The organism is Pseudomonas sp. 51_B (genome assembly GCF_017491595.1).
In the GTDB taxonomy this organism is placed as follows: Bacteria; Pseudomonadota; Gammaproteobacteria; order Pseudomonadales; family Pseudomonadaceae; genus Aquipseudomonas; species Aquipseudomonas promysalinigenes.
Genome location: NZ_JAFGYW010000026.1, coordinates 1 through 55,793, shown reverse-complemented (window position 1 = coordinate 55,793; position 55,793 = coordinate 1). Strand labels below are relative to the sequence as shown.

General features: G+C 62.4%; 45 protein-coding genes. 21 read left to right on the top strand and 24 right to left on the bottom strand.

Features of this window, described 5'->3' with window-relative positions; all coding sequences use genetic code 11:
• From J5M56_RS20830 to bioB, 8 genes are all read right to left on the bottom strand, one after another.
• The coding region (locus J5M56_RS20830) for a GGDEF domain-containing protein (RefSeq protein WP_207937684.1) at nucleotides 1–908 on the bottom strand (908 nt) is incomplete at its 3' end.
• Nucleotides 909–1,119: 211 nt separating this feature from the next.
• Nucleotides 1,120–2,925, bottom strand: a complete 1,806-nt coding sequence (locus J5M56_RS20825; RefSeq protein WP_207937683.1) for a phenylacyl-CoA dehydrogenase — start codon at nucleotides 2,923–2,925, stop codon at nucleotides 1,120–1,122.
• Between the two features lie 366 nt (nucleotides 2,926–3,291).
• A complete protein-coding gene (locus tag J5M56_RS20820; RefSeq protein ID WP_186478619.1) occupies nucleotides 3,292–3,588 on the bottom strand; it encodes a pyrroloquinoline quinone biosynthesis protein PqqE in 297 nt (98 codons plus the stop codon).
• Nucleotides 3,589–3,711: 123 nt separating this feature from the next.
• Nucleotides 3,712–4,392, bottom strand: coding sequence for a dethiobiotin synthase (gene bioD / locus J5M56_RS20815; RefSeq protein ID WP_207937682.1), 681 nt, complete (start codon nucleotides 4,390–4,392; stop codon nucleotides 3,712–3,714).
• A gap of 10 nt (nucleotides 4,393–4,402) precedes the next feature.
• Nucleotides 4,403–5,221 (bottom strand): malonyl-ACP O-methyltransferase BioC, encoded by an 819-nt coding sequence (gene bioC, locus J5M56_RS20810; RefSeq protein ID WP_186478617.1) that lies wholly within the window; start codon nucleotides 5,219–5,221, stop codon nucleotides 4,403–4,405.
• Nucleotides 5,214–5,945: an alpha/beta fold hydrolase gene (locus J5M56_RS20805; protein ID WP_186478616.1), complete on the bottom strand. Its 732-nt coding sequence runs from the start codon at nucleotides 5,943–5,945 to the stop codon at nucleotides 5,214–5,216. Before J5M56_RS20805 ends, bioC begins: the two co-directional genes overlap by 8 nt.
• Nucleotides 5,938–7,110 carry an 8-amino-7-oxononanoate synthase gene (gene bioF / locus J5M56_RS20800; protein ID WP_060477435.1) on the bottom strand — a complete coding sequence of 391 codons (1,173 nt, stop codon included), beginning with the start codon at nucleotides 7,108–7,110 and terminating at the stop codon, nucleotides 5,938–5,940. Before bioF ends, J5M56_RS20805 begins: the two co-directional genes overlap by 8 nt.
• Before the next feature lies 1 nt (nucleotide 7,111).
• Nucleotides 7,112–8,170: a biotin synthase BioB gene (gene bioB / locus J5M56_RS20795; protein WP_186478615.1), complete on the bottom strand. Its 1,059-nt coding sequence runs from the start codon at nucleotides 8,168–8,170 to the stop codon at nucleotides 7,112–7,114.
• Between the two features lie 89 nt (nucleotides 8,171–8,259).
• Here bioB and J5M56_RS20790 point away from each other — a divergent pair, with 89 nt between their 5' ends.
• The 4 genes from J5M56_RS20790 (at nucleotide 8,260) to rarD (J5M56_RS20775) (ending at nucleotide 11,907) form a co-directional block, all read left to right on the top strand.
• Nucleotides 8,260–8,997: a ComF family protein gene (locus J5M56_RS20790; protein ID WP_207937681.1), complete on the top strand. Its 738-nt coding sequence runs from the start codon at nucleotides 8,260–8,262 to the stop codon at nucleotides 8,995–8,997.
• 26 nt (nucleotides 8,998–9,023) lie between these two features.
• On the top strand, nucleotides 9,024–9,788 hold the full coding sequence (locus tag J5M56_RS20785) for a TOBE domain-containing protein (protein ID WP_186478613.1): 765 nt from the start codon (nucleotides 9,024–9,026) through the stop codon (nucleotides 9,786–9,788).
• A 201-nt stretch (nucleotides 9,789–9,989) separates the two neighbouring features.
• Complete coding sequence (locus J5M56_RS20780) at nucleotides 9,990–10,964, top strand: serine/threonine protein kinase (RefSeq protein ID WP_207937680.1); 975 nt, start codon at nucleotides 9,990–9,992, stop codon at nucleotides 10,962–10,964.
• A 55-nt stretch (nucleotides 10,965–11,019) separates the two neighbouring features.
• Nucleotides 11,020–11,907 carry an EamA family transporter RarD gene (gene rarD, locus J5M56_RS20775; protein WP_207937679.1) on the top strand — a complete coding sequence of 296 codons (888 nt, stop codon included), beginning with the start codon at nucleotides 11,020–11,022 and terminating at the stop codon, nucleotides 11,905–11,907.
• A 239-nt stretch (nucleotides 11,908–12,146) separates the two neighbouring features.
• Here rarD (J5M56_RS20775) and J5M56_RS20770 read toward each other — a convergent pair whose 3' ends face one another.
• Nucleotides 12,147–12,665 carry an ACT domain-containing protein gene (locus tag J5M56_RS20770; protein WP_207937678.1) on the bottom strand — a complete coding sequence of 173 codons (519 nt, stop codon included), beginning with the start codon at nucleotides 12,663–12,665 and terminating at the stop codon, nucleotides 12,147–12,149.
• Between the two features lie 446 nt (nucleotides 12,666–13,111).
• Here J5M56_RS20770 and J5M56_RS20765 point away from each other — a divergent pair, with 446 nt between their 5' ends.
• A complete protein-coding gene (locus J5M56_RS20765; protein ID WP_207937677.1) occupies nucleotides 13,112–15,289 on the top strand; it encodes a malate synthase G in 2,178 nt (725 codons plus the stop codon).
• Nucleotides 15,290–15,332: 43 nt separating this feature from the next.
• On the opposite strand, the gene J5M56_RS20760 is transcribed toward J5M56_RS20765, so the two are convergent.
• Nucleotides 15,333–15,776 carry a response regulator gene (locus J5M56_RS20760; RefSeq protein ID WP_060477427.1) on the bottom strand — a complete coding sequence of 148 codons (444 nt, stop codon included), beginning with the start codon at nucleotides 15,774–15,776 and terminating at the stop codon, nucleotides 15,333–15,335.
• Between the two features lie 214 nt (nucleotides 15,777–15,990).
• Here J5M56_RS20760 and J5M56_RS20755 point away from each other — a divergent pair, with 214 nt between their 5' ends.
• From J5M56_RS20755 to J5M56_RS20720, 8 genes are all read left to right on the top strand, one after another.
• Nucleotides 15,991–17,928 carry a putative nucleotidyltransferase substrate binding domain-containing protein gene (locus J5M56_RS20755; RefSeq protein WP_207937676.1) on the top strand — a complete coding sequence of 646 codons (1,938 nt, stop codon included), beginning with the start codon at nucleotides 15,991–15,993 and terminating at the stop codon, nucleotides 17,926–17,928.
• Nucleotides 17,925–18,635, top strand: coding sequence for a 3'-5' exonuclease (locus J5M56_RS20750; RefSeq protein WP_207937675.1), 711 nt, complete (start codon nucleotides 17,925–17,927; stop codon nucleotides 18,633–18,635). Before J5M56_RS20755 ends, J5M56_RS20750 begins: the two co-directional genes overlap by 4 nt.
• A gap of 236 nt (nucleotides 18,636–18,871) precedes the next feature.
• On the top strand, nucleotides 18,872–19,390 hold the full coding sequence (locus J5M56_RS20745; protein WP_186478607.1) for an RNA polymerase sigma factor: 519 nt from the start codon (nucleotides 18,872–18,874) through the stop codon (nucleotides 19,388–19,390).
• Nucleotides 19,387–20,343: a FecR family protein gene (locus J5M56_RS20740; protein ID WP_207937674.1), complete on the top strand. Its 957-nt coding sequence runs from the start codon at nucleotides 19,387–19,389 to the stop codon at nucleotides 20,341–20,343. Before J5M56_RS20745 ends, J5M56_RS20740 begins: the two co-directional genes overlap by 4 nt.
• 288 nt (nucleotides 20,344–20,631) lie before the next feature.
• The gene (locus tag J5M56_RS20735; RefSeq protein ID WP_207937673.1) at nucleotides 20,632–23,064 is read left to right on the top strand and encodes a TonB-dependent siderophore receptor; all 2,433 of its coding nucleotides are present in this window, start codon (nucleotides 20,632–20,634) and stop codon (nucleotides 23,062–23,064) included.
• A 54-nt stretch (nucleotides 23,065–23,118) separates the two neighbouring features.
• Nucleotides 23,119–24,231 carry a PepSY-associated TM helix domain-containing protein gene (locus tag J5M56_RS20730; RefSeq protein ID WP_186478604.1) on the top strand — a complete coding sequence of 371 codons (1,113 nt, stop codon included), beginning with the start codon at nucleotides 23,119–23,121 and terminating at the stop codon, nucleotides 24,229–24,231.
• Complete coding sequence (locus J5M56_RS20725) at nucleotides 24,228–24,401, top strand: hypothetical protein (protein ID WP_186478603.1); 174 nt, start codon at nucleotides 24,228–24,230, stop codon at nucleotides 24,399–24,401. The genes J5M56_RS20730 and J5M56_RS20725 overlap by 4 nt, the downstream gene beginning before the upstream one ends.
• Nucleotides 24,402–24,472: 71 nt before the next feature.
• Nucleotides 24,473–27,277 (top strand): DUF6543 domain-containing protein, encoded by a 2,805-nt coding sequence (locus tag J5M56_RS20720; protein WP_207937672.1) that lies wholly within the window; start codon nucleotides 24,473–24,475, stop codon nucleotides 27,275–27,277.
• On the opposite strand, the gene J5M56_RS20715 is transcribed toward J5M56_RS20720, so the two are convergent.
• The 8 genes from J5M56_RS20715 to glnE all read right to left on the bottom strand — a co-directional run bounded on the left by J5M56_RS20715 (nucleotide 27,238) and on the right by glnE (nucleotide 37,353).
• The gene (locus J5M56_RS20715) at nucleotides 27,238–28,680 is read right to left on the bottom strand and encodes a lipopolysaccharide kinase InaA family protein (protein WP_207937671.1); all 1,443 of its coding nucleotides are present in this window, start codon (nucleotides 28,678–28,680) and stop codon (nucleotides 27,238–27,240) included. The two genes, J5M56_RS20720 and J5M56_RS20715, sit on opposite strands and share 40 nt — an antisense overlap.
• On the bottom strand, nucleotides 28,680–29,432 hold the full coding sequence (locus tag J5M56_RS20710) for a lipopolysaccharide kinase InaA family protein (RefSeq protein WP_186478600.1): 753 nt from the start codon (nucleotides 29,430–29,432) through the stop codon (nucleotides 28,680–28,682). The genes J5M56_RS20715 and J5M56_RS20710 overlap by 1 nt, the downstream gene beginning before the upstream one ends.
• Nucleotides 29,429–30,163 carry a lipopolysaccharide kinase InaA family protein gene (locus J5M56_RS20705; RefSeq protein ID WP_060477417.1) on the bottom strand — a complete coding sequence of 245 codons (735 nt, stop codon included), beginning with the start codon at nucleotides 30,161–30,163 and terminating at the stop codon, nucleotides 29,429–29,431. Before J5M56_RS20705 ends, J5M56_RS20710 begins: the two co-directional genes overlap by 4 nt.
• Nucleotides 30,163–30,969: a lipopolysaccharide core heptose(I) kinase RfaP gene (rfaP, locus tag J5M56_RS20700; protein ID WP_060477416.1), complete on the bottom strand. Its 807-nt coding sequence runs from the start codon at nucleotides 30,967–30,969 to the stop codon at nucleotides 30,163–30,165. Before rfaP ends, J5M56_RS20705 begins: the two co-directional genes overlap by 1 nt.
• Nucleotides 30,966–32,090 carry a glycosyltransferase family 4 protein gene (locus J5M56_RS20695; RefSeq protein WP_207937670.1) on the bottom strand — a complete coding sequence of 375 codons (1,125 nt, stop codon included), beginning with the start codon at nucleotides 32,088–32,090 and terminating at the stop codon, nucleotides 30,966–30,968. Before J5M56_RS20695 ends, rfaP begins: the two co-directional genes overlap by 4 nt.
• Nucleotides 32,090–33,148, bottom strand: a complete 1,059-nt coding sequence (gene waaC / locus J5M56_RS20690) for a lipopolysaccharide heptosyltransferase I (protein WP_207937669.1) — start codon at nucleotides 33,146–33,148, stop codon at nucleotides 32,090–32,092. Before waaC ends, J5M56_RS20695 begins: the two co-directional genes overlap by 1 nt.
• Nucleotides 33,149–34,198, bottom strand: a complete 1,050-nt coding sequence (waaF, locus tag J5M56_RS20685; RefSeq protein ID WP_060477413.1) for a lipopolysaccharide heptosyltransferase II — start codon at nucleotides 34,196–34,198, stop codon at nucleotides 33,149–33,151. It lies immediately after the preceding gene.
• 221 nt (nucleotides 34,199–34,419) lie between these two features.
• A complete protein-coding gene (gene glnE / locus J5M56_RS20680; protein ID WP_186478597.1) occupies nucleotides 34,420–37,353 on the bottom strand; it encodes a bifunctional [glutamate--ammonia ligase]-adenylyl-L-tyrosine phosphorylase/[glutamate--ammonia-ligase] adenylyltransferase in 2,934 nt (977 codons plus the stop codon).
• A 383-nt stretch (nucleotides 37,354–37,736) separates the two neighbouring features.
• Between glnE and aceE the strand changes: the two genes are divergently transcribed.
• From aceE to J5M56_RS20655, 5 genes are all read left to right on the top strand, one after another.
• On the top strand, nucleotides 37,737–40,382 hold the full coding sequence (gene aceE / locus J5M56_RS20675; RefSeq protein WP_060477411.1) for a pyruvate dehydrogenase (acetyl-transferring), homodimeric type: 2,646 nt from the start codon (nucleotides 37,737–37,739) through the stop codon (nucleotides 40,380–40,382).
• Between the two features lie 13 nt (nucleotides 40,383–40,395).
• Nucleotides 40,396–42,036 (top strand): dihydrolipoyllysine-residue acetyltransferase, encoded by a 1,641-nt coding sequence (gene aceF, locus J5M56_RS20670; RefSeq protein WP_207937668.1) that lies wholly within the window; start codon nucleotides 40,396–40,398, stop codon nucleotides 42,034–42,036.
• Nucleotides 42,037–42,305: 269 nt separating this feature from the next.
• Nucleotides 42,306–44,990 carry a GGDEF and EAL domain-containing protein gene (locus J5M56_RS20665; protein ID WP_207937667.1) on the top strand — a complete coding sequence of 895 codons (2,685 nt, stop codon included), beginning with the start codon at nucleotides 42,306–42,308 and terminating at the stop codon, nucleotides 44,988–44,990.
• A gap of 106 nt (nucleotides 44,991–45,096) precedes the next feature.
• Nucleotides 45,097–45,765, top strand: a complete 669-nt coding sequence (msrA, locus tag J5M56_RS20660) for a peptide-methionine (S)-S-oxide reductase MsrA (RefSeq protein ID WP_060477408.1) — start codon at nucleotides 45,097–45,099, stop codon at nucleotides 45,763–45,765.
• Between the two features lie 3 nt (nucleotides 45,766–45,768).
• On the top strand, nucleotides 45,769–46,392 hold the full coding sequence (locus tag J5M56_RS20655) for a glutathione S-transferase N-terminal domain-containing protein (protein ID WP_186479004.1): 624 nt from the start codon (nucleotides 45,769–45,771) through the stop codon (nucleotides 46,390–46,392).
• Nucleotides 46,393–46,415: 23 nt separating this feature from the next.
• Here the strand turns inward: J5M56_RS20655 and J5M56_RS20650 are convergent, their stop codons facing one another.
• Nucleotides 46,416–46,916 (bottom strand): ATP-dependent zinc protease, encoded by a 501-nt coding sequence (locus tag J5M56_RS20650; protein ID WP_186479005.1) that lies wholly within the window; start codon nucleotides 46,914–46,916, stop codon nucleotides 46,416–46,418.
• A gap of 184 nt (nucleotides 46,917–47,100) precedes the next feature.
• Between J5M56_RS20650 and J5M56_RS20645 the strand changes: the two genes are divergently transcribed.
• Complete coding sequence (locus tag J5M56_RS20645) at nucleotides 47,101–47,988, top strand: acyltransferase (RefSeq protein ID WP_207937666.1); 888 nt, start codon at nucleotides 47,101–47,103, stop codon at nucleotides 47,986–47,988.
• Nucleotides 47,989–47,997: 9 nt separating this feature from the next.
• Here the strand turns inward: J5M56_RS20645 and J5M56_RS20640 are convergent, their stop codons facing one another.
• The 5 genes from J5M56_RS20640 to J5M56_RS20620 all read right to left on the bottom strand — a co-directional run bounded on the left by J5M56_RS20640 (nucleotide 47,998) and on the right by J5M56_RS20620 (nucleotide 52,921).
• Complete coding sequence (locus tag J5M56_RS20640) at nucleotides 47,998–48,987, bottom strand: aspartate-semialdehyde dehydrogenase (RefSeq protein ID WP_186479007.1); 990 nt, start codon at nucleotides 48,985–48,987, stop codon at nucleotides 47,998–48,000.
• A 54-nt stretch (nucleotides 48,988–49,041) separates the two neighbouring features.
• Complete coding sequence (rarD, locus tag J5M56_RS20635; protein ID WP_060477403.1) at nucleotides 49,042–49,974, bottom strand: EamA family transporter RarD; 933 nt, start codon at nucleotides 49,972–49,974, stop codon at nucleotides 49,042–49,044.
• Nucleotides 49,971–50,717, bottom strand: coding sequence for an iron-containing redox enzyme family protein (locus tag J5M56_RS20630; RefSeq protein ID WP_207937665.1), 747 nt, complete (start codon nucleotides 50,715–50,717; stop codon nucleotides 49,971–49,973). The genes rarD (J5M56_RS20635) and J5M56_RS20630 overlap by 4 nt, the downstream gene beginning before the upstream one ends.
• Before the next feature lie 71 nt (nucleotides 50,718–50,788).
• On the bottom strand, nucleotides 50,789–51,553 hold the full coding sequence (locus J5M56_RS20625; protein ID WP_060477401.1) for a hypothetical protein: 765 nt from the start codon (nucleotides 51,551–51,553) through the stop codon (nucleotides 50,789–50,791).
• Nucleotides 51,554–51,622: 69 nt separating this feature from the next.
• Nucleotides 51,623–52,921 (bottom strand): cation:proton antiporter, encoded by a 1,299-nt coding sequence (locus J5M56_RS20620; protein WP_207937664.1) that lies wholly within the window; start codon nucleotides 52,919–52,921, stop codon nucleotides 51,623–51,625.
• A gap of 142 nt (nucleotides 52,922–53,063) precedes the next feature.
• Here J5M56_RS20620 and ftrA point away from each other — a divergent pair, with 142 nt between their 5' ends.
• Together ftrA and J5M56_RS20610 are read left to right on the top strand one after the other, a co-directional pair.
• Nucleotides 53,064–54,062, top strand: a complete 999-nt coding sequence (gene ftrA / locus J5M56_RS20615; protein ID WP_060477399.1) for a transcriptional regulator FtrA — start codon at nucleotides 53,064–53,066, stop codon at nucleotides 54,060–54,062.
• Nucleotides 54,063–54,180: 118 nt separating this feature from the next.
• Nucleotides 54,181–55,542 carry an APC family permease gene (locus tag J5M56_RS20610; protein ID WP_207937663.1) on the top strand — a complete coding sequence of 454 codons (1,362 nt, stop codon included), beginning with the start codon at nucleotides 54,181–54,183 and terminating at the stop codon, nucleotides 55,540–55,542.
• The last annotated feature ends 251 nt before the right edge of the window (nucleotides 55,543–55,793 follow it).

Sequence of the window (55,793 nt, the reverse complement as noted above, 5' to 3'; positions counted from 1 at the left end):
ACCTTGGACAACCGACTGGCGACCAGGCGCAGCACTTGGTCACCCACATCGTGGCCGTGGGTGTCGTTGAATTTCTTGAAGTGATCCACGTCGGTCATTGCGATCACGTAGTTGCGCCCAAGGCGCTGCATGCGCTCGTTCAACGCGCGGCGCCCAGGTAGCCCGGTCAGTTCGTCACGAAAGGCCATCTGGTAGGCCTCGTGGGATACCGCAGCGGCAATCATCAACATCACCTGGCTGCACATGATGTTCAGGGTGAAGGGCAGGATGAACGTCTTGGGCAGCATCCAGAAGATACCGATCAAGCCGATCAGCTGCGCTGCATGCAACGGCCGCGGCTCGCGCAGGTATTGAACCACCAGCAGCACCAGTACCAGGAAAAACAGCGGGTAAACCATCTGGATCAGGCTCATCCACTTGCCATGCAATGAGGGCCAGCGTATTTCGGCCAACCAGCCCAGCAGCGCCTCGGGAAAGCTCTGCTCCAAGGCCAGTGCCACGCTGCCGACTGCGAACAGCACTGCAAAACGGGCCAGCAGGTCCTGTGCCAGGTGGGTGCGCTCCTGCCAAAGACCGAACAGGCCATATAAGGCTGGCAGCAACAAGCACACCAGGTGGAAAACCACCGCGGCGTCCTCACGCACGCGGCCGTTGTCGCGGTAGTAGTCGGTCTGCGTGTCGAGTAGGAAGTAGGCGATGTATACCGTGACCATCAGAAACAGCTCGCGCTGGCGGCGGTAGACAGCGCAATAGGCACCACCGAGCAGCAGCACCAGCGTGGGAAGCACGTTGAACAATGAAGTGAAGAAAACGCTAAGGTCTCTCACATACGCCGCCGCAAGCCCAGCCAATAATAGAAACAGCGAAGGCAGGAAATGGCTCGCGCGAACAGCATTTAAACGAAACAAGGGCAATCTCCAACCCGGCAGATCAATAATGGCATTGTGCCTTTACTTCATCGGCAGCACACGTGAATAGATGAGTTCCCGGGTGGGTTAACGGCAGCGGCGGCATGCGGCTTGAGCATTTCTTGCCCGAGCGCTTTGGCAAAGCTAAATATCCGGACGAAAAAAACCGCTCACTGGGAGCGGTTTCTTCAAAGCGGAACCTCAAGCAGGCTTAGTAACCCAGCGCGAAGTCCTCTTCTTTCATATCCATCAGGTTGTTGGCGCCAGACAGCATGGAGGCCACATGGGTGCGAGTACGCGGCAGAATGCGCTGGAAGTAGAAGCGTGCGGTCTGCAGCTTGGCGGTGTAGAAGGCCTCTTCGCTAGTGCCGGCAGCCAGCTTTTCGGCGGCCAGGCGGGCGATGTCGGCCCAGAAGTAGGCCAGGCATGCGTAGCCGGAATACATCAGGTAGTCCACCGAAGCGGCACCGACTTCCTCACGGTCCTTCATCGCGGCCATCCCCACTTTCATGGTCAGCTCGCCCCACTCCTTGTTCAGCGCAGCCAATGGCTCGACGAACTCTTTGACCGCGTCATTGCCTTCCTGCGACTGGCAGAACTTGTGCACGATCTTGGTGAAGCCCTTGAGTGCTTCGCCCTGGGTCATCAGCACCTTGCGCCCGAGCAGGTCGAGTGCCTGGATGCCGGTGGTGCCTTCGTACAGCATGGAGATGCGGCTATCGCGCACGTTCTGCTCCATGCCCCACTCAGCAATGAAACCGTGGCCACCGTAAATCTGCACACCATGGTTGGCCGCCTCGAAGCCCACCTCGGTCATGAAAGCCTTGGCGATCGGGGTGAGGAACGCCAGCAAGGCGTCGGCCTTCTTGCGCTCTTCTTCGTCCTGGCTGTACTTGACGATGTCGACCTGCTTGGCAGTGAAGTACACCATCGCGCGGTTACCTTCAGCGAACGCCTTCATGGTCAGCAGCATACGGCGCACGTCAGGGTGGACGATGATCGGGTCTGCGGCTTTTTCCGGTGCTTTAGGGCCGGTCAGGGAACGCATCTGCAGGCGCTCACGGGCATACTTCAGGCCACCCTGGAAGGCTACCTCGGCATGGGCCAGGCCTTGCAGCGCGGTACCCAGGCGTGCAGTGTTCATGAAGGTGAACATGCAGTTCAGGCCTTTATTGGCCGGGCCAATCAGGTAGCCGGTTGCGCCATCGAAGTTCATCACACAGGTAGCATTACCGTGGATGCCCATCTTGTGCTCGATGGAGCCGCAGCTCACACCGTTGCGCTCACCCACCCCGCCCTCTGCGTTAGGCAGGAACTTCGGCACGATGAACAGCGAAATGCCTTTGGTGCCAGCCGGAGCGTCCGGCAGGCGTGCCAGCACGATGTGGACGATGTTGCCGGCCATGTCGTGTTCGCCGGCCGAGATGAAAATCTTGGTGCCGGACACTTTGTAGCTGCCATCGGCCTGAGGCTCGGCCTTGGTCCGCAGCATGCCCAGGTCGGTGCCGCAATGCGGCTCGGTCAGGCACATGGTGCCGGTCCATTCGCCGGACACCAGCTTGGTCAGGTAGGTGTGCTGCTGCTCGGCGGTACCGTGGGCGGAGATGGTGTTCATCGCGCCATGGGACAGGCCTGGGTACATGCCCCACGACCAGTTCGAACCACCGACCATTTCGCTCAGGGCCAGGCCCAACGACTCTGGCAGGCCTTGGCCGCCGTGCTCGACGTCATGGGCCAGGCTTGGCCAGCCACCTTCGACGAATTGCGCGTAGGCTTCCTTGAAGCCGGTCGGGGTCTTAACGCCCGACTCGCTCCAGGTGCAACCTTCCTGATCGCCGACACGGTTCAGCGGCGACAGTACCTGCTCACAGAACTTCGCGCCTTCTTCCAGGATTGCATCGACCATGTCGGGCGTTGCGTCCTGGCAACCCGGCAGGCTCTGATAGTGCGCCTCGTAGCCGAGCAGCTCGTCGCGCACGAAACGAATATCACGCAAGGGGGCTTTGTAATCAGGCATTGCGATGAACCTCTGTGATGAGTTCTGGGGGACCGCTGATACCAACCAGCTCTTGTCGGCTTTCGGTCAAACAGTTGTTTGAAACTTACGTTTAGCACGCCCGGATGTCAAGAAGTGACTATGGTGCCATTTACGCCACGAAAAATGGCTTTTATGCCACTCGATCCAAACCGAGCGTCAATCGGCTGTGCAAGCGGATTGATCCCTGAAGGCGCAAAAGGGAAAACGGCGATGAACGGGTGTGCTAACTCGCAGGCGGGCGATTGTTGAGGTCACCTAAAGCCGCGGGAGCGGCTTTAGCCGCGTAGGCACCCGCAGACTGAAGATGCCCTGGGTATCACGGCATGAAGCCGCGATAGAAAGGAATCAGGCGTAAGTGTCGATAAATCGACCGAGCATTTCGTCGGAGGCCTTGGCCACTTTCACACCCAGTTCGGTTTCGGTCTTGCCGAGGGCCAGTTGTACGGTGCTAGTGGCCAAGTCCATCTGCTGGCTTCGATCCACCCCACGCAGGCGCTCGGCCTGGAAGTCGCTGGACTGGCTGGTGGCAGCGCGCTCGACCGAGCTGCTGGCGATCTGGCCTGCAGCCTGATCGACACGGTTCTGGCCGTTGTAGATAGTATTGAGGCCCGCGTAGTACGCGGTGCTGCCGGTGATTTGCATGGCACGACTCCAATGACACTGGGTGTGAACATGCTCCATTAAAGCAGCCCGAGGGTGAAATGGCTCTTTTAAATAGCTAATGGCCCGGTGCCAGCTCATAGGCCGAGAGTATATGGCCCAGCTTCAATCCAGTAGGTCGAGCTGTAAGTGTTCTGCCACAGCATCGGCGGTAGCCTGCTTGAGTTTCGGCACGCGCCCCAGGCACGGCGCCGGCAAGCGCTCCGCCAGACTGGCCAGGTTTTCCTCCAGGCGCGCGGTCCTTGGCTCGATCACATTGGCTACCCAACCCGCCAGCTGCAGCCCGTCGCGGGCGATCGCCTCGGCACTGAGCAGCGCGTGGTTGATACAACCCAACCGCACGCCCACCACCAGAATCACCGGCAGCTTCAGGGCAATAGCCAGGTCGGACAGATTGGCCTGGTCGGACAATGGCACACGCCAACCGCCTGCACCCTCGACCAGAGTGAAGTCAGCTCCCTGGTCCAGCACATGCCGCATGGCCCTGGCCAAAGCAGCCACCTCCAGCGCAACACCGGCCTCACGGGCAGCCACATGGGGGGCGATGGCCGGCTCGAAGGCAAACGGGTTGACCTGCTGGTAGTCGAGCTTGATCGAGCTTTCATCGATCAGCGCCTGAGCGTCGCTGTTGCGCAAGCCCTTGGCGGTCATTGTGCAACCCGAAGCCACTGGCTTGGCGCCCAGGGTACTCAGCCCTTGCAAGCGCGCCGCATGCAAAAGCCCCGCAGCAATGGTGGTCTTGCCGACATCGGTGTCGGTGCCGGCGATGAAATAGGCCTGGCTCATCTCGGTCCTCTTATGCCTGTGGCTTGCGCATCACACCATAAACCACCTGATAGGTGGCGGGCAGCCCCTGGGGCTGGCGAAACGCTTCATAGGCCTGCATCAGGCCTTGCACACGGGCACGGCCGGTCAGGCCAGAGGGCCGTCCGGGGTTGAGGTTGTGGGCGCCGAGTGCCTTGAGTTCATGGGTCAGGCTACGCACATCCGGGTAGTGCAGCACATGGGCCTGGCGTTGCAGGCTGAGCGGTTCCAGGCCGCTGGCTGCACACAGGTTCTGGTAGTCCTGCAAGCGCCGAAAGCGGTTCACATGCACCATGCCGTCCACCGCCTGCCAGCTGGCACGCAACTCCTCGAGCGTACCGACGCACAGGCTGCTGAAGGCCAGCACACCGCCTGGGCGCAGTACCCGCCGCGCTTCTTCTAGCACCATGGCGAACTGACTGCACCACTGCACCGCCAGGCTGCTGAACACCAGGTCGACGCAGGCATCTCCCAGTGGCAGGCGCTCGGCGTCACCCGCAATCAGGTACTGCGCCCCACCCCGCTCGCCCCGAGCATGGCGCAACATACCTTCGGCGATATCCACCGCCACACCGGTTGCCCGCGCGAAGCGCTCGCCCAGCACTCGGCTGAAATAGCCAGTGCCACTGCCTAGGTCCAGCCAGCGCGACGGCGCCAGGTCTTCAGGCAATTGCGCCAGCAAGCTCACCCCGACAGCCCGCTGCAGGGCAGCGACGCTATCGTAGCTGGCCGCTGCTCGGGAGAACGAAGCCGCTACCTGGCGCTTGTCAGGCAAGGCTCCGGGCAGGGTTGGATGGGAAAGGTCAGTCATCGCCACTCTCATGCAGGAAACTCTTGATGCCCGCCGCCAGTTCCTGGGGATATTCCAGCAAAAAGGCGTGGGAACTCTCTTCGACCAGGCCGACTTCAACGTCCGGCAGCAATTCGCTCAGCGCCTTGGCCGCCTCGGCCGGTACCAGTGCATCGCTGCCAGCGAACAGGTGCAGCTGCGGGCCGCCATAGGCCTGCAAGGCTGCACGGGTATCGAGCTTGGCCAGTACTTCAAGGCCAGTGGCAAGGTACAGAGGGTCGGTGTCCGGTACACCCACTCCCAATTGCCGCAACAGCGTGCGTGGCTGCAGGGCGCCGTCGCTGCACAGCGTACGGAAACGCTTGAGGGTTACCGAGGTGTGGCTGCGACATCCATCGAGGAAGGTGCCGAAGGTGTCCACGGCCATGCCATGGGGCCAATCGGCACGGGCCACGAAACTGGGGTTACTGCCCAAGGTCAGCAAGCCGCAGCAATGGTCGCCACGCTTGCGCGCCAGCTCGCTGGCGAGCATCCCGCCCAGCGACCAGCCACCCAGCCAGGTATCGTTGGGCAGCTTGCGGTCAAGGTAGTCGACCCAGGCCTGCACATCGGCATCTGCCAATTCCGGCAGTGGCATAAGCTCGACTTGCAGGCGCGTGTCCTGGGCCCGCAGGCTGGCGGCGAGGGGTTCTAGGGCGGCGGGGCCCAACCCCCAACCTGGAAGAAGGATCAGACGGTTACGCATCGGCTGCCTCCAGCTGTGGATAACACTCGGCCAATGCATTCAACAATAGCTGCACTTGCGCCTCACTGTGCGCCGCGCTCAAGGTTACCCGCAGCCGAGCGCTGCCGGCCGGCACCGTCGGCGGGCGGATGGCGGTCACCAGCAAACCGCGTTCGCGCAACATGCGTGACAGTTCAACAGCCTTGGCACTGTCACCCACCATGATCGGCTGGATCGGTGTCGGGCTGTCCATCAGTCGCAGGCCAATCTGCTCGGCGCCCAGGCGAAACTTGCGGATCAATGCCGCCAGATGCTCGCGGCGCCAGGTATCACGGCGCAGCAACTGCAGGCTCTTGAGTGTGGCGCAAGCCAGCGCCGGGGGCTGGCTGGTGGTGTAGATGTAGGGCCGGGCGAACTGAACCAGTGTCTCGATCAATTCGTCGCTGCCGGCGACGAAGGCACCGGCGGTGCCGCAGCCCTTGCCGAGGGTACCAATCAACACTGGCACATCGTCGATACCCAGGCCGAAGTGCTCGACGATGCCGCCACCTTGAGCCCCCAGAGTACCTAACCCATGGGCGTCATCGACCATCAACCAGGCACCGGCGGCGCGAGTCACGCCAGCCAGTGCCGGCAAGTCGGCAAGGTCACCGTCCATGCTGAACACACCGTCGGTGACTACAAGCGTGTTGCCGGCAGCCTTGCTCAGTCGGCTGGCCAGGCTGGTTGGGTCGTTGTGCAGGTAACGGCTGAAGCGGGCACCACTGAGCAAGCCGCCGTCCAACAGCGAGGCATGGTTCAGGCGGTCCTGCAGCACGGTGTCGCCCTGCCCCACCAGCGCGGTGATGGCGCCGAGGTTGGCCATGTAGCCTGTGGAAAACAGCAGCGCGCGCGGGCGGCCAGTGAGTTCGGCCAACGCCTCTTCGACGGCATGATGCGGCGTGCTGTGGCCGACCACCAGATGCGAAGCACCGCCACCGACACCCCACTGTTGGGCGCCAGCCTGCCAAGCGGCGATCACCTCAGGGTGGTTGGCCAGCCCCAGATAGTCATTGCTGCAGAAGGCCAGCAAGCGTTGCCCATCGACCACCACTTCCGGCCCCTGTGGGCTCTGCAACAATGGCCGCTGCCGATACAGGTCTGCGGCGCGCCGTTCGGCCAGGCGCGCCGCCAGATCGAAGGCCATTTCAGGCTGACGCGGCGTCGTAGAACAGATCGCTGCTGCGTTGCTCGACCAGCGCCTGCTCGATGGCGGCCTGGTGCACTTCGTCGGCGTGCTCTTCGCGCGCCTCGGGTTCGATGCCCAGGCGAGCAAACAGCTGCATGTCCTTGTCAGCCTGCGGGTTGGCGGTAGTCAGCAGCTTCTCGCCGTAGAAAATCGAGTTGGCGCCAGCCATGAACGCCAGTGCCTGCATTTGCTCGTTCATCTGCTCGCGGCCAGCGGACAGGCGCACGTGCGACTTGGGCATGAGGATACGCGCCACTGCGAGCATGCGAATGAAGTCGAACGGATCGACGTCTTGTTCTTCGGCCAGGGGCGTGCCAGCGACCTTCACCAGCATGTTGATCGGCACCGATTCAGGGTGCTCGGGCAGGTTGGCCAGCTGAATCAGCAAGCCTGCGCGGTCGTCCAGCGACTCACCCATGCCCAGGATGCCGCCCGAACAGATCTTCATCCCAGCCTCACGCACGTAAGCCAAGGTCTGCAGGCGTTCGCTGTAAGTACGGGTAGTAATGATGCTGCCGTAGAACTCCGGCGAGGTATCGAGGTTATGGTTGTAATAGTCCAACCCAGCCTGGGCCAGGGCGGCGGTCTGCTCTTGGTCGAGCTTGCCGAGGGTCATGCAGGTTTCCAGGCCCATGGCCTTCACGCCCTTGACCATTTCCAGCACGTAGGGCATGTCCTTGGCCGACGGATGCTTCCACGCAGCGCCCATGCAAAACCGGGTGGAGCCGATGGCTTTGGCGCGAGCGGCCTCTTCCAGCACCTTCTGCACTTCCATCAGCTTCTGTTTTTCAAGCCCCGTGTTGTAGTGGCCGGACTGCGGACAATATTTGCAATCCTCCGGGCAGGCGCCGGTTTTGATCGACAGCAAGGTCGACACCTGCACACGGTTGGGGTCGAAATGCGCGCGGTGCACGGTTTGCGCCTGGAACAGCAGGTCATTGAACGGCTGCTGGAACAACGCCTTGACCTCAGGCAGTGACCAGTCGTGACGTGTTGTTGCAGTTGTGCTGGCGCTCATCGGCGTTTCCTTGTTTAGGCTGTAGCTGGCGCCGAGGCACAAGTGCCTGCCAGCGCATCACGGATAGCTCGCATACTCATGGAAGCCCTATGAACTGTCAACCTTGGCTAAAGTTGCTGGTCAACAAGTGTATAAATATTAACCACCTTTGTTTACTGTGCAGCGAGCCTGCGCAACAGCGCTACCCGCTGTGCGTACCTTGCGAACAGGAGCTTCCCTGGCTGGAGGAGTACTGCCTGCGCTGCGCGCTGCCCTTGCCGATGGCCAACCTGACCTGCGCTCAGTGCAGCCGCAGGCCACCGCCTTTCGACCAGGTGGTGGCCCCCTGGCATTACGGGTTCCCGCTGGACACGCTGATCAGCCGTTTCAAACACAACAGCCAATGGCCACTTGGCCGGTTGATGGCCGAGTTGCTGGCCATGAACCTGGGCTACCGCTTCGATGAGGGGCTACGCAAACCAAGCCTGCTGTTGCCAGTACCCTTGGCTCGGCGCCGGCTGCGCGAACGGGGCTTCAACCAGGCGGGCATGCTGGGGCGCTGGCTGGCCAAGGCACTGGCTATCGAGTGCGATGAGCGGTTGCTGCTGCGCACGCGGGAAACCCCGGCACAACAGCACCTCGATGCCAAGGCCCGGCGTGGCAACCTGCGCCAGGCTTTCGCCCTGGTCAACGGTACGTCGCTTGAAGGTCAGCATGTCGCAGTGGTCGATGACGTACTGACCACCGGGGCCACAGCCCAGGCCATCGCACAGGTGCTGCGCCAGGCCGGTGCGCGCAGGATCGACGTGTATTGCCTGGCACGCACGGCAAAACCGGGGCAAGCTTGAGGGATAAGTCCATGATAGGCGCCCACATGTCCCTGCCCGCACTCCTCACCCAGCACATCGCCCGTCGCCCGCAGCGCATTGCACTGCTTCAGCACATTGCCGAACAAGGCTCGATCACCCGTGCGGCCAAAGCGGCCGGTATCAGCTACAAAGCTGCCTGGGATGCGATCGATGAACTCAACAATCTGGCCAGCCTGCCGCTGGTCGAGCGCAGCACGGGCGGGCGTGGCGGTGGCGGCGCGCGGCTGTCGAGCGAGGGCGAACGGGTGCTACGCCTCTACCAACGTTTGCAAAGCCTGCAAGCCCAGCTGCTCGAAGCCGCCGAGCAGTCTTCGGACCTCGAGCTGCTCGGGCGCCTGATGTTGCGCACCAGTGCGCGCAACCAGTTGCAGGGGCAGGTCAGCGGCCTGCGCCGTGAAGGGCGACATGACCGAGTCACTCTGGCACTGGGCGGTGCCGTGCAAATCGATGCATTGATCACGCAAGACAGCACTGCACGCCTGGACCTGACCCTTGGTTGCGCCGTGGTGGCATTGCTCAAGGCTGGCTGGGTAACGCTGCTGGACGACAACGACGAGCCTGAAGCTGGCAGCAACTGCCTGTCAGCCACTATCGAACAAGTGCTGGCCGACCCTGAAGGCCCCAGCGAAGTGCGCTTGACCCTGGGCAACGGCCAGACCCTATGTGCCTTCGCCGAGGCCGATTGGCTGGCGCAACGACACTTGCTGGCTGGCCAACCGATACGCGTCCAGTTTCATCCCTCCAGTGTGCTGTTGGGCGTGCCGGCCTGAGTTGGGCGAACTGCCGCCCGCCGGTCTGCGATTTTGCAGCAGCTGTGAATGAACGGGGCCTTGACCGTGGCGACGCAACTGCCGAATGCCAGAGCGCTTGATCGGCAAGGTAAAACAACCCCAAGCAGGGCAAAAATGTCAGGCCCCCGCGCATTCATTACACTGTAGCTTCACTGCACCTCGCGTAGCTCCGGAGCTTTCATGTCGCACCCGTTCGATACCCTCACGCCAGACCTGGTCCTTGATGCCGTGGAAAGCCTTGGCTTTCTCAGCGATGCTCGGGTGCTGGCGCTGAACAGCTACGAAAACCGCGTCTATCAAATAGGCATCGAGGATGCGCAACCGCTGATCGCCAAGTTCTACCGCCCAGGCCGCTGGAGCGATGCAGCGATTCTGGAAGAGCACCAGTTCACTGCCGAGCTGGCAGACTGCGAGGTACCGGTAGTCGCGCCGTTGCAACACGGCGGGCAGACCCTGTTCCAGCACAACGGCTTTCGCTTTACCCTGTTCCCGCGCCGGGGTGGCCACGCACCCGAGCCCGGCAACCTTGACCAGCTTTATCGCCTCGGACAGTTGCTTGGCCGCCTGCATGCGGTGGGCGCTGCACGGCCGTTCGAACACCGCGAGGCTTTGGCTGTGGACAACTTCGGCCATGCCTCGCTGAACACCTTGCTCGACGGCGGTTTCGTTCCCAAGGACCTGTTGCCCGCCTTCGAGTCCGTGGCCCGCGACCTGCTCAAACAGGTCGAAGACATCTATGCGCGCACGCCCCATCAGGTCATTCGACTGCACGGTGACCTGCACCCAGGCAACCTGATGCACCGCGACGAGGTGTACCACGTGGTCGACCTTGATGATTGCCGCATGGGCCCGGCCGTGCAGGACCTGTGGATGATGCTCGCCGGTAGCCGCGAGGAACGGCTTGGGCAGTTGGCCGAGCTGATCGATGGCTACAACGAGTTCCACGACTTCGACCCCCGTGAGCTGGCCCTGATCGAACCGTTACGCGCCCTGCGCCAGCTGCACTACAGCGCCTGGCTGGCCAGGCGCTGGGACGACCCCGCATTCCCGCCCAGCTTCCCGTGGTTCGGCCAGCCGCGATACTGGGGCGACCAGATACTCGCGCTGCGCGAGCAACGGGCAGCACTGGATGAATTACCCCTGAAATTGTTCTAGAAAGGCGCCTGCCTCTGTCTACAATACCCATCGCTTCATTCAGCAAGGATTTGAAATGCACGCTGCAAACCCGCGTCGCGGGTACCTTCTGGGCCTGAGTGCCTACATCATCTGGGGCCTGTTCCCCATCTACTTCAAGGCCATTCAGAGCGTCCCAGCTGTCGAGATCATCGTTCACAGGGTGCTCTGGTCGGCCCTATTCGGTTCACTGTTGCTACTGGCGTGGAAACACCCCGGCTGGTGGCGCGAGCTGCGTGAAAACCCCCGCCGGCTGGCGATTCTGGCCCTGAGCGGTACCTTGATCGCCGCCAACTGGCTGACCTACGTGTGGGCAGTGAACAATGGCCGCATGCTTGAAGCCAGCCTTGGCTACTACATCAACCCTTTGATCAATGTGCTGCTGGGCATGCTGCTGCTCGGCGAGCGCCTGCGCCGCCTGCAATGGCTGGCGGTGATGATGGCGGCAGTGGGCGTCGCACAGCAGGTTTGGCAAGTCGGGAGCCTGCCGTGGGTATCGCTGGCATTGGCACTGACCTTTGGCTTTTACGGCCTGATTCGCAAGCAGGCACCGGTAGCAGCGCTGCCTGGCCTGGTGGTGGAAACCTGGATGCTGGTGCCGTTGGCGCTGGGCTGGTTGCTGTTGCACCCCACGGCGATGAGCGCGCAGGCCACGTTCTACAGCAGTAGCGAGGCCTTATGGCTGATGGCAGCAGGGCCGGTGACCCTGGTGCCGCTGGTCTGCTTCAACGCCGCTGCTCGCCACCTACCCTACACCACACTGGGCTTTTTGCAGTACCTGGCGCCAACCTTGGTACTGCTGCAGGCCGTGCTGCTGTTCGATGAACATTTGTCGCCTAGCACCCTGGTGGCGTTCATCTTCATTTGGGCGGGCTTGGTGATCTACAGCGTCGACGCTTGGATAAATCTACGCAAACGCGCCTGATCAAAAAACGATCTAATCGTTGCAGGCCCCGTAATGCCTGGCCTGCAACAATATCTCCAGAGGTTATCCACACCCTCGTCCCCGCGCTTTGTGCACAACCGCCTGATGCTTGTACGTTTTTTGCTCAATCCTCTAGAGCCTGCGGGAAACCTGGGCTCGCGGGCTGAGCCCCCAGGTTACCCACAGGGCCTTCCCCGTGAAACCGGGATAACTCCACCACTGGGCTTGTGCATATCCGTTCAGTCCTGCGGCCGCAGGGTCAACTCCACCATCAGGTCGTCCGCCAGGCTTTCCAGCTTCTGCTGCAGATCATCCAGCGACAGCGCCAAAGGCAGTGCCAACAGCGCATCGGCATGGAACAGCGGCTCGCTGCTCATCGGTGCCGGGCGCACCTCGGTGGTGAATCGCTCAAGGTTCACCCCCTGCTCGGCCAGCAACCGGGTGATATCGCGCACGATGCCGGGGCGGTCATTACCTACCAGCTCCATGGCGATTGGCTTCCAGGTGCATGAAGGCTCCACGCCGCTTTCAGCGATCAGCACACGAATTTCGTACTGCCCCAGGGCCTGCAGCGCCGCCACCAGCTCATCGTAGATTTCCGCCGGCACCGCCACCCGCAAAATCCCGGCGAACTGGCCGGCCATCCGCAACATACGGCTTTCGAGCCAGTTGCCGTTATGCTCGGCGATGCATTGGGCAACGCGCTCCACCTGCCCGGCCTTGTCCGGGGCAATTACGGTCAACACAAGATGATCCACAAGCCCTACCTCAGCGTCGGGCCGCGCAAGGCGGCGAATATGGGGATCGGACAAGTATAGGCAAGGCGCGGCAACCTGCCGCAGGGCGTTCAACACAAGCAATCGTGTACTGTTTCAAGATTTATCTGGAACAATCTACCTGTTTTTTGCGAACATACGCTCTCCCAGCGTGACCCTACGCGACCAGCTGGTCGCAGAACGGCGCTTTTAGTCTGATTTTGCCTCGCCTACTGCTTCATGTAGTATCCCGTGGCGCGGACTACAAAACGTCGTTTGGATGTCTGCCAAGGCGCCTGTGAAAATACGCACACTGTCTGCCAGCCCGTCTGGCAGGCCGCACCCAGCCGCTCTCGCCACTGGATGAGGGCATGCACTGGACCGTGTTTAGAGAAGCGCTACAGGCTTAATACAGAAGAGCGAAATAGCTGAGCAGAGTGAGGCAAGCAATGACTGGATACGTTCAAGTCGGTGGCCTTCAGGTCGCCAAGGTCCTGTATGACTTCGTCAACAACGAAGCCATCCCAGGGACCGGCATCGTCGCCGAGCAGTTCTGGGCCGGTGCTGAGAAGATCATCAATGACCTCGCTCCAAAGAACAAAGCCCTGCTCGCCAAGCGCGACGAGCTGCAAGCCAAGATCGACGCCTGGCACCAGGCACGCAAAGGCCAGGCACACGACGCCGTAGCCTACAAAGCATTCCTCCAGGAAATCGGCTACCTGCTGCCACAAGCCGACGATTTCCAGGCCACCACCCAGAATGTGGACGAAGAAATCGCCCACATGGCCGGCCCACAGCTGGTCGTGCCGGTGATGAACGCCCGCTTCGCATTGAACGCCGCCAACGCCCGTTGGGGGTCGCTGTATGACGCGCTGTACGGCACCGATGCCATCAGCGATGAAGGCGGCGCCGAAAAAGGCCAGGGCTACAACAAGCTGCGTGGCGATAAAGTCATCGCCTTCGCCCGCGCCTTCCTCGACGAAGCCGCGCCCCTCGCTGCAGGCTCCCATGTCGACTCCACCGGCTACCGCATCGAAGACGGCAAGCTTGTGGTCACCCTCAAGGGTGGCAGCAACAGTGGCTTGCGCGATGATGCGCAACTGATCGGTTTCCATGGCGACGCCAAGGCGCCTACCGCCGTGCTGCTCAAGCACAACGGCCTGCACTTCGAAATCCAGGTCGATGCCAACACCCCAGTCGGCAGTACCGATGCCGCCGGCGTCAAAGACATCCTGATGGAGTCGGCGCTGACCACCATCATGGACTGCGAAGACTCCGTCGCTGCCGTCGATGCCGATGACAAGGTCATCGTCTACCGCAACTGGCTGGGCCTGATGAAAGGCGACCTGGCCGAAAGCGTGAGCAAAGGTGGCAAGACCTTCACCCGCACCATGAACCCGGATCGCGAATACGCCGCCCCCAATGGCGGCAGCGTTACCCTGCACGGCCGTTCACTGCTGTTTGTGCGCAACGTCGGCCACCTGATGACCAACCCGGCGATTCTCGACGGCCAGGGCAACGAAATCCCCGAGGGTATCCAGGACGGCCTGTTCACCAACCTGATCGCCCTGCACAACCTCAACGGCAACACCAGCCGCAAGAACACCCGCACTGGCAGCGTCTACATCGTCAAACCGAAAATGCACGGCCCTGAAGAAGTCGCCTTCGCCGCAGAAATCTTCAGCCGTGTCGAAGACCTGCTGGGCATGCCGCGCAACACCGTCAAAGTCGGCATCATGGACGAGGAGCGCCGTACCACGGTCAACCTCAAATCCTGCATCAAGGCAGCCGCCGAGCGCGTGGTGTTCATCAACACCGGCTTCCTCGACCGCACCGGCGACGAAATCCACACCTCAATGGAAGCCGGCGCCGTGGTACGCAAAGGCGCCATGAAGAACGAGAAGTGGATTGGCGCCTACGAGAACAACAACGTCGACGTTGGCCTGGCCACTGGGTTACAAGGCCGTGCGCAAATCGGCAAAGGCATGTGGGCCATGCCCGACCTGATGGCCGCCATGCTCGAGCAGAAGATCGCTCACCCGCTCGCTGGGGCCAATACCGCCTGGGTACCTTCGCCAACCGCAGCCACCCTGCACGCCTTGCACTACCACAAGGTCGATGTGCAGGCGCGTCAACGGGAGCTGGCTTCGCGCAGCCCGGCGTCGGTGGATGACATCCTGACCATCCCGCTGGCAGCCGATACCAATTGGTCGGCCGAAGAAATCCGCAACGAGCTGGACAACAACGCCCAGGGCATCCTTGGCTATGTCGTGCGCTGGATCGATCAGGGCGTGGGTTGCTCGAAGGTGCCGGACATCAACGATGTCGGCCTGATGGAAGACCGCGCCACGCTGCGTATTTCGGCCCAGTTGCTGGCCAACTGGCTGCGCCATGGCGTGGTAACCCAGGAGCAAGTGCTGGAAAGCCTCAAGCGCATGGCTGCGGTGGTCGACAAGCAGAACGCCGGCGACGCCCTGTACCGTCCGATGGCGCCGAACTTCGACGACAACGTCGCGTTCCAAGCCGCTGTCGAGCTGGTAATCGAGGGTGCCAAGCAGCCTAACGGTTACACCGAGCCGGTGCTGCACCGTCGTCGCCGCGAGTTCAAAGCACGTAACGGGCTGTAAGCGGGTTGGTTAGAAGGGCCGCAATGCGGCCCTTTTTGCTGCGTCACTCAAGCTTGAGTTCTTTCTTCACCAACCCCAGCAATTTCCCCAAATCCACTGGTTTCAACAAAAAGTCCACTACACCCAGGTGCATCACGTCGACCGCCTCTTTTACATCGGTGTCGCCCGACACCACGATGATCGACAGCGCCGCCCGCTCCGACTCACGTACCTGGCGGATTAACTCCAGCCCATCACTGGGTTGCATGCGCAGGTCAGTGATCATCAGCGCGATACGCGGCTCGTAATGCAGCTTGAGCATCGCTTCCTGGGCGCCGTCAGCCGTCATGCACTCGATGCCCCGGCTTTTGAGGTACAACTTCAGCGCTTCGCTGTTGACCGCGTTGTCATCGACGATAAGCACCACCGGACTGGCCGCTACCGGCGCACTCACCACGGCCAATGCCTCTCGTTCGGCGTCGCTCAGGATGTCGTCATGCTCAACCATGGTCGTCTCGTCAAAAAAATCCCGCTCAATCGTTAGGACCGCAAAAACCGCGTAACTAGGCTCGCCTTTCGTCGGCGTTTTGACACACACTGCTCACTAGACTTACGTCCAATGGGCACCGCAACGCTGCGAGCCGACCATGGGGGCCAAGAACAACAAGGTCGGCACCTATATATAGATATATATAGTCCGGCGCAGCGATACGGTCAGCGTCATGAGTAAAAAGGATGCCTACAGCCAGGCGGGTAGAACGGCAGTACTGCAGAATATCCAAGGCACCTTGCAGTTCCTGCAGCGTTTCCCACCCTTCAATCAGATGGAGCAGAGCCACCTGGCGTTTCTGGTGGAACAATGCCAGCTGCGCTTCTATGCCAGCGGCGAAAGCATCATCAAACCGGCCGACGGCCCCGTCGAGCATTTCTATATCGTCAAACAAGGGCGTGTGGTTGGCGAGCGCCAGCACCTGGTCAAGCCCGGAGTGGAAACCACCTTCGAAATTACCAGCGGCGAATGTTTCCCCCTGGCGGCGCTACTGGGCGAGCGAGCGACGCGTACCGAACACCTGGCAGGTGAAGACACCTTTTGCCTGCAACTGAACAAGGCTGCGTTCATTCGCGTGTTCTCGATGTCGGAGGTGTTTCGCGATTTTGCCCTGCGCGGCGTCAGCAGCCTGCTCGATCAGGTCAACCAGCAAGTGCGCCAGCGCGCCGTGCAAACACTCGGCACCCAGTACTCGCTCAATACCCCCCTTGGCGAACTGGCCATGCGTCACCCAGTGGTGTGCACCCCTGGTACGCCGCTGAGCGAGGCCGTGCGGCTGATGCATGAACAGCAGGTGGGCAGCATCGTGGTGGTCGACCAAGCGCGTTATCCCGTGGGCATTTTCACCCTGCGTGACCTGCGCCAGGTGGTAGCCGCCGCCGATGCCGAGCTGGGCGTACCGATCGAGCGGCACATGACGGCCAAGCCGTTTTTCCTGAGCCCCAAGGCCAGCGCCTTCGATGGCGCCATGGCAATGACCGAACGGCACATCGCGCACGTCTGCCTGGTCGAGAACGGCCGCCTGTGCGGGGTGGTGTCGGAGCGCGACTTGTTCTCCCTGCAGCGGGTCGACCTGGTGCATCTGGCGCGTACCATCCGCCATGCGCCGCGCCTTGATGCGCTGATACAGCTGCGCGGCGATATAGGCCAACTGGTCGAGCGCATGCTCGCCCACGGCGCCTCATCCACCCAGATCACCCAGATCATCACCCTGCTCAACGACCACACGGTGTGCCGGGTGATCGAGCTGGCCATTGCCGAGCGCGGCGACCCCGGTGTGCCGTTCAGCTGGCTGTGCTTCGGCAGCGAAGGGCGCCGCGAGCAGACCCTGCACACTGACCAGGACAACGGCATTCTCTTCGAAGCTACTGACGACAATGAAGCCGACACCCTTCGCGCACGCCTGTTGCCTTTGGCGCAGTACATCAACCAGTGCCTGGCCCAGTGCGGCTTCACCCTGTGCAAGGGCAACGTCATGGCCGGCAACGCAGAGCTGTGCCTGTCGCGCATGCAGTGGGCACGGCGCTTCGCTGGCTTCGTGCGCGAGGCCAGCCCGCAAAACCTGCTGGAATCGAGCATCTACTTCGACCTGCGCGTGGTCTGGGGCGATGAGCAAGGCGCTGAACAACTGCGCCGGCAACTACTGGATCAGGTGGCAGAGAACCGTATATTCCAGCGCATGCTGGCCGATAACGCGCTGCGCCAGCGCCCCCCGGTGGGCCGCCTTCGCGAGTTCGTACTGACCCGTCAGGGCAACGACAAAGCCGCCACCCTGGACCTCAAGGTGCAAGGCCTGACACCGTTCGTCGATGGCGCTCGCCTGCTAGCCCTGGCCAATGGCATTGGCACCTGCAATACAGTGGAGCGTCTTCGCCAGTTGGTTGCCAGCGGTGTGATCGACGCCCTCGACGGCGCCGCTTACGAAGAGGCCTACCATTTCATTCAACAAACTCGCATGCAGCAACACCAACGCCAGAGCCGCGACAACCTGCCCTACTCCAACCGCCTCGATCCAGACAGCCTCAACCACCTGGACCGGCGCATCCTGCGCGAATCCCTGCGCCAGGCCCAACGCCTGCAGAGCAGCCTGGCCTTGCGGTATCAGTTATGAGCCTGTTCACCTGGTTGCGCCCCGCCGCGCCCATGCTCGATGAGGCCCTGCGCCAGCGCCTGGCACGGCTGCCCAAAGCCAAGCCACTGGGGGTCTGCACGCTGCGCGAGCAACGTTGGGTGGTGCTCGACCTTGAGACCAGCGGCCTGAACACCAATCGTGACCAGGTGCTGTCGATCGGCGCCGTGGCCATCGACGACGGGGCCATCGATTTTGCCCAGCAGTTCGAGCGCACCCTGCACCGCCCTGAGCAGAAAACCAACGCCAGCGTGCTGATCCACGGCTTGGGGCCAAGTGCCCTGGCCGCTGGTTGCGACCCTGCCGAAGCCTTGCTCGATCTGCTGGAGTTCATCGGCGACAGCCCAGTGCTGGCATTCCATGCGCCATTCGATCAGCGCATGCTGGCGCGTGCGCTACGGGAAAGCCTGGGCTATCGCTTGCAATTGCCGTTTCTCGACGTAGCGGAACTGGCACCGATGCTCAACCCCGATACCGTTATGCGCGAGGCAGGGCTGGACGACTGGGTGTCGCGCTTTGGCCTGCAGGTGGACGAGCGCCACCATGCCAGCGCCGACGCGCAGGTCACAGCGGAGCTTGCGCTGATCCTTCTCAGCCAGGCCCGTCGCCAGCAGCTCGACAGCCCCGTGCAGCTGGAACAGCGGCTTGCTGGCTGGAGGCGTCGCAAAGCCAACATTCATGGCATGTGAAGGGCCATAGCTCTGTGTCGGCCTGTGCGCGGTCAAACCCTGCCCACAAGCATGCATCAACCTCCAGTCCTGCGCTGTCTACTTGGCAGTGGGTTCGCCCGCCAATGGCCCAGCACAGACGGACCTGTAAACCAATGATGGCAATCCGATAAGCGTCCATTGCACCCCACCCATCGCCTCTGCAACAATCGCGAATAATTATCGTTAGTTAATGCATTCGTTCCGGGGGACGCTGCATGCCACCTGCCCACAGCCCACACACCGAGCTGATTGGATCGCTGTATCGCGATCACCGCGGCTGGCTGCTTGCATGGCTGCAGCGCAACCTGGCTTGCCGTCAACGGGCCGAAGACCTGAGCCAGGATACGTTCGTGCGCCTGCTCGGTCGCGAACAACTGCAAACCCCGCGCGAGCCGAGGGCGTTTCTCGCCGCTGTGGCCAAGGGCCTGATGTTCGACCATTTCCGCCGCGCAGCGCTGGAGCAGGCTTACCTGTCGGAGCTTGCGCAGTTACCCGAGGCCGAACAGCCGTCCCCGGAACTGCAGCATCTGATTCTCGAAGACCTCAAAGCCATCGACCGTCTGCTTGGCAAGCTGTCGAGCAAAGCTCGCGCGGCATTCTTGCACAATCGCCTGGATGGCATGGCCCATGCCGAAATTGCCGAGCGCCTGGGTGTGTCGGTATCGCGCGTGCGCCAGTACATCGCCCAAGGTATGCGCCAGTGCTATGTGGCCCTGTATGGGGAGCCCACGTGAACAACGCACCGGTTTCATCCCAAGTACTGGAAGCCGCCATCGCCTGGAAAATGCGCCTGGACAACGCCAGTGGCACACAAGACCTGCCCTGCGCGTTCATCCGCTGGCATGCCGCAAGCGAGGAGCACGCCCGCGCCTGGCGGCAACTGGGCGCCATGGACCAGCGCGTCAGCGCAGCCGCAGGCCCGGCGCGTCAGGCGCTGATACAGTCACGTGCCGGGCTGCGTCGGCGCATCGGCACGGTCGGCAGTGGGCTGGCCGGGATGGTTCTGCTCGGCGCGTTACTGGCATGGGTCGGCATCCCGTCATTGGCGCCCAGTTACTGGCTGGCCGACCAGCGTACCGCCACAGGCGAGGTACGTACCTTGCGCCTGGCGGACGGTACGCTGCTGAGCCTGAACAGTCACAGCGCGGTCGATATCGACTACCACGGCGAGCAACGCCTGATCGTGTTGCATCAAGGCGAAATTTCGGTCGAAACCGGCCATGGCGACCCGCGCCCGCTGTTGGTGCGTACTGAGCATGGTCGCCTGCGGCCACTGGGCACACGCTTCCTGGTGCGCCGTGAAGCCGCTGGCACGCGCCTGGAGGTACTGCAGGCATCGGTGGCTGCCATGGCGCGCAATAGCGGCGATGAACAGGTGCTCAACGCTGGCCAGCAAGTACTGATGGGCAAGGATGGCTTGGGCCGCGTAAGCCCAGTGCCCGCGGGGGCCGATGCCTGGACCCGTGGCATGCTGGTGGTGGATAACGTACGGCTGGCCGAGCTGGTCGAACAGCTTGGCCGTTATCGCAGCGGCCACCTGGGGGTGGCCGAAGAAGTGGCAGACCTGCGCGTGACCGGCAGTTTCCCGCTGGCCGATACCGACCTGGCGCTGGCCTCCCTGCTGCCGGCGCTGCCGGTGAGGATCGAGCGGCACACGCCTTGGTGGGTGAAGATCGTGCCCAAGTGAACAAGCGAACCGGTAAGGGTTAGTTCGCGTCAACCCGCCGCCCCGCAGAGCATCGCAGTATGGGGTGAATGCCCTGCCTGCCAGTGTCAACCTCATCGCGGGTGAACCCGCTCCGAGCAAAGGCTCTTGAGATCAACTTCAACCTGAGCAAGCAGGAATAGCCGCAAAAGGGCCGCGTAGAAAACGTAGATTCAAATAATTCTCACTATTTTTCCGATTGCCCCTATCACTTCTGGAGTTTCGCTCGGCAAGGATGCAGTTAGCTCTTATCCGTCGAGGAACCGTTGCATGTCCCGTGCCGTTGATCGCATCCTGCGTCCCAGCCTGATAGCCCTGGCCATCGCCCTGGCTGCACCCTTGTCCAGTACCGCCTTGTTCGCCGCCGAGCAGTCCGGCCCCCGCGCCTACAACCTGCCCGCCGCACCGTTGGCCAGCACCTTGAACCAGATCGCCAGCCAGTCGGGCATCGCCCTGGCCATCGACCCTGCATTGGTCAGCGGCCGAACATCGGCCCCGGTCAAGGGCCAGTACGATGCCCTTGGCGCCTTGCAGGCAGCCCTGCTTGGCACCGGTTTGCAGCTGCAGCAAAGCAGCGTGGGCAGCTACAGCCTGATCGCTGCACCAGACGGCACCCTGGCTCTACCAGAAACCACGGTGAACGCCGCCAGCACATTCGAAAGCGCTTGGGGCCCGGTCGAGGGTTACCTGGCCAAACGCACCGCAGCCGGCACCAAGACCGATACTGCATTGGTGGAAGTACCACGCTCGATCTCGGTGGCCACCCGCCAACAGATGAACGACCGCGGCGTGCACAGCCTGGATGATGCCGTGCGCTACATGCCTGGGATCGTCTCGGCCAGTTTCGGCAGTGATACCCGCTATGACTGGATGCGCGTGCGCGGCTTCGAGCCAACCCAGTTCCTCGACGGCCTGCCGCTGCCACGTGGTGTGTATGCCAACCCGAAGGCTGAAACCTGGAACCTCGACCGCCTGGCCCTGCTGCGTGGCCCGGCTTCCTCGCTGTATGGCCAAACCCCGCCCGGCGGCCTGCTGGACATGGTCAGCCGCCGCCCACAAGCCCAAAGCGCCCACGAAATCGAAGTGCAGTATGGCAGCGACAACCACCGTCAGATCAACTTCGCCAGCACCGGCAAGGTCGATGAGGAAGGACGCTTGCTGTATGGCGTAAGCGGCGTGGTGCGCGATGGCGGCACGCAGATCGACCATGTCGACGACAAACGCTACAACATCGCCCCGAGCCTGACCTGGAATATCGACGAAGACACTTCACTGACACTGCTGAGCCAGTTCACCCGTGACGATACCGGGGCCACCACTCAATTCCGACCGATCCAGGGCACCAAGATCGACATGCCATTCGGTAAGATCTCCCATCACAAGAACCTGGGCGACCCGGACTACGAGTTCTACGACCGCACCTACTACGCACTGGGTTATGCCTTCGAGCATCGCATCAATGATGTCTGGCAGTTCCGTCAGAACCTGCGCTACACCAAGACGGACACAGCATTTCAGACCATCACTCCTGGCAGCTATTACCAGCCCACAGGTCCGGTGAAAGACGATGGCACCGTCAGCCGCATGTCTACCAACACCGATGAAGACATTAGCCAGTTCGCATTGGACAACAACTTCCAAGCCGACTTCGCCACCGGGGATGTGACCCACACCCTGCTGCTTGGCCTCGACCACCAGCGCGTCAACACCAACTACCTGTCGATCTTCGGTTTCAATGTGCCGGACAGCAACGTGATCAACCCAGTTTACGGGGTACCCATCACCCGTCCGGATCGCTCCACGGCGTTCTACGATTACGACCAGAAAACTCGCCAGACCGGCGTGTACGTGCAGGACCAGATGGCCCTGAACAACTGGCGCCTGACACTGGGTGGACGCGAGGATTGGGTGCACACCGGCACCAAGTTCTTCAATCAGGGCAATGCCACCAGTACCGAAAGAGACAAGAAGTTCAGCGCTAACGCGGCCATCAGCTACGTGTTCGACTCGGGCTTGGTCCCCTATCTGTCCTATGCAGAGTCGTTCCAGCCAGCCAGCAACGCCGCCGTGTCTGCCACCGAATCGTTCAAGCCAACCGAGGGCAAGCAATGGGAGCTTGGCGTGAAGTACCAACCGCCTGGCACCAATACCCTGCTGTCGGCAGCCGTGTACGACCTGACACAGAAGAATGTCTCGGTCACCAACAACCAGGGCGGTGTGACGATCACCAGCCAGACCGGCGAGGTCAAGGTTCATGGCCTGGAACTGGAAGCAGTATCCGACGTCAGCGAAAACCTCAAACTGACCGCCGCCTACACCCTGGCCAAATCAGAAGTGCAGGATGGTCTGTACAAAGGCAACCGCCTGCAATTGATGCCCAACCAGCAAGCCTCGTTGTGGGCCGACTACACCTGGCACAGCGGCGTACTGGACGGCTTCGGCATTGGCGGTGGTGCACGCTACACCGGTAATACCTATGGAGACCAGGCCAATACCTACCTGGGCAAGGCCAATGCCTACACGGTGTTCGATGCCTCGGTACATTACGACCTGGGGCGCCTTAGCAACAGCTTCAAAGGCGCGTCGGTGGCGGTCAATGCGACCAACCTGTTCAACAAGGACTACCTCTCGACCTGTGACTCTTACTATTGCTACTACGGCGATGAGCGCAGCGTCGTCGCCAGCGCTTCCTACAAGTTCTGAGTGAAGGGGGCCGCTCGCCGGCCCCGGTTCCAACAGACATGATTCGGTACCGTGATGAAAAGCCCCACCATCCGCCGCTGGTCGATGATCCATACCTGGAGCAGCCTGGTCTGTACCCTGTTCCTGCTGTTGCTGGCGCTGACCGGCCTACCCCTGATCTTCCACCACGAACTCGAACACCTGCTCGGTGACGCTGCCCAACTCCGCCAGATGCCGGCAGGCACTGCGCACCTTGACCTGCAACAGCTGGTCATCGAAGCCCAGAAATACCGGCCAGGCGAAGTCGTTCAGTACCTAGGCTTCGACGAAGACGAGCCAAACGGCGTGCTCACGATCACCGCCGCCACGGCCGGCACCGAACCCAATTCGTCGCATACCTTCATGCTCGACGCCCGCACCGGCGAACCGGTAGCGATGCCCGCCGCAAACGGCGGCTTCATGATGCTCATGCTGCGCCTGCACGTAGACATGTTCGCAGGGCTGCCAGGCAAACTGCTGCTGGCCTTCATGGGAGTGCTGTTCATCGTCGCGATCGTGTCGGGCACGGTGCTCTATGCGCCGTTCATGCGCCGCTTGGATTTCGCCACCGTGCGTCACGACAAGTCCCGCCGCCTGCGCTGGCTTGACCTGCACAACCTGATCGGCGTAGTCACCCTGGCCTGGGCATTGACCGTGGGCGTGACCGGCGTGATCAGTGCGCTGTCCGACCTGGTCATCGCCGCCTGGCGCAATGACAGCCTGGCTGCGATGGTTGCGCCCTACCAGGATGCCCCACCACTGACCGAGCGCGCCCCGGCCACAGCGCTGCTGAGCATCGCCGAGCGAGCGGCACCAGGTATGCGTGCGGATTTCATCGCCTTCCCCGGCACCCGTTTTTCCAGCGAGCATCATTACGCCGTATTCATGAAAGGCGCCACGCACCTGACCTCGCACCTGCTGACGCCGGTGCTGATCGATGCCCGCACGCTGCAAGTCACCGCCGTCGGGGAGCGCCCTTGGTACATGGATGCCATGGGCCTGTCGCAGCCTTTGCACTTCGGTGACTATGGCGGGCGGCCCATGCAGATACTCTGGGCCGTGCTCGATGGGTTGACCATCATCGTGCTCGGCAGTGGCCTGTACCTATGGTTGGGCAAGCATCGTCGCACCAGGGAGGCCAAGGCATGAGCCACCGCTCGCGCTCCACCGCCAGGATCTTTCTCTGGCCCGCCGCCATCGCCCTGTTGTGTGCGCTTGGCCTGTTCGCCGCGCTGTTGGGTGACGGCGCCTGGGACATGCTCGCCTGGCTGGGCCTTGGCCTGCCGGCAGCCTTGAGCCTGCGCGCCATGATTCGCTGAGGTAGCGGATTACCCCATGGCCTGCGCAGGCCCAGGGCAGCATGCCCGCTTCCAGACACCCGGAGCGGACCATGCTACCCCTGCAACGTATCGAATTTCTTCACAGCCAGGTGCTGGCGCTACTGGCGACGATGCCCGTGGCCAGCGTGCCACTGCCTTCGCGCCAGCAGTTGCATGGCGAATTGGCCGCCTTCTGGGCGGCCACCGACGGCCAGGGCCGTTCACGCAGCACGCGCCTGGCCGACATTCGCCGGGCGATGATGCACGCCGAAGCGGACCTGCGCGTGGCCGATCAGACCCTGAGCGTAGAACTGGCCAGCACCCTTAGTGTGTTCCTTGACCTGCCTTACGCGTGGCAGCGCCACCACCAACCCTTGGCGGGGCGTGCGCAAGCCTATCGGCCGGTACTCGCCCGCTCCCGCCCAGCATGGCGGGCCGCGTTACCCGGCCTGTTCGTGATCGCCACCGGTCAGCCCGAAGGGCAAGACCTTCAAGCCCAGCAGGCAACCGGCCCGGTGTTGCTCTGGGGCCTGGCCCAAGGCCTGGAGAGCTATCCATCGCTGCAGGCCCTGCACCAGGAGTTGTGCGAGCGCCTGGATGACCCGCTTCAGGGCGGCCCATTGCTGCAACTGCTGGTCGAGCCAAGCCAGATCGAAAACGCCCGCCAAGCCGATCGCTTGCGCTATGAGTGGTACGCCGACGACCCGCTGCAGGCACAGGTCGAACAATTGCTCGCCAGCCAGCGTCTGCGCCTGAACCAGGCCTGGCCGGCGCTGCAGGATGCCAGCCCGCAACAAGCTGCGCAGACGCTGAGCGAGGCTTTGGCACTGCAAACCCAGGCCGGGAGCAAGGCTCTGCTCGATACCCGCTACGCGGCGCTGCTGGAAAAGAACCTGCCCAACTGGCTCAGCTCAGCAACCCCTCAGGCGCTCGCGCACATCATGCAAGGTATGCAGGAATTGGTGGCCATCGGTGAGCAAGTCGCCGCGCCCGGCATCCTGACCCTCAGGCAGTTTCAGCACCACGATACCTTGCGGCACTGGGCCAGCCAGCGGGTGCAGGAGCGTCTGCGCAACGACCTGGGCCTGCTCGCGCAGCCTTCGAGCATTTACGTGCATGTCACGCATACCCGCCAGACCGGGCCTTGGCTGAACCCCTTACAGCCCTCCGCCCATGTGACCTGGCGAGGTTTCGAACGGGTGGGAGGGGAGTTGATCGAGGCCTACCGCACAAGTTACACCCTGGATGAACTCGCGGTACGCAACGTGGCATGGTTCGACTTCGACTATTGGCTCACTGCACGGGTGACCACGACCGGGAGCACGCCTCTGCCGGCCGAACTCAATCCGGGCTATATCAAAGCGTTGGTTCGGCAGCTGAACGTGGGGGACGGTTACGCCAGCTACCTACGTACGCAGTTGCTCGATACACCGCTGGGGCGCTGGCGCCTGCTGGCTCACAGCAAGGTCAACCGCGCACGCATGCGCGCCGAGGTAGCCAAAGCACGCTACGCCGGGCACCTGAGCAGCGACTGGTCGGAACGCCATTACCGCTGGGTGCAACAGGTGCTGGCGCAGCCGCACAATGCGCTGCGGCCCAAGGTGGATGGGCACAAGGTGGTGGCCCGGCAGGTGCTGATCGAAGGCCATACCGCCCAGGGCTTGTTGCTGCTTGCCAGCGAATCGGCCAACGACTCAAGCTTCGTGCTTTATACCCCGAGCGCACCCGACCGCCGCGCCTGGCGGTCATTCGCCAGCCCACGCGCCCTGCTGCGGATGCTACGAAGCAAGCCGCGGCTGCGTGACTATATGGCCCAACGCCTGCCGCTACTGCCCGCCGCACAGGTCCAAACACTGCTGGTCAAAGGGCGACTGGGCAAAGCGTTGAGCACTCCTGCCATCGAAGACGACCTGTTCCATGCCTGCTACATGGCCGAGGTACGTGCTGCACTGGCCACCGCCGATGCCCACAGCCACAGCACCGGCGAAGTTGATATCGAGCAAGCGCTGAAATTGGGCTGGACCATGCTTGACCTGATCAGCATGTTCCTGCCATCCAAGGTCATGATTCCGCTGGCACTGGGGCGCATGGCGCTGGAAATCTGGAATGGCGTACAGGCCTACCACGAGGATGACTTGAACGCCGTACTCAGCCAAGCCTACAACGCCCTTAGCCACCTCAACGATGCCGGTACTAGCCTGGCCAGCACCGGGTTGATGCGTCGGGTATTGCGGGGCATGCCCAAGCAGCCGCCGTTGCCACTACCGCTGCGTTTCAGCGTAACCCCTGCAACGACCAATCTTCGCTACCACATCGAAGGTTTGTACGGCGAACAGGTGTACGAGAAAGAGTCGGCCATCGAAGGGTTGTCCGAATATTTCATACAGGATGCCCAAGGGCGTTATTACAGAGTTACTTTCGACGGCCGGCGCTGGGGCGCGATCGACCCTGCCAGGCCGGACGCCTACCTGACACAGCCTGTCAAGCGCCTGGCTAATGGTGACTGGGTGATCGACTCACCGCTGCTGTGGTACGACGGCCTGCCGGACCTGACGCGGCTGCTGGGCGATTGCCGCCTGCAGCAGCCCTTGAACGGTGTTGCTACCGGGGAGGCCAACGGTTTATTCAGCACCCAAGAGCAGCTGTATCTGCAGACCACCGCCGGTCAGCTGCCGCTACGCCGCCACCTGCTGCCCAACCTGTATCACCTGCCTATACCGGGCGCCGAAAACGCCGGGGTCACCCCTTGGGCCGTGCTGCGCTGGCAGGACAGCCAGTGGCGCATTCGGGTACGCCAAGCCGGGCGCAGCAGTGACTGGCTTGCCCTGCCCGAGGCTTACTCGGCCAGTTTGGGCAGCAGCCGCTCAAGCCGCTGATGCAAGGCACTGCCACTGGGCCAGTTGCGCAATAGCCTTGCTCGGTCACGGGCAAAGGCCGAGGCGAAGCTGAGCTGGGTGGCGTGCTGGCACATGGCGTCCAGGTCGATCAACGACCATTGGCCCTTGTCCCAGAACAGGTTGTGCCCCTTGAAATCACCATGGCTGATGCGTTCACGAATCAGCTGGTGCATCAGCCGAACCAGAGCATCGACCTGATCATCGGGCGCATCGCCGTTATCCACATAGGGCGCAAAGCATGCCGTCAGGTCGGGCCCGTCGACGTACTCGGTAACCAGATAGGCACGGCTGCGCAGGCCCAGCACACGTTGCTCCAGTACCGCCAACGGGCGGGGCGTAGCGATGTCGAGAAATGCCAGGCGATTGCCTTCGATCCACGAGTGCCAGGCCCGGCTCGGGCGCCAGAAACGCTTGAACCAATGGGCGGTGTTCTTGATGTTGTAGCGCTTTAGCACCAGCTTGCGGCCGTTGATCTCGATACGGGCGACGCTGGCTGCACCACCGGTTTTGTACAAATGGCCCTGGTCGATGAGCTCATCGGCCTGCGCCAATACCGGCAGCATGGCATCCACTTCTTCGCGGCGGATCGCCTGCAGGCCCGAAAGGCTGCGTTGCACACTGAACAGGCTGCACTCGCGACCGGCTTTCTCTAGGTAGTCCTTCTGTCGCCAGTTGCGCACCTTGTCCACCTGCTTCTGCAACGCTTCCAACGGCAGGGCATGCTCGGCGTTGGTTAGCAGGTAATGCACCAGCAGCTCCTCGAGGAACGGCTCCAGGCGCTTGGGTAACTGCGCGAAAAACACCCCGAGGTTTTCCAGAACGCGAGGGCGTGAAAGCTGCTGGCCTGGCGTTTCGGCCTTGATCCCGGCGCCGTCGATCAAATAAAGCTTGCCGCCGTGGCGCAGCAGGTTATCCAGGTGCAGGTCTTCCTGCCACAGGCCTTTGGCATGCATCTGTGCCACAGCGCCAAGCGCTTCGCCCAGCACCGCCTGCTGCTCGTCAGCCAGCACTGGCAAGTGCTGCACCGCGGCCCAGGCATCGGCCAGGCTTTCAGCGTCGTCCAGGAATTCGAACAGCAACCAGCCACCTTCACCCTCGGTAAGGCCATCGGCCAGCAGACGCGGCGTGGTCAAGCCCTGTTTGGCCAACAGTTTCACGCCATCGAGTTCGCGCTGAAAATGCCGCGCAGCGTTGCTACCAACCAGCAGCTTGGCCAGCACCGGAATGCCGCGCCACACGCCTGCGCCCACGTAACGCTGCCCAGGCAGCACGCGCAGCAGGCTCAGTAATTGCAGGTCAGCCGTGCCGGCGGCATCGGCCAGGGTAATGTTCAGGGGCAGCGACGGGCTGCGCCCAGCCGCTTTGAGTTCAGACAAACGCATCAGCGAGCCTCTTTTTCACGACGGCGTAGCGTCAGGCGTTGCAGCCAGGTGCCAACCAAAGGGCTTTCGGCAGGTTGTTGCAGGTAGGCGGCGAGCAACTGGCGCACCTCGGCTGCCCCCCAGACCGTAGCCCGGCGCAGCAGTGGTTCCAGATCACGCAGGCGATCACGCATGCCGAACAGCAAGGGCCGGGTCTTTTCCAGGTCGATCAACTGCGCTTCCCAACCCTCGCGGCGCTGGCGCAGGAAGATGTGCTTGGGATAGAAGCAACCATGAACCTGGCCGGCACCATGCAGGGTGCGCGCAAGTTGGCCACAGGCCTTGAGAATGCCGGCCTGAGCCACTTCATCGAGCTGCGACCACTGGCCCAGCAGGCTTTCGAGGTCACGCCACTCGTCCAGCGCACGGGTCATCAAGATCGCCCGGTGCTCGCCATTGTGCTTACGCTCGCCGTAGTACACCGCCTGCAAGGCAGGAATGTGCAGCTTTTGGTAGCGGCTGATGTTGCGAAATTCGCGGGCGAAGGTCGGTTCGCCGAACGGTCGGTGCAAAGTACGGGTCAGGTAATTGCTCTGGCGCTTGAGGTAATAGCCTTTGCCTTCGAGCTCCAGGCGATAGACGCTGCTCCAGCCACCGCGGCCGGTATTGGGTTCGTCCACGGCTTCCAGCTGCAGGGCCCACAACGCCTCGAAGTCATTCAAGCCATGGCGTTTGAGCAACGCAAGGTCCGCGCTGGCCAGGTAATCGGTCATTCCCTTCCCTCGAAAAAGCTCAGCACCTGACGAATGCGGCGCTTGTCGCGCGCAGTCAGGCGTCGGCGCCCGCGGTATTGCAGATAGAAACGCAGGCGCTGAGTGGCCGTCAGGTGATACTTGGCTACCTTGTCCAGGCAGGCCAGGTCTTTGATCATGCGATGACGCCACATGAAGCCCCGCCAGAAGTCGCCGGTCGGGCAGTCGATGAAGAACAGCGTGCCCAGATCGTCGACCAGCAGGTTGCGCCATTTCAAGTCGTTGTGGGCGAAGCGGTGCTCATGCATCACCCGGGTGTGCCGCGCCAGCTGGCGGCTGAGCTTGTCTACCCAGACGCGGTCGGCCAGGCGTGGGTCGTTGCGCTCGGCCAACGCCGACAGGTCTTCGGTACGCGGCAGTTCACGGGTGATCATGGCCCCACGCCCGAATGCCAGGCCCTTGCGCTCCAGGCCCCACGCCACCACCTCGGCCGTGGGAATCTCCCACTTGGCGAACTGCTTGAGGTTCTGCCATTCCGCCTTGATACGTGGCCGGCCCAGATAGCGGCGCATGTGCTTGCCCGCGCCAGTGTAACGCTTGACGTAATAGTTGACCCCGTCACGCTCGACACGGATGACCTCGCTCAGCGGGTCGCGCGTCAGGTGCTCGCCCTTCAGAGCGAACACCGCATCGAGGCTGCCGAAGTCCGACGCCAGATGTTCGTAACCCGGCGCCAGTGTCCAACCCGACATCAGAGTGCATCCCCATAGCGTTGCTTACGATCGTAGAGTTTCTGCGCTTTGGCTTCGAGCCAGCCGAGCAGCGCGGCTTCTTCGGCCAGCACCTGGCGCAGCGGGCGCTGGAAGTAACCGCGCAGAAAGCGCAGCTTGTCGCGCCGCGTAAGGCCGATATCCAGCGCCGAGAAGTAAAGCGCTGCCAAGTCCTTGTCGCGCCAGCGGCGGCTGATTTTCGCTCGGGTCTGCGCGCGGTGCAGGTCGATCACCGACAGTTTGAAGTCTTCTGGCGTCACCGGCCGATCAGTGTGCAGCAGGAAGTGGCAGATATAGCAGTCACGGTGGTTGACCCCGGCGCGATGCATGCCGCCGGTCATCTTCGCCACCTCAGCGATCAAGGCACGCTTGAGCCGCGGTGCAGGCGGTTGTTTGACCCAATCGATGCTGAAGTCTTCCAGGCTGATGGTCGGCGCCAGCTCCTGGGTGATGATGAACGAATGCTGGCTGGCCGGGTTGCTGCCTCGCTCCCCGTAAGCCACGGCAGTCATGGTCGGCACGCCTGCCTCGTGCAGGCGCTCGATGGCCCGCCATTCCTGGCCCGCACCGAGCACCGGCAGCTTGGCGCTGAACAGGTTCTTGAAGATCTCGCCCCAGCCGATGCCGCGGTGGATCTTGACGAAGAACCCTTCGCCGGCCACTTCGGTACGCAACGTGCGGCGCCCTTCCAGCTCGCGGTAAACCTCGCCTTGCAGTGCCTCCACGGCTTCGAAAGGGTCACGCCCAGCCCACAACTGCTTGAAGGGTTCGGCCAGTATCAGCTTCATGCGCTCTCCTGCCCCAGAATCACATCGGCAGCATGCTGCGGCATGCTGTAGAGGTCGGCGCTGTCTGCAAAGGCCAAGCCGTTGCGCGACCAGTTGGCGCGGGCCTGCCCATCGTCGAGCATGCGCTTGAGGTAGTCATTGAGCTGTTGCTGTTCGAACGGCTCGTCAAGCACCAGGCCACTGTCGGCTTCGGCAATGTAGTGGGCGTAGCCGCACACCTTGGAAACCAGTACCGGCAAGCCGGCCACCAGCGCTTCGAGCAGCACCGTCCCGGTGTTCTCGTTGTAGGCTGGGTGAATCAGCAGGTCGGCGCCCAGCAAAAAGCGCGGAATGTCGCTGCGGCCCTTGAGGAACTGCACCTGCTCGCCCAGGCCCAACGTGGCGCTTTGCAGCTGGAACACCTTAGGGTCGTCCTGGCCGATGACCATCAGCCTGGTCCGTTTGCGCAGTGCCGAGGGCAGCGCGGCCAGAGCCTTGAGGCTGCGGTCGACGCCCTTGGTCTTGAAGCCTGAACCGATCTGCACCATCAGCAAGTCGTCATCGCCAAGGTTGAACTCCTTGCGAAATTCAGCGCGGATCTCGGCGGCGTTGGCCGGCGCGCGGCGATCCTGGGAGATGCCAGGCGGCAGCAGATGGAAGCGCTCCACCGGGGTGGCGTAGTGCTTGATGAACAGCGGCTGCTGCACCTCGGAAATCATCAGCACTTGAGTGTGCGCATCCTTGGCGAACACGGCGCGCTCATACTCGGCGAAATGCCGGTAGCGCCCCCAGCGGCGGTACAGCCCACCGCGCAGGGTTTGCGCCTTGTCTTCGAAGCAGCCATCGGCGGCGTAGTACACATCCAGCCCCGGCATCTTGTTGAAGCCGATCAGGCGGTCGACCGGGCGTTTGGCCAAGTCGGCTTGCATCCAGGCGGTGAGTTTTTCGTTACGCCGATGGTTGAAGAGCGCCTTGACCGGCGCCACCAGCACTTCAAAGCCCGGCGGAATGTCACCCTCCCAGATCAGCGTGTAGACACGGATCTGGTGGCCCCGCTTCTGGCACTCCAGGGCAATGCGCATGAAATCGCGCTGCAGCCCGCCGAAGGGGAAATACTTGTAAAGCACGAAAGCCAGTTGCATCAACGAACATCCTCAGCCAGCAGCAGCGCGCTCAGGCGGCTCGCGACATGCTCGGGATTCAAGCGAGTGAAGCACAGCGGCCACTCGCGTTTCAGATCGAACCGGCGCAGATCTTCGGCGCTCGGTTTATAGGTGCATTTCTTTTGCAGGCACGGGGCGCAAGGGAAATCGCTGGCCTGGTGAACCTGCACGCGGCCATAGGCGCCGGTAAGGCCCGGGTTGGTTGGGCCGAACAGGGAAATGGTCGGAACATCCAATGCGGCGGCCAGGTGACCGAGGCCGGTATCCACCGCCACACACGCTTTAGCCGCCGCCAGCACGCGGGCGACCCCGGCAAGGTTCAACTTGGGGAGCACCTGGCAATTGTTCAAGCCTTGGGCGATGCGCTCGGCCCGGGCTTTCTCCGCCGGGTTGCCCCACGGCAGGCGCACCTGCAGCTTGCGCCGGCCTAGGCGTTCAGCCAGTTCGCGCCAGTAGGCCTCGGGCCAGTGCTTGGTCGCCCATGTGGTGCCGTGCAGAAACACCACGTAGGGCGCAGCCGCAGGCAACTGCAGGCGATCCAGGTCAAGGCCATAGTTGCCGATGCCCTCTGGCAGGTCGTAGGCCAATGCCATGGCGAACAACTGCCGCACCCGCTCCACCGCATGCTGGCCGACGGCAACCGACAACGGCCGGTCATAGAAGCGGCTGGCCCAGCCTTCGCGGGCTGAATAGCGGTCAAGCCCGGCAACTGGCGCCTTGACATAGCGGGTCAACCACGCCGACTTGACCAGGCCTTGGGCATCGATCACCAAGTCGTACTTGCGTGCGCGCAGGCGCTGTTTGAAGGCCTTCCACTCGCCGCTCTTGATCGTCTGCCAGAGGTTCTTGCGCCAACGGCGGATGGCCACGGGAATCACCTGATCCACCGCTGGGTGCCAGCTGGGGATCTCGGCAAAGCCCTCTTCCACCACCCAGTCGAACCGGATGCCAGGGATGGCGTGGGCGGCGTCGGTCAATGCCGGCAAGGTGTGGATCACATCACCCAGCGACGAGGTCTTGATGATCAGTACCCGCACTTAGTCGACCTCTGCCACGGCATCGATCAGGTTCGGCCCACCCAGGCTGTGCAATGCGGCAATCACCCTGCCAGGCTCCAGCAGGCGCAGGCAGTTGTAATGGCCGAAGCGGCAGGTGCGGTCGAAGCAAGGGCTGCACTCGATGCCGGTGCGTACCACTTCCACTTGCTCAGCCAAAGGCGGCGTAAAGCCTGGTGAGGTAGAGCCATACACCGCGACCAACGGGCGGTTCAGCGCGGCAGCCACGTGCATCAGCCCCGAGTCGTTGGACACCACGGCATCGGCGCAAGACATCAGGTCGATGGCCTCGGCCAGCGAGGTTTCCCCGGCCAGGTTATACGACTCCTCACGCAGCCCTGGAATGAGCCGCTCGCGGATCTGCTCCCCCACTGGGTGGTCGTTCTTCGAGCCGAACAGCCAAACTTGCCAGCCTTGGCGGATCATTGCCTCGGCCACAGTGGCGTAGTGCTCGGCGGGCCAACGCTTGGCCTCGCCGAACTCGGCGCCAGGGCATAGCGCCAGCAACGGGCGATCCAGCGCCAGGCCGAACTTGGCCAGTGCCGCCTCGCGGCTTTGCGCCTGGATCTGCAGGCGTGGCCGTGGATACGGCTGCGGCAACTCGGCACCCGGCGCGTAGGCCAATGCCATGAAGCGCTCGATCATCAGCGGATAGCGGGCCTTGTCCAGCTTGCGCACGTCGTTGAGCAGGCCGAAACGCATTTCACCGCGCCAGCCCGTGCGTTTGGCAATGCCGGCAAAGAAAGGTACCAGTGCCGACTTCATGGAGTTGGGCAGCAGGATGGCCTGGTCGTACTGGCCAGCCAGGGACTTGCCGATGCGCCGGCGGGTTGCCAACTCTAGCGCGCCGTGGCCGAGCGGGAAGCTCAAGGCCTGGCGCACCTCGGGCATGCGCTCGAGGATCGGCCGGCTCCACTCGGGTGCCAGCACGTCGATCACGCAGTCCGGATGCTGCTGTTTCAGGCACTGGAACAGGGTTTGCGCCATTACCATGTCGCCGACCCAGCTGGGGCCAATGATCAGTATTCTCATGCTTAGTCCAGAAACGCTCGGGGAGGCTACAGGCTGCGTAAAGCCTGGCCTCCCCTCTTTATATTCAGGCTATGTGGCGGACAGTGTACCACTCGGGCAGATCCCTGGCTGATCGCAGCCCTGTGGGAGCGGGTTGCCCCGCCAACACGGGCCAGGCCCGTGCCAGGCACCGCGGTGCCTTCTTCGCAGGTAAACCCGCCCCCACAAGCGCTGCGGTGTGCTCAGGTCAAACCCAATTCACCCCAGATCCGCCGCACCTGGCGCCGCTCATCGGCAAACTGCGCCGCATCGATCACTCCGGCCTGCTTCTGCAGGGCCTGACGGTGCGACGCCGAGCGGAACGCCTTGTACACCTCACGCAACAGTACCGCGTCACTGGCCGGCATCAAACCTGCCTGCTCCAGCTCTTCCAGAATGCGGATGTTATCGGTCCATCGGAGTATGGCCGGGTGCTCGTGTGACCAGGCCAAAGCGGCGTATTGCACCATAAATTCGATATCGACGATACCGCCGGCATCCTGCTTGATGTCGAACGCCATGCCGGCATCGAAGGCATTGGCAGCGGTGCCTGCTGCGGTGGCTTTGGTGCCGAGGTTGTCACGCATCTTGGCGCGCATCTCACTCACTTCGCCGCGCAACTTGGCAAGGTCGCGGGGCTGGCCCAGAACCTTGGCGCGCACAGCCTCGAAGCCCTTGGCCACTTGCTCGCAGCCTACCAGCACACGGGCGCGCACCAGCGCCTGATGCTCCCAGGTCCAGGCCTCGTTCTGCTGATAGCGCTCGAACGCCCCCAGCGAACTGACCAGCAGCCCTGCGGCGCCGGACGGGCGCAGACGCATGTCGACCTCGTACAGCTGGCCAGAGTTGGTCTGGGTGGTCAGCAGGTGGATGATGCGCTGGCCCAGGCGGGTGAAGAATTGCGCGCTGTCGATGGGCTTGGCGCCATCGGTTTCTGCTTGCGGGTCACCATCGTGGATGAACACCAGGTCCAGGTCCGAACCATGGCCCAGCTCCAGCCCGCCAACCTTGCCGTAGCCGATGATGACGAAGCCTGGGTCGCACAAACTGCCATCGCTGCGCTTGGGCTGGCCGTGGCGGGCCACGGTCTGGCGCCAAGCCAGGGCGAGCACCTGGTCGAGAATCGCTTCGGCCAGCCAAGTCAGGTAATCGCTGACTTTCATCAAAGGTAGGTTGCCGCTGATTTCCGATGCCGCCACCCGCAGGCTGTGGGCCAGCTTGAAGTGACGCAAGGCTTCCATCTGCTGTTCCAGGTCATCCTCGGGGATGCGTGTCAGCCGCTCGCGCAACTCGGCAGCCAGTTCCGGCGCCAACGGTGGGCTGAACAGGCGGCCCTCGTTGAGCAGCTCATCGAGCAGCAATGGATAGCGGGCGATCTGTTCGGCGATCCACGGGCTGGCCGCGCACAGGGTCAGCAAGCGGCGCAAGGCGCCGGGGTTTTCGGTAAGCAGAACCAGATAGGCCGAGCGCCGCGCCACGGCCTCGACCAGTGGTAACACGCGTTCGAGCACCAGGTCGGGGTTGTCGTGCTCGACCGCCTGGGCCAGCAGACGGGGGATGAAGGCATCCAACCGCTCACGGCCGATGCGCTGCATCGAGCGCAATTGCGGGCTGGCACGCAGAGCGGCCAGGCGGCGCAGGGCCTCGGCCGGCTGTTCGAAGCCGGCCTCTTGCAACTGTCGGCCAGCCGCCTCTTCATCCTGGGCCTGCTCCCACAGCGGCGACCATTCGCCACCCACCACCAGCTCGCCTTCGCCTTCATCCTCGTCCGGGTCGGCGATGACCTGGCGGAAGTGCCAATCCACGCGGGTTCGCCAATGCATCAGTTGTGCATGAAAACTTTGCCAATCGGTAAAGCCGAGCATGTAAGCGACACGCTCCCGGTCCAGCTCATCCTCCGGCAGCATCTGCGTCTGCCGGTCGGCAATGGCCTGGATGGCGTGCTCGGTGTAGCGCAGAAACTCATAGCCTTCGCGCAGCTCTGCCACCACCGCAGGCGGCAGGTAACCCTGGCCTTCCAGTGTCGCCAGCACCTTGAGCAGCGGCCGCTGCTGCAGGCTCAGGTCGCGACCACCGTGGATCAGCTGGAAGGCCTGGGCGATGAACTCGACTTCGCGGATGCCGCCAGCGCCCAGCTTGATGTTGTCGGCCATGCCCTTGCGCCGAACCTCCTGCTGAATCAGCTGCTTCATGGTGCGCAGCGCTTCGATGGCCGAGAAGTCGAGGTAGCGCCGGTACACGAACGGGCGCAGCATCTCTTGCAACTGGGCGCCAGCAGCCTGGTCACCGGCCACTACCCGCGCCTTGATCATCGCGTAACGCTCCCAGTCGCGGCCCTGGTCTTGGTAATACTGCTCCAGCGCATTGAAGCTCAGCACCAGCGCGCCGGCCGAGCCGTAGGGGCGCAGGCGCATGTCGACCCGGAACACGAAACCGTCGACGGTGACCGGGTCCAGGGCTTTGATCAGGCGTTGGCCAAGGCGGGTGAAAAATTCCTGGTTGTCCAGCGAACGCTTGACCCCTTGTGTCTCGCCGCCCTCTGGGAAGGCGAAGATCAGGTCGATGTCCGACGACAGGTTCAATTCCACCGCCCCCAACTTGCCCATGCCCAGCACCACCATGTGCTGTGCCTGGCCGCTGCGGTTGCCGATGGGGGTGCCGAACTGCTGGCAGTGGCGCGGGTACAGCCACTGGTAGGCTTCGTCGATGGCGGCGTCGGCAAGGTCGGACAGGTCGCGGCAGGTTTCGCCCAGCTCGGCCTGGCGGGTGATGTCACGCCAGATGATGCGCAGTTGCTGGCGGTTGCGCTCGCGGCGCAGGTTACGCGCCAGTTCCTCTTCGCTTTGCGCGGCCTGGGCCGCAGCGCTAACGTGCCCACGCAGCTCGCCGGGCGCGTACCGGCGGTCCAGCTCACCGCTGGCGAGCAGGGCGAACAGCATCGTCGGCTCGCGTTGTGCCAGGCCCAGCACGAAGTCACTGGCGGCGGCCACTTGGTCGAACTGCTGGCGGTGCAGCGCAGACCACGATTGCAGGTCGAGTTCAGCGTGGCCCGCCACCGCATCGCTCAAAAACTGCTGATTGCGTACGACCAACGGTTGCAGTGAAACAGGCAGTGCGGGCGGCAAAGGCAGGCGCATGGTCTATCCTTGATCGGCGTGAAATGAAGGGGAAAAAGCGGCCGCGAGGTTGCCGGACCACGGTTGGACTGTCGTACAAAAGTTGGAAATAGCTGAAAAAAACGAATCATTGGCAAGAAACATCACGATCCACCTGTTCGCTGCACACCGCCAACCAACATGAACGATTTTCCTCACAAGCCGAGGTGCGACCAAACGTCGCATTTGTGTAGTTTTACTACTACTCATAAGCTGCAAAAGCATGAAATGCCCGAGCAAATGTAGTAAAACTACACGGCGCCGGGAGACACCCCGGTAATCCAAGAATTCACGACGTCTGCCCATAAGGCCAGTCGCAAACTCAGGCCCCCGATTCTGGTGGCCTTTCCGCCCTGGAGCAAGCCATGCAAGACCTCGATCCAATCGAAACCCAGGAATGGCTGGATGCCCTGGAGTCGGTCCTCGACAAAGAAGGCGAAGACCGCGCTCATTACCTGATGACCCGCATGGGCGAGCTGGCCACCCGCAGTGGCTCTCAGCTGCCGTACGCGATCACCACGCCATACCGCAACACCATCCCTGTCACCCACGAAGCACGCATGCCTGGCGACCTGTTCATGGAACGCCGCATTCGCTCGATGGTGCGTTGGAACGCGCTGGCCATGGTGATGCGCACCAACCTGAAGGACTCGGACCTGGGCGGCCACATCTCCAGCTTCGCCTCCAGTGCCACCCTGTATGACATCGGCTTCAACTACTTCTTCCAGGCTCCGACCGAAGAGCACGGCGGCGACCTCATCTTCTATCAAGGCCATGCTTCGCCAGGCGTTTACGCCCGTGCCTTCATGGAAGGCCGCATCAGCGAAGAGCAGATGAACAACTTCCGCCAGGAAGTGGACGGTAAAGGCCTGTCCTCGTACCCGCACCCATGGCTGATGCCTGACTTCTGGCAGTTCCCGACCGTTTCGATGGGTCTGGGCCCGATCCAGGCCATCTACCAGGCGCGTTTCATGAAGTACCTGGAAGCGCGCGGCTTCATCCCTGCCGGCAAGCAGAAGGTCTGGTGCTTCATGGGCGACGGCGAGTGCGACGAGCCCGAATCCCTGGGCGCGATCGCCCTGGCCGGCCGCGAGAAGCTGGACAACCTGATCTTCGTCATCAACTGCAACCTGCAGCGCCTCGACGGCCCGGTTCGCGGCAACGGCAAGATCATCCAGGAACTCGAAGGCGTGTTCCGTGGCGGTGGCTGGAACGTCAACAAGGTAGTCTGGGGCCGCTTCTGGGACCCACTGTTCGCCAAGGACACCAACGGTGCCCTGCAGCGCCGCATGGACGAAGTCATCGACGGCGAGTACCAGAACTACAAAGCCAAAGACGGCGCCTATGTGCGTGAGCACTTCTTCAACACCCCAGAGCTCAAGGCCATGGTCGAAGACCTGTCCGACGACGAGATCTGGAAGCTCAACCGTGGCGGCCACGACCCGTACAAGGTCTACGCGGCTTACCACCAGGCTGTGAACCACAAAGACCAGCCTACCGTCATCCTGGCCAAGACCATCAAGGGTTACGGTACCGGTGCCGGCGAAGCCAAGAACACCGCGCACAACACCAAGAAGGTCGACGTCGACAGCCTGCGCCACTTCCGTGACCGCTTCGACATCCCGGTCAAGGATGCCGAGCTGGAAAACCTACCATTCTTCAAACCCGAAGAAGGTTCGGCCGAAGCCAAGTACCTGGCCGAACGCCGCGCTGCCCTGGGCGGTTTCGTGCCACAGCGCCGGGCCAAGAGCTTCAGCGTACCGACCCCGCCCCTGGAAACGCTCAAAGCGATCCTGGACGGCTCGGGCGACCGCGAAATCTCTACCACCATGGCCTTCGTGCGTATTCTGGCGCAGCTGGTCAAGGACAAGGACATCGGCCAGCGCATCGTGCCGATCATCCCGGACGAAGCCCGTACCTTCGGTATGGAAGGCATGTTCCGCCAGCTGGGTATCTACTCGTCGGTCGGCCAGCTCTATGAGCCAGTCGATAAAGACCAGGTGATGTTCTACCGCGAAGACAAGAAGGGCCAGATTCTCGAGGAAGGCATCAACGAAGCCGGCGCCATGTCGTCGTTCATCGCTGCCGGTACCTCGTACAGCTGCCACAACCAGCCGATGCTGCCGTTCTACATCTTCTACTCGATGTTCGGCTTCCAGCGCATTGGCGACCTGGCCTGGGCCGCTGGCGACAGCCGCACCCGTGGCTTCCTGATCGGCGGTACCGCCGGCCGTACCACCCTCAACGGTGAAGGCCTGCAGCACGAAGACGGTCACAGCCACATGATGGCCGGTACCATCCCGAACTGCCGCACCTACGATCCGACCTACGGCTACGAGCTGGCGGTGATCATTCAGGACGGCATGAAGAAGATGACCGAAGAGCAACAGGACATCTTCTACTACATCACCGTGATGAACGAATCCTACCAGCAGCCAGCCATGCCGGCCGGTGTCGAGGAAGGCATCATCAAGGGCATGTACCTGCTCGAGGAAGACACCCGCGAAGCTGCGCACCACGTACAGCTGATGGGCTCGGGCACCATCCTGCGCGAAGTCCGCGAAGCGGCGAAGATCCTGCGTGAAGAGTTCAACGTCGGTGCCGACGTGTGGAGCGTCACTAGCTTCAACGAACTGCGTCGCGACGGCCTGGCCGTGGAACGCGCCAACCGCCTCAAGCCTGGCCAGAAGCCACAGCAGACCTACGTCGAGCAGTGCCTGAACGGTCGTAAAGGGCCGGTCATCGCCTCCACCGACTACATGAAGCTGTTCGCCGAGCAGATTCGCCAGTGGGTACCGAGCAAAGAGTTCAAAGTCCTGGGTACCGACGGTTACGGTCGCAGCGACAGCCGCAAGAAGCTGCGTCACTTCTTCGAAGTCGACCGCCACTTCGTGGTGCTGGCTGCCCTGGAAGCCCTGGCTGACCGTGGCGAGATCGAACCCAAGGTTGTGGCTGACGCCATCGTCAAGTTCGGCATCGACCCGGACAAGCGCAACCCACTGGACTGCTGAGGAGTATTTTTAAGTGAGCGAACTCATTCGCGTACCTGACATCGGCAGCGGTGAAGGTGAAATCATCGAGCTGTTCGTCAAGGTCGGTGACCGTATCGAGGCTGACCAGAGCCTGCTGACCCTGGAGTCCGACAAGGCCTCCATGGAGATCCCTGCGCCCAAGGCCGGTGTGATCAAAGAGCTCAAGGTCAAGCTGGGTGATCGCCTGAAAGAAGGCGACGAACTGCTGGTTTTGGAAGCTGAGGGCGCCGCTGCTGCGGCGCCTGAGGCTCCGGCCGCCGCCGCCGCGCCTGCTGAAGCACCAGCACCGGCTCCGGCTGCCGAAGCTGCCCCTGCTCCGGCCGCAGCCCCGGCTGCTGCCAGCGTGCAAGACATCCACGTGCCGGACATCGGCTCGTCGGGCAAGGCCAAGATCATCGAAGTGCTGGTCAAGGTCGGCGACACCGTCGAAGCTGACCAGTCGCTGATCACCCTGGAGTCCGACAAGGCCTCCATGGAAATCCCATCGCCAGCCGCTGGCGTGGTCGAAGAAGTGCTGTGCAAGCTCGAAGACGAAGTCGGCACTGGCGACCTGATCTTCAAGCTCAAGGTCGCGGGCGCCGCCCCGGCTGCTGCACCGGCCCCGGCCGCTGCCGAGCCAGCCAAGGCAGAGGCGGCGCCTGCCGCCGCGCCAGCCGCTGCCCCGGCACCCGCTGCCGCCCCTGCTCCGGCTGCCACTGCGCCGGCAGCCGGCAGCAACGCCAAGGTCCACGCAGGCCCGGCGGTTCGCCAACTGGCCCGTGAATTTGGTGTCGATCTGGGCGCCGTTGCGGCCACCGGCCCGCATGGCCGCATCCTCAAGGAAGACGTGCAGGTCTACGTCAAGGCGATGATGCAGAAGGCCAAGGGAGCACCGGCCGCCGGTGCCACCGGCGGCGCTGGCATCCCGCCGATCCCGGCAGTGGACTTCAGCAAGTTCGGTGAAGTGGAAGAAGTCGCCCTGACCCGCCTGATGCAGGTCGGCGCCACCAACCTGCACCGCAGCTGGCTGAACGTGCCGCACGTGACCCAGTTCGACTCGGCCGACATCACCGAGCTGGAAGCTTTCCGCGTTGCGCAGAAGGCCGTGGCCGAGAAGGCTGGCGTGAAGCTGACCGTGCTGCCGCTGCTGCTCAAGGCCTGCGCATTCCTGCTCAAGGAACTGCCAGACTTCAACAGCTCGCTGGCACCAAGCGGCAAGGCCATCATCCGCAAGAAGTACGTGCACATCGGCTTTGCCGTGGACACCCCGGACGGCCTGCTGGTCCCTGTGATCAAGAACGTCGACCAGAAGAGCCTGCTGCAACTGGCTGCCGAAGCCGCTGCACTGGCCGAGAAAGCACGCACCAAGAAGCTGTCGGCTGACGACATGCAAGGCGCCTGCTTCACCATCTCCAGCCTCGGCCACATTGGCGGCACCGGCTTCACGCCGATCGTCAACGCGCCGGAAGTGGCGATCCTGGGCGTCTCCAAGGCGACCATGCAGCCCGTCTGGGATGGCAAAGCCTTCCAGCCGAAGCTGATGCTGCCACTGTCGCTGTCCTACGATCACCGTGTGATCAACGGCGCGGCCGCCGCACGCTTCACCAAGCGTCTTGGTGACGTGCTGGGCGATATCCGCACCATGCTGCTGTAATGCGGCACACTGCCCCTCCCGGCGAGGGGCAGCACCTTTTTCGAGCTGCCACGCTCGTACCTCAACCCCGCCAATTGGCGGGGCTTTTTTTGTCCGCCGTTAGGGGGTGGGCGCCTGTGAAATCACTCAAGGCATATTAAGGATTTTCCCCCACCGGCCGAAAACATCTACAAGACAGCCCTCATGGCCGCTTGCCAGCCTCCGGGACATGATGCAACCTTGCCAGATACGCAGCCGTCCAGGCCGCGTCCCCTTCAAGCGAGTCTTCGATGAAAAGCCAACCCGATGCCGCTAGCCGTGTGGCGGCCGAGGTCGTCACGCCGCTCCCCGTGCCCTCGCGGCTGGGCATGCTGCGTTTCGAAAGGCTCAACGAAGCGAGCTGGGCGATGCTGTACCTGGACCCGGCCTGCGACCGCCAATTCGGCATGCCCGCGCCACAACTGTGCGCCCTGGTCGATTCACCCTACGCCAGTCTGATGGAACCCGAGGCGCGCTACCGGCTGCACGATGAAATCCAGCTGCAACTGAACAAGCGCGGTTACTACCGCGTGCGCTACACCTTGCACACCCAGGCCCGTGCGTTGCGTCTGCTGGAGGCCGGCGAGGCATTCAAGCAGCACAACCGCCAGTTGCTGCGCGGGTTCCTGACAGTGCTCGATGATGAAGAAGAAGGCGAAGCCGACCCCAGTGACCTGGAATCACGCAACAACCGCCTGCAACTAGCCCTGCAGATCAACCAACGCGCCCAGCAGGTACAGCTTGAGCACCTGGAACGCGTGCGCGCCCAGCAGGATCTTATTCTGCGCCTAGCCCGGCAGCGGTACAGTGCCGAGAACTCGCTGCTCGAAGCGGCTGAGCTGATCACCCGTAGTGCCTGTGAAATCTACAAGGTCGATTGCGCCAGCATCTGGTACCTGGACGAACAACGCCTGCAGCCGATCAGTGCCTGGCTGCACAAGGAGCAGGTCCATCGCTTGCCCGAGCCAATTGACGCCAGCCGTTTTCCGGACTACCTCGAAGCCCTGCACGCCAGCCGTGCCATCGACGCCCACAACGCCAAGCACGATCCGCGTACCCGCGAGCTGGCAGAAAGCCTGTACGCGGACAACAACGCCATGCTCGACGCCAGTATCCGCGTCGATGGCCAAGTGGTCGGTGTGTTGTGCCTGGAGCAGACCGCCCAACCACGTGCCTGGCAGTCGGATGAAATCGCCTTTGCCGGCGAGCTGGCCGACCAGTTCGCCCAGGTCATCACCAACCACAACCGGCGAACCGCCGCCAGCGCCTTGCACCTGTTCCAGCGGGCAGTCGAGCAAAGCGCCAGCGCTTTCCTGCTGGTCAACCGCGACGGTGTGGTGGAGTACGTCAACCCAAGCTTCACGGCGATCACCCAGTACAGCACCGAGGAAGTCCAAGGCCATCACCTGGCCGAGCTGCCTGCCTTGGAAAACCTCAGCGAGCTGCTGTTCGACTCACCGTCGAGCCTGGCCATGGGCAACAGCTGGCAGGGCGAATTCAAGAGCCGGCGCAAAAACCTCGAACCCTACTGGGGCCAACTGTCGATCTCCAAGGTGTACGGCGACAACCGCGAGCTGACCCATTACATCGGCATCTATGAAGACATCACCCAGAGCAAGCTGGCCCAACAGCGCATCGAACGGCTGGCCTACACCGATAACCTGACCAACCTGGGCAACCGCCCGGCGTTCATCCGCAAGCTCGACGAGCGCTTCGCCCGCGACAGCGAGAAACCGATCTGCCTGCTGCTGGTGGACATCGACAACTTCAAGCGGATCAACGACAGCCTCGGCCACCAGACCGGCGACAAACTGTTGATCAGCCTTGCCCGGCGCCTGCGCAACAGCCTCAGCGCCAACGGTGTGCTGGCGCGTTTCGCCAGCAACGAGTTCGCCGTACTGCTCGATGACACAGGCCTGGAAGAAGGCCAGGGGGTCGCCCTGCAACTGCTGCGAACCCTCGATAAACCGATGTTCGTCGACAACCAGCTGATCAACGTCACCGCCTCCGTGGGGCTTGCGTGTGCACCGCTGCATGGCAGCGACCCGACGACGCTGATGAAAAATGCAGGTCTTGCCCTGCACAAGGCCAAGGCCAACGGCAAGCACCAGGTGCAGGTGTTCACCGAAGTGCTCAATGCCGAGGCCAGCTACAAGCTGTTCGTCGAAAACAACCTGCGCCGCGCGCTAACCCAGAACGAGCTCGAGGTGTTCTACCAGCCCAAGCTGTGCCTGCGCAGTGGCCGCTTGCTGGGCCTGGAGGCGCTGCTGCGCTGGAACCACCCCGAACGCGGCATGATCCGCCCAGACCAGTTCATCAGCGTGGCCGAAGAAACCGGGCTCATCATCCCCATCGGCAAGTGGGTGGTGCGCCAGTCCTGCCGCATGAGCCAGCAGTTGCAGCAAGCCGGCATGGGCTGCCTGCAGGTGGCGATCAACCTGTCGCCCAAGCAATTCTCCGACCCTGACCTGGTCGCCTCCATCGCCTCGATTCTCAAAGAAGAAGGCCTGCCTGCGCATCTGCTGGAGCTGGAGCTGACCGAAGGCCTGCTGCTCGAAGCTAGCGAAGATACCCACCGCCAGCTCGACGAGCTCAAGGCCCTAGGCCTGACCCTGGCGATGGACGACTTCGGTACGGGTTATTCGTCGTTGAGCTACCTGAAGAAGTTTCCGATCGATATCATCAAGATCGACCGCAGCTTCATCAACGAGATCCCCGATAACCAGGACGACATGGAGATCACCTCGGCCGTAGTGGCCATGGCCCACAACCTCAAGCTCAAGGTCGTGGCCGAGGGCATCGAGACGCCAGAGCAATTGGCGTTCCTGCGCCGGCACCGCTGCGATGTCGGCCAAGGCTACCTGTTCGACCGGCCGATACCGGGCAGTGAGCTGGAAGCAAAACTCAAGCGCTATCCGCGCGGTCCAATGGCCTGACAGCAGCGCCAAGCTGGGGCACACTAGACGTCATTCGGGTCCAGAAAGCGCGGGTTCACCCGCAAACGGTCCCCACCCCCATTCACAGATACTCAGAGGAACAGCCATGGTCCTGCGTTCGGAAATCTTAGTGAACAAAAACGTCCTGCCAACCGCGGAGCAAGCCCTGCCTGGCCGCGAGACGCCCATGCAGTTACCCGAGTTCCATTACGTGTTCAAGGACACCCCGCTGCTCGGCCCATTCTTCGAAGGCGCCATCGATTTCGCCATCTTCGGCCTTGGCTGCTTCTGGGGCGCCGAGCGGCGCTTCTGGCAGCGCGAAGGCGTGGTCAGCACAGTGGTCGGCTATGCAGGCGGATTTACCCCGAACCCAACCTACGAAGAGGTCTGCTCAGGCCTGACTGGCCACACCGAAGTGGTGTTGGTGGCGTTCGACAAGGACAAGGTCAGCTACCAGGAACTGCTGGCAATGTTCTGGGAGCTGCACAACCCGACCCAAGGCATGCGCCAGGGCAACGACATCGGCACCCAGTACCGCTCGGCCATCTACTGCACCAGCCCGGAACAACTCGAACAGGCCAAGGCCAGCCGCGAGGCCTTCCAGGCGGAGCTGACCAAGGCCGGTTACGGTGAAATCACCACCGAAATCGATCAGGCGCCAACCGTCTACTTCGCCGAGGCTTACCACCAGCAGTACCTGGCCAAGAACCCTGACGGCTACTGTGGCATCGGCGGCACCGGCGTATGCCTGCCACCCAGCCTGCAAGGCAACTGAACCATGAGCACGATGACCCTGTTCCACTCGCCGCTGTCGCCATTCGTACGCAAGGTGATGGTGGTGCTGCACGAGACCGGCCAGCTGCAGCGGGTGACCCTGCAGCCGGTGAACATCACGCCGGTCAATGGTGACGAGCAGCTCAACCAGGGCAACCCGATCGGCAAGATTCCGGCCCTGCGCCTGGAGGACGGCACCGTGCTGCACGACAGCCGGGTGATTTGCGAGTACCTCGACCTGCAGCATGTTGGCCCAGCCCTGCTGCCACGCGAGGGTGCGGCACGCTGGCGGCGCATGACCCTGGCCTCCCAAGCCGATGCGATCATGGATGCAGCGGTCGCATCGCGTTACGAGAGCGTTCTACGCCCCGAAGAGAAACGCTGGGACGGCTGGTTGAACGCCCAGGCCGACAAGATCCGGCGCAGCCTGGCCAACCTCGAACAGGAGCATTTGGCCCAGCTTGCATCGGGGTTCGACTTGGCGGCGATTGGCGTGGCCTGTGCGTTGGGCTACCTGGACCTGCGTCAGCCGCAGTTTGGCTGGCGTGAGCGCCAGCCTGGCCTGGCGGCATGGTATGCCGAGGTCAGCCAGCGCCCATCGATGGTCGCCACAGCCCCATCAGCTTGAAAAACAGGCCACGCCGGGCGGTATCAGCAGTCCGGCTTGCCAGCGGTGAACCGCTTGGCTGGGTTCACCGCCGCCTTGAACTCGCGCAGGGCCTTGGCCCCTATCAGCAGCGGATAGTTGAAATTGCTGCGGTCCACCAAGTTGACCTCAACAGTGCGCTTCACATCCCCCAGGCATAGCTCGAGGTCTACCACCGGGCGCTTGGACAGCTCAGGCACATCGCCCTCGTCCTCTTCATCGGCGCGGCCCTTGATTTTGCTGATGCGTGAAACCTTGTGCTCGTACACCTTGCCGTCCGAATCCTTGGTGGCCAAGCGGAACCGCACCCAATCCTCGCCATCGCGGGTGAAGCGCTCGATGTCCTTGGCAGACAGCGACGCGGTATAGGCACCGGTGTCCATCTTGGCTTTGAGGGTCTGCCCCAGTTCAGGCAGGGCGATGTTCTCGTAACGGCCGTATAGCGTCGGGTCAGCGGCCATGACCGGTAGCGCCACCAACGACAGCAGGGCAAGCAAAGATTTCACAGGGCAGGCTTCCTTGAAAAGAGTCAGTGCTTAGACTGCACTGGCAGGATAGGTTCGTCGGTACCCAGGTTAAACAACATAATGTGAAACATTTGTCCCTGCCACTTGGCACTGGATGTTTGGCGTTGGCTGCCACCCTGCTTATCATTGCCAACCGTTTCATTCCTACAACAAGAGTTCCCCTATGCGTCGCCTGCTAATCGGCCTGTTCACCACCACCCTGCTGCTGCTCAACACCGTGGTATTGATTTGCCCGCTGCTGGTCTTCGCCCTTCTCAAGCTGGTGCTGCCCGGCCGTGGTCGCGACTATGCGTCATGGGCGGTCATGTGGGTGGCTGAAACCTGGTCAGAAATCGACAAAGCCATTTTCGCGTTGTGCATCCCCACGCAATGGGACATCCGCGGCGTCGAGAACCTGCGCAGAGACACCTCGTACCTGGCGGTGAGCAACCACCAAAGCTGGGTCGATATCCCGGCGCTGATCGAAAGCCTCAACCGCCGCACACCGTTCTTCAAGTTCTTCCTGAAGAAAGAACTGATCTGGGTGCCGCTGCTGGGCCTGGCCTGGTGGGGGTTGGATTACCCGTTCATGAAGCGCTACAGCAAGGCGTTTCTGGAGAAACACCCGCACCTCAAAGGCAAGGACCTGGAAATCACCAAGGCTGCCTGCGAGCTGTTCAAGCGCCAGCCGGTGACCGTGGTCAACTACCTCGAAGGCACGCGTTTCAGCCAAGCCAAGCACCGCGAGCAGCAGTCGCCCTACCGCCACCTGCTCAAACCCAAAGCCGGCGGGGTGGCCTTCGTGCTGGCCGCGCTGGGCGAGCAACTGGATGCATTGCTGGATGTCACCATCGTCTACCCCGGCGAGCAGGCGCCGGGCTTCTGGGCTTTGCTCAATGGCAGCATCAGCCGGGTGATCATCGACATCAACGTGCGTGAGCTGGACCCAGCCTTGTGGGCCGGAGACTACGAAAACGATCCCGCCTTCCGTCAGACCGTGCAGGACTGGGTCAACCAGCTGTGGCTGGAGAAGGACCAGCGCATCGAGGCTTTACGCGCCGAGATGCGCTGAGCCTGCCGCTTAGCGTTTCACCAGCTGCATGATCTCGAAGGCGTTCAACGCCGCCCCGCGCAGCAGCTGGTCACCACTGATGAACAGGTCCAGACCGTACTGGCCGTAGATGAGGTTGAAGCGAATCCGCCCGACCTCCACTGCATGTTTGTAGGTGGAGGTCATCGGCATCGGGTAGCGCCCGGCTGCCGGGTCATCCACCAGTTCAACCCCAGGCGCTTCGGCCAGCAGCCGCCGCACCCCCTCCAGCGAGTGAATAGGCTGCTTGAATTTGAGCGTCAGGCTTTCGGCATGGGAGCGCAGGGTCGGCACCCTCACCGCCGTGGTGCTGATGGCAAGGCGCGGCTCGCCAAGTACCTTGCGCAACTCCCACACCACCTTCATTTCCTCACGGGTGTAGAGGTTGTCTTCGAAACGGTCGACCTGCGGGATCACGTTGAAGGCCAGGTTATGGGCGAAGTTCTCGCTGCCGTTGTCCAGGCCATAGTCCTCGAAACCACCGGCCCGCTCGCGCAGCTCCAGCATCGCCGGCTGCCCGGCACCGCTGGCGGCCTGGTAGGTGGAAATGATCGCGCTTTCAAGGCCGAACGCCTGGTGCAGCGGGCCCAGCACCATCAAGGCGATAGCCGACGAGCAATTAGGGTTGGCGATCAGGTATTCGCCTTTGTAGCTTTTGCCGTTGATCGGTGGCACCAGCAATGGCACATCCGGGTGGTAACGGAACGCCGAAGAGTTGTCGATCACCACCGAAGACTGTGCCAGCTGTTCGCCGTATTTGAGGGCGAACTCCCCGGAAACACACAGGAACACCACATCGCAGGTGGCGCAGGCCTCGACCGAGAATGGCTCGATAAGGTAGTCCCGCCCGCCTACCTGCAAAAGCTTGCCAGCAGAGCGCGGCGAGGCCATGCAGAGCACCTCGAGCTCGGTCGGGCCGAGCAGCTCAAGCATGGTCAGGCCAACGGCACCGGTACAACCGACAACTGCGATTCTTTTCATCACAACTCCTTGATCTCGCAAAGCCGGGTGCCACTTAAGGCACCCGGCAACTTCTCATGCCGTGCGCAGTTTCGCGCCCGCCTGTTGCACCACTGCCCGCTGGGCCCGCACCGAGTTCCAGGTGAACACGCCAAGCGCCACCCAGATGAACAGGAACGCCACCAGTTTCAGCGGCGAGACATGCTCCCCATAAACGAATGCGGCCAGCAGGAAATTGCAGATCGGTGGTACGAACTGCAAGAAGCCCAGGGTGACCATGGACAACTGTTTGGCCGCCAGGCTGTACCACCACAGTGGCAGCACCGTAATCAGCCCCGTTGCCGCCAGCAGCAGATCGGTGCCCAGCGCCAGGCCAAAGTGATGCCCCAGCCCCTGGCTGCCGGCGTAAGCCAGGAACACCAGGGCGAATGGCAGCAGTGCCATGATCTCCAGGGTCTGGATCACCACCGGGTCACCCGGCACTTTCTTCTTGAAGATGCCGTAGAACGAGTAGCATGAGCCGATGATCAGCGCGATCCATGGGAACGAGCGCAGGTTCAGCAGCTCGAACGCCATCAGCGTCACCCCGATCACGGCAAGGCCGATGGCCAGCACTTGCAGCCCGCTCAGGCGCTCTTTGAACAGCAGGCGTGACACCGCCATGCTCATGATCGGGCTGAGGAAGTAGCCAAAGGCTACTTCCAGCACACGCCCAGTCATGATCCCGTAGATGTACATCAGCCACCACAACCCCAGGACCGCAGCGACCGTCAGCACATGCTGGGCGCGGATGGTCGGCAGGGTTGCCCGCAGCTTGCCCACCCGCCCGCTGACCACCAGCAGGGCGACCAGGAACAGCTCGGCGAAGACGATCCGCCACGACAGCAGGTGGTAGGCATCGAGCTGGCCAAGTGGCTTGTACCACAGTGGGTACGACCCCCACAGCAAGGTCGCCCCCAAGCCATAGAAGATGCCGGCACCTGCGCTGGCGTCTTTGTCTGCACTCATGCCGGCAGCCCTTTGCCAAGCTTGCGGGCGATACCGTCCCAGTAGATTTCCATCAGGTGCAGGTACTGCTGGATACCCTCGACGAACAGCGCACGCTGCTCAGGGGTCTGCAGGTGCTTTTCCATGATGTTGAACACGGCGTTGGAGTGGCCCACTTCCACCTCCATGTGCAGGGTCCAGAAGAAGCGCTGCTGGGCGCTCATGCCTTCCTTGATCAAACCATCGTTGTACTTGCTGACCATCGAGGCGGACATTGCCTCGTCGGCGAACAGGCCGCCCAAAGCCTTCTGCAGCGGCGGAGTGGTGTACAGCGCGCAAATGCCGTCGTTGAGTGCCTGGGTGCTGGGCAGGCACTTGTAGCCGTCGATTTCCTCGGCGCTGATGCCCTTGTCCAGCAGGAACTTGCGGTACAGGTCCGAGTGCGAATGGGTTTCGCCCAGCTCGTCGCGGGCATTGAAGGCAATGGCGCGCAGCACGGCTTCATCGCGGGTCAGGGTCGAGATACCGCAGACATAGAACGGCAGAAACTTGAAGTAGTGCAGCGTTTCCAGATAGAGCACCTTGCTCTGCTCGGCATCCAGGCCTTCGGCTGCATAGGTATTGAGGAACGGGTGCTCGGTAGCGCGGTGCTTGAGGATGCTGTCGATCTGCTCGTTCATGAACAGTTCGAGCTCGAGCGAAACATCGCCGCTGCGCACGACGTAGGCGGAATCGGACTGGAAGGTTTCCTGGGAGATGGACATGTGCGTTTCCTTGCAAAAGAGGTTAAGAAATCCGAAAAGGCCTGGGGCCTGTGCCCCAGGCGTGCAGCCGATCAGGCGTCGTGGCCGCGATGCTCGGTGCCCCAGATCACGTCGATGCTCTCGTGGGCTACGTCGGTGCGCCGGTCATGGGCACTGGCCCAGCAGGTGTTGAGGATGATTCGCGTGGTTTCCTGCTGGATCGGTACCACGTGGTGCAGCGTGGTGTCGGATTTCAGGAAGTACACATCACCCTTGAGGTGGTGATACGACTTGATGTCGTTGTTCAGGATGTACTGCCAGATCTGCGGGTCTTTCTTGTCCCACTCGCTGTGGGGCACGCACTGCAGTACGCCACCGATGGCCGGGTCCTCGGGCGCTTCGATGATCCAGATCAGGGTGTACGGGTAGTCGCCCCAATGCCAGCCGTGGGTATCGCCTGGGTGGCTGAGCTTGGTGATCAGGTACTGCTCCTGCTCCCAGCAGGCCGCCAGGTCATCACCTGCGATATTGCCGAGAAAACGCTGCACCGCAGGCGATTCGTAGATCGCCGGGATCAGGTTGCCACTGCTTTTGATCTCTGGCTGGTTGACGTTGTACATCTTGCGGTAGGTGTTGCCGGTCGAAGCCACGGTCACGTCGCGACGTACCGAATGGTCATCGAGCAACTGATGCACCTCACCGTGCACGTCCTCCAACAGGCCGCGAGGCAGGAAGGTGAAGTCCTTGAAGTTGAAGTAACCGTTGCGCCGGAACGCGTTGCGGATCTGTTTCATCCGCGTCTCATCGGCCAGGATGGCGTCGAAGTGTTGGCTCAGTTGCTGTTCCAGTGCATCCATCGGCGAAGCTCCTTGGGTTGGCAAGCAGGCACGTCTTTCCTGTAGCGCGCGCCTTGTTTTTGTGGTGAATCAGGGTTGCTGCAGTGCCAGCAGTGCCGGCTGGCGACGACTGAGCAGCGTCAGCAATGGGCCGGTCATCAGTGTGGTGACGATGGTCATGACGATCAGCAGGGTGAACAGCTGGGCGCTGATCAGGCCCAGGTCCAGGCCGATCTTGAGCACCACCAGTTCCATCAGGCCACGGGTATTCATCAACACACCGATGCGCAGCGACGTGCGCCAGGGGTAACGCACCAGGCGCGCCCCCAGGGCACTACCGGCGACTTTGCCGACCACTGCCACCAGCAGCACCAAGGCCAGTGCGCCCAGGCCGGTTTCAGCGAACGCACCCGGGACGGTGCTCAGGCCCGCCAGGGCGAAGAAGCAGGGCATGAACACCATCAGGGCCAGGTGTTCCAGGCGCTCGATAATCATCTGCAACAAATGTTCGTCACGCGGCAGGCACAGCCCGAACAGAAACGCGCCGAATACCGCATGCACCTGCAGCCAGTGGGTGAGGCTGCCATAGACCATGACCCCGGCCAGCAGCCCCAACAGCACCTGGGGTTGCCCGTACCCACTGCGACCGGCCAGCCAACGCGCCAGTGCCGGGCGCAGCACCAGCAGCGAGAACGCCACCAGAACCAGCAGGCCAGCGACCCGTGCCGCCAGCAGCGGCAGGTTGCCGTCGTTGCTGTGGACCATGGCCACCAACGCCAGCAGTAACCAGGCGCCGACATCGCTCATGGCCGCGGCAAGCATGGCCACTGCGCCCTCTTGCGAAGCCAGCAGGCCGTGCTCTTTGAGGATACGCGCCAGCACGGGGAAGGCAGTGACCGAGCACACCGTGCCGATGAACAAGGTAAATGCCAGCAGCGACACGCTGGGCGGCGCGAAGCGGGCGTACAACCATGGCGCCAGCGCGGCCCCCAGCAGAAACGGCAGCGCGATACTGAACACACCCACCACCGAGGCCTTGACGCCGCCCAGGCGCTCGCCAGCAGGGAACCGGAATTCTGCGCCGATGACGAACATGAACAGCAGCAACCCGAACTCACTCAACGCCCTGAGCTGCGCGGTGTCATCCGGGTCGAACAATGCGGCCTGCAGGCCTGGGAACAACTGCCCAAGTACCACCGGGCCAATCAGGAAACCGGCGATCATCTCTCCCACCACCTGCGGCTGCCCAATCCGGTGCAACAGGTAGCCACAGGCTTTGGCCATGGCCACCACGAACAGTAGCGTCATCAACATCATCGCTCGGTCCCTCAAGCAATCATTCAGGTCCACGGTCAGGCCGTGAGTGCTTAGTGAGACGTAGCTCAACATTCAGCCTGCGCAAGAGCGCGCAGCAAAGCCGTCGGTCGCATCATGCGCTGCATGCTTTGGTCTTATATGAGCGGGGATTGTAGGAATGTGAACCGGTTCGCTACAGTGCGTTTACCGTCAACAATTGGGAAAATTCCGCCAAATGAGCGAGATGCCAGGGCTGGTCGCCACGTTGGCCTACGAAGGGCTGTGCACCTTTGAATTTGGGATCGCCGTCGAGATCTTCGGCCTGCGCCGCCCGGAGCTGGACATCCCTTGGTATCAACACCAAGTGGTCGCGGTCGATGATGGGCCCATGCATGCCGCAGGCGGCGTGCGTATCAGCGCAGACGCTGGGCTCGAGGGCCTGGCAAGGGCGCAGACCATCATCGTGCCGGGCTGGCGTAGCCGCCACGAAGCACCGCCCGCTGCCCTGCTCGACGCACTGCGCGCAGCCCATGCTCGCGGTGCCCGGCTGCTGTCGATCTGCTCGGGTGTATTCGTACTCGCCGCCACAGGCCTGCTCGACGGCAGGCGCGCCACTACCCATTGGCAGTTCGCCCATGAGCTGGCATCGCGCTTTCCGCATATCGAGGTCGACCCTAACGTGCTGTATGTCGACGCCGGCCAACTGATTACCTCAGCTGGCAGCGCAGCCGGTATCGACGCCTGCCTGCACCTGGTGGCGCGCGACCATGGCACCCACGTCGCCAACACCGTGGCCAGGCGCCTGGTGATGGCGCCGCAGCGCACCGGCGGCCAGGCTCAGTTCATTCCGATGCCGATCATGAAAGCGCCGCGCAACGAGCTGAGCCGGGTATTGCAATGGGCGCGGGAAAACCTGGAGCAGCCGATCAGCATCTGCCAGATGGCCGAGAAAATGGCCATGAGCGAACGTACCTTCCTGCGCCGCTTCAAGGAAACCACTGGCCTTGCCCCCAAAGCATGGCTGCAGCAAGAGCGCATCAGCCGCGCCCGGGAGTTGCTTGAAAGCACCGCTGGCAATACCAACGATATCGCCGAAGCCTGCGGTTTCACTTCCACGGAAAGCTTCCGCGTAGCCTTCCGCACCACGGTCGGCATTGCCCCTTCGAGTTATCGCAAACATTTCGGGGCAAGCCCTGCCCTGCATGAAGCCAAGAGCTGGCGCGCCCAGTGCTGATGGGCTCGGCGAGCCGATTAGAAGCTGCCTTTATAATTTGTATTAGCGAATCTTTCGTTGATGCCGCAGGGCAAAGCGGATAAAAATCTGTCAACAAAAACAAACACAGGTTTTTCCGATGGGCAGTCAACACTCCGCCGGCGATGCCGCTAGCACCGCGCAACTGCGCCGCGTTCTCGGGCTTCCTGCCCTGGTCTTCTTTGGTTTGGTGTACATGGTGCCGTTGACCATTTTCACCACCTACGGCATCGTCACCGAGCTCACCGGGGGCCGCACCGCCGGGGCCTACCTGGTCACCCTGCTGGCGATGCTGTTCACCGCCGCGTCCTACAGCTTTATGGTCAAGCGTTTTCCGGTGGCGGGCTCGGCATATTCCTACACCAACATGGCTTTCGGTCCAAATGCCGGGTTTCTCGCAGGCTGGTCGCTGCTGCTGGACTACCTGTTCCTGCCGATGATCAATTATCTGCTGATCGGGTTGTTCCTCAACATTGCCTTCCCGGCCGTGCCTGCCTCGGTCTTCGTGCTGGCCTGCATCGCCCTGGTGACCTTGCTCAACGTGATCGGCATTCACTCCGTGGCCAAGACCAGCAACCTGATCGTCGGTGCGCAGATCGTGTTCATCGTGGTGTTCGTTGCGTTGTCGTGTCACTCGCTGACCGGCCAGCCGCTGGAGTTGCTGTCGCCGTTGCTGGGCGATGGCTCCAAACCCGGTTACGCCCCGATCATGGCCGGTGCTGCAGTACTGTGCCTGTCGTTTCTAGGCTTCGATGCCGTTTCGACGTTGGCCGAAGAATGCCGCGATGCTCGCCGCGACGTGCCACGGGCGATCATCCTCACCACCTTGTTCGCTGGCCTGCTGTTCACCGTGCTGGCCTACGTCAGCCAACTGGTGCTGCCTGGCACCACCTTCAGCAACGTCGATGCGGCCGCCAATGAGGTGATGTTCAAGGCTGGGGGGCAGTTTCTGGCCAATTTCTTCACCGCAGCGTTCGTAGCTGGCAGCCTGGGTTCGGCACTGGCGTCACAGGCGGCGGTGTCACGTATTTTGTTCACCATGGGGCGCGACAACGTGCTGCCCCGGCGCAGCTTTGGTTACCTCTCGCCCCGCTTCGGCACGCCAGTGTTCGCCATTGCGCTGGTGTCGGCGTTCTCGCTGCTGGCGGTGGTGATCGATCTGGCAACTTTGGCGTCGCTGATCAGCTTCGGTGCGTTGGTGGCGTTCTCGGCGGTGAACCTGGCGGTGGTTAAAACCCATCTGGTGGACCACGCTGCGCAGCGTGACCTCAAAGGGCTGCTGAGCTATGGCGTAGTACCCCTGGTGGGCTTGGCGCTGACCCTGTGGCTGTGGACCAGCCTGTCGGCGCTGACCTTGGTGATTGGGCTGTGCTGGTTCGCCCTGGGGCTTGCTTACCTGGCGGTGTTGACCGCTGGCTTCCGCCGCCCGGTGCGCCTGGTGGACTTCACAGAAGCCGCTTGAGCAAGCTTGCAACTGTGGGGATTTACCCGCGAAGGCGATGGTGAAGTCATCAGCGCATTCATGGGTGAACCCGCCCACATAGGGGCTAGTGCTGGGGCTCGGCGTTAGCTCTTCGGTGGGGCGCAGATCGAGCGCCGCCCGCGCGGCGCATCGCGAGCTGCGCTCGCTCCTACGTTTGTTTCGGGCCAATTGATCCTGTGGGATTTGCGCGCGGACGCCTTGATGCATGGCGCAATATCGCGTCATACAAA

Excerpts from the sequence above, each read along its gene's own strand:
- J5M56_RS20695 (WP_207937670.1), bottom strand. The coding sequence starts at position 32,090 with ATGCAACTGGCTTTCGTGCTTTACAAGTATTTCCCCTTCGGCGGGCTG.
- J5M56_RS20620 (WP_207937664.1), bottom strand. The coding sequence starts at position 52,921 with ATGTTGAGCTACGTCTCACTAAGCACTCACGGCCTGACCGTGGACCTG.
- J5M56_RS20705 (WP_060477417.1), bottom strand. The coding sequence starts at position 30,163 with ATGTCGGGTTGGACACTGGCGCCGGGTTACGAACATCTGGCGTCGGAC.
- J5M56_RS20645 (WP_207937666.1), top strand. The coding sequence starts at position 47,101 with ATGCGTCGCCTGCTAATCGGCCTGTTCACCACCACCCTGCTGCTGCTC.
- J5M56_RS20630 (WP_207937665.1), bottom strand. The coding sequence starts at position 50,717 with ATGTCCATCTCCCAGGAAACCTTCCAGTCCGATTCCGCCTACGTCGTG.
- J5M56_RS20610 (WP_207937663.1), top strand. The coding sequence starts at position 54,181 with ATGGGCAGTCAACACTCCGCCGGCGATGCCGCTAGCACCGCGCAACTG.
- bioD (WP_207937682.1), bottom strand. The coding sequence starts at position 4,392 with ATGAGCCAGGCCTATTTCATCGCCGGCACCGACACCGATGTCGGCAAG.
- J5M56_RS20755 (WP_207937676.1), top strand. The coding sequence starts at position 15,991 with ATGAGTAAAAAGGATGCCTACAGCCAGGCGGGTAGAACGGCAGTACTG.
- J5M56_RS20820 (WP_186478619.1), bottom strand. The coding sequence starts at position 3,588 with ATGCAAATCACCGGCAGCACCGCGTACTACGCGGGCCTCAATACTATC.
- J5M56_RS20825 (WP_207937683.1), bottom strand. The coding sequence starts at position 2,925 with ATGCCTGATTACAAAGCCCCCTTGCGTGATATTCGTTTCGTGCGCGAC.
- rarD (WP_207937679.1), top strand. The coding sequence starts at position 11,020 with ATGCACGCTGCAAACCCGCGTCGCGGGTACCTTCTGGGCCTGAGTGCC.
- rarD (WP_060477403.1), bottom strand. The coding sequence starts at position 49,974 with ATGAGTGCAGACAAAGACGCCAGCGCAGGTGCCGGCATCTTCTATGGC.
- waaF (WP_060477413.1), bottom strand. The coding sequence starts at position 34,198 with ATGAGAATACTGATCATTGGCCCCAGCTGGGTCGGCGACATGGTAATG.
- J5M56_RS20750 (WP_207937675.1), top strand. The coding sequence starts at position 17,925 with ATGAGCCTGTTCACCTGGTTGCGCCCCGCCGCGCCCATGCTCGATGAG.
- bioB (WP_186478615.1), bottom strand. The coding sequence starts at position 8,170 with ATGAGCGCCAGCACAACTGCAACAACACGTCACGACTGGTCACTGCCT.
- J5M56_RS20625 (WP_060477401.1), bottom strand. The coding sequence starts at position 51,553 with ATGGATGCACTGGAACAGCAACTGAGCCAACACTTCGACGCCATCCTG.
- J5M56_RS20790 (WP_207937681.1), top strand. The coding sequence starts at position 8,260 with ATGAACTGTCAACCTTGGCTAAAGTTGCTGGTCAACAAGTGTATAAAT.
- J5M56_RS20780 (WP_207937680.1), top strand. The coding sequence starts at position 9,990 with ATGTCGCACCCGTTCGATACCCTCACGCCAGACCTGGTCCTTGATGCC.
- J5M56_RS20640 (WP_186479007.1), bottom strand. The coding sequence starts at position 48,987 with ATGAAAAGAATCGCAGTTGTCGGTTGTACCGGTGCCGTTGGCCTGACC.
- glnE (WP_186478597.1), bottom strand. The coding sequence starts at position 37,353 with ATGCGCCTGCCTTTGCCGCCCGCACTGCCTGTTTCACTGCAACCGTTG.
- J5M56_RS20785 (WP_186478613.1), top strand. The coding sequence starts at position 9,024 with ATGTCCCTGCCCGCACTCCTCACCCAGCACATCGCCCGTCGCCCGCAG.
- J5M56_RS20665 (WP_207937667.1), top strand. The coding sequence starts at position 42,306 with ATGAAAAGCCAACCCGATGCCGCTAGCCGTGTGGCGGCCGAGGTCGTC.
- ftrA (WP_060477399.1), top strand. The coding sequence starts at position 53,064 with ATGAGCGAGATGCCAGGGCTGGTCGCCACGTTGGCCTACGAAGGGCTG.
- msrA (WP_060477408.1), top strand. The coding sequence starts at position 45,097 with ATGGTCCTGCGTTCGGAAATCTTAGTGAACAAAAACGTCCTGCCAACC.
- J5M56_RS20655 (WP_186479004.1), top strand. The coding sequence starts at position 45,769 with ATGAGCACGATGACCCTGTTCCACTCGCCGCTGTCGCCATTCGTACGC.
- rfaP (WP_060477416.1), bottom strand. The coding sequence starts at position 30,969 with ATGAAGCTGATACTGGCCGAACCCTTCAAGCAGTTGTGGGCTGGGCGT.
- J5M56_RS20710 (WP_186478600.1), bottom strand. The coding sequence starts at position 29,432 with ATGACCGATTACCTGGCCAGCGCGGACCTTGCGTTGCTCAAACGCCAT.
- aceE (WP_060477411.1), top strand. The coding sequence starts at position 37,737 with ATGCAAGACCTCGATCCAATCGAAACCCAGGAATGGCTGGATGCCCTG.
- J5M56_RS20720 (WP_207937672.1), top strand. The coding sequence starts at position 24,473 with ATGCTACCCCTGCAACGTATCGAATTTCTTCACAGCCAGGTGCTGGCG.
- bioF (WP_060477435.1), bottom strand. The coding sequence starts at position 7,110 with ATGGCCTTCGATCTGGCGGCGCGCCTGGCCGAACGGCGCGCCGCAGAC.
- bioC (WP_186478617.1), bottom strand. The coding sequence starts at position 5,221 with ATGACTGACCTTTCCCATCCAACCCTGCCCGGAGCCTTGCCTGACAAG.
- J5M56_RS20765 (WP_207937677.1), top strand. The coding sequence starts at position 13,112 with ATGACTGGATACGTTCAAGTCGGTGGCCTTCAGGTCGCCAAGGTCCTG.
- J5M56_RS20735 (WP_207937673.1), top strand. The coding sequence starts at position 20,632 with ATGTCCCGTGCCGTTGATCGCATCCTGCGTCCCAGCCTGATAGCCCTG.
- J5M56_RS20805 (WP_186478616.1), bottom strand. The coding sequence starts at position 5,945 with ATGCGTAACCGTCTGATCCTTCTTCCAGGTTGGGGGTTGGGCCCCGCC.
- J5M56_RS20725 (WP_186478603.1), top strand. The coding sequence starts at position 24,228 with ATGAGCCACCGCTCGCGCTCCACCGCCAGGATCTTTCTCTGGCCCGCC.
- J5M56_RS20745 (WP_186478607.1), top strand. The coding sequence starts at position 18,872 with ATGCCACCTGCCCACAGCCCACACACCGAGCTGATTGGATCGCTGTAT.
- J5M56_RS20715 (WP_207937671.1), bottom strand. The coding sequence starts at position 28,680 with ATGCGTTTGTCTGAACTCAAAGCGGCTGGGCGCAGCCCGTCGCTGCCC.
- J5M56_RS20760 (WP_060477427.1), bottom strand. The coding sequence starts at position 15,776 with ATGGTTGAGCATGACGACATCCTGAGCGACGCCGAACGAGAGGCATTG.
- J5M56_RS20730 (WP_186478604.1), top strand. The coding sequence starts at position 23,119 with ATGAAAAGCCCCACCATCCGCCGCTGGTCGATGATCCATACCTGGAGC.